This is a genomic window from Pantoea sp. Cy-639 (genome assembly GCF_011752525.1).
Taxonomy (GTDB): Bacteria; Pseudomonadota; Gammaproteobacteria; order Pseudomonadales; family Pseudomonadaceae; genus Aquipseudomonas.
In genome coordinates this window covers 54,554-111,563 of sequence record NZ_VWXI01000019.1, presented here as the reverse complement: position 1 = coordinate 111,563, position 57,010 = coordinate 54,554, and the positions used below count along the sequence as shown (strand labels likewise).

Below are 57,010 nucleotides of genomic sequence, written 5' to 3'. Positions count from 1 at the left end.
GCCGAGCCGGACTCCGAGCGCTTGCTCAAGGCTGCCCTGGCCAGTCTGACCCTGGATCTGCCGCTGCTCGCACTGGAGCGCCTGAACCAGGACGAGCGCGTCTGGGAAGGTTGGGTCATGCGTTTTCGTCGTTATCGCGAGATCTGGCAGCGTCAGGGGGTGTTGCCGATGCTGCGGCGCCTGCTGCACGACTTCCAGCTGCCGCGTAGCCTGATGGCGCGCAGCGATGGCGAGCGAGTGCTGACCAACCTGCTGCACCTGGCCGAGTTGCTGCAACAGGCTGCAGGAGAGCTGGATGGCGAGCAGGCGCTGATCCGGCACCTCGCCGACCACCTGGCCAATGCCGGACAGGTGGGTGAAGAGCAGATCCTGCGTCTGGAAAGCGATGAGCAACTGGTCAAGGTGGTGACCATCCACAAGTCCAAAGGGCTGGAGTATCCCTTGGTATTCCTGCCGTTCATCTGTACCAGCAAGCCTGTGGACGGCCAGCGCCTGCCCTTGGCCTGGCACGATGACGACGGTGTCGCACACCTGACGCTGACCCCCGACGCCGGGCAGATCGAGCGCGCCGACGACGAGCGTCTGGCCGAGGACCTGCGCCTGCTGTATGTCGCCCTGACCCGGGCGCAGCATGCCTGCTGGCTCGGCGTCGCCGATCTCAAGCGCGGTACTCAGCGCAGTTCACAGCTGCACCGCTCGGCATTGGGCTACCTGCTTGGCGGTGGCTTGCCGCTGGCGGGTTCCAGTCAGTTGGGGGGATGGTTGCAGGCCCTGGCCGCAGGCAGTACGGCCATTCGCTGCGAACCCGTCCCCGAAGCCGACGAGGCGTGTTACCGGGTGCCGGTTGGCGACAGCGAACTGCTGCCCCCGCGCAAGCCGCGCCGCGCGGCGGCCGAGCATTGGTGGATCGCTTCCTACAGCGCCTTGCGGGTGGGCGATGCGGCGCTTGGTGCCGACAGCTCCCTGGCCCAGCAACTGCTGGACGACGAGCAACTGGATAGCCAGTCGCTGCGCGAGGTGCCGGCCGAGACGGGCGATATCCATCGCTTCCCCCGTGGCCCGAACCCTGGCACCTTCCTCCATGGCCTGCTCGAATGGGCGGGTCGTGAAGGCTTCGCCGAGGTGGCCGCCAGCTCGGGACTGATCGAGGATACCGTCGCCCGGCGCTGCAACCGACGCGACTGGGCCGGCTGGATTCCCACCCTCACGTCCTGGCTGCAACAGATGCTGGTACTGCCGTTCCCCCTGCAGGACAGCGGTTTTTCCCTGGCGCAACTGGAGCAGTACCAGATCGAAATGGAGTTCTGGTTCGCCAGCCACCAGGTCGACGCCCTGCGCCTTGACCAGCTGGTGTTGCAGCATACCCATGGCGGCGCGGCACGTCCGGCGTTGCAGCCGACCCAGCTCAACGGCATGTTCAAGGGTTTCATCGACCTGGCGTTTGAACTGAATGGGCGTTACTACGTGGCCGACTACAAGTCCAACTGGCTTGGCCCCGATAGCCAGGCCTATGCCCCGCTGGCCATGGAGCAGGCGATTCTCGAACACCGCTACGATCTGCAGTACGTGCTTTACCTGCTGGCCCTGCATCGCCAGTTACGTGCCCGTCTGCCGGATTACGACTATGACCGCCATGTCGGCGGTGCCCTGTTCATCTTCCTGCGTGGTGCCGATGCACCCGGCCATGGGTTGTACCACGCCCGTCCGCCACGGGGCCTGATCGAGACGCTCGACACGATGTTCCGCGGCGTCGAGACATCCGGGCAGCAGGACCTGTTTGCCGGAGTCGCGCCATGAGCCGAAGCCTCGACGACCTTCTGCCGACCCCCTTGCAGGCCGAGCACCTGAGTGCCCTGGCGCCGCTGCGCGACAGCCACGACTTGCTGGCTCTGCTCGACCGTTGGGTCGAGCGTGGCTGGTTGCGGGCGCTGGACCGGGCTTTCGTCAGCTTTCTTGAAGAGCGGGCCCCGGGCAGTGATCCGTTGGTGCTGTTGGCGGCGGCGCTGGCCAGCCATCAGTTGGGGCATGGCCATGTCTGCCTCGACCTGGAGCAGACCTTGGCCGAGCCGGATTTCGCCCTGTCGCTACCACCGGAGGGGGATGCCTTGAGCGGCCCATTGCTGCTGCCTTCGCAGTTGCTGGCCAGCCTCGACCTGGCGACCTGGCTGCAGCGCATCGGCGACAGTGGGCTGGTGGCCCGGGGCGATGCGCCAGGACAGTCTGCACGGCCACTGGTGTTCAGCGCGCGGCGCCTGTACCTGCGGCGCTACTGGACCTATGAGCGGCGCATCGACGCGGCGCTGCACGAGCGGCTGGCCAGCCGTCAGCCACAGCCGGCGGATCTGGCGCAGCGTCTGGCGCAGTTGTTCGAGGATGGCGCGCCGGGGGGCGAGGTCGACTGGCAGAAGCTTGCCTGTGCCCTGGCCACCCGTGCCGGTTTCAGTGTCATCACCGGCGGCCCCGGGACCGGCAAGACCACCACCGTGGTGCGCTTGCTGGCGTTGTTGCAGGGGCCCGCGGTGGAGCTGGGGCGGCCACTGCGCATTCGCCTGGCGGCGCCCACCGGCAAGGCGGCGGCACGCCTGACCGAATCGATCGGCCAGCAGGTCGAGCGCCTGCAGGTCGAGGCGTCGGTGCGCGCGCAGATACCCACCGAGGTCAGCACGGTACACCGCCTGCTCGGCAGCCGACCCGGCTCGCGGCATTTCCGCCATCATGCGGGCAATCCGTTGCCACTGGATGTGCTGGTGGTCGACGAAGCCTCGATGATCGACCTGGAGATGATGGCCAACCTGCTCGACGCGTTGCCGGCCAATGCCCGGCTGGTGCTGCTGGGTGACAAGGACCAGCTCGCCTCGGTGGAGGCGGGCGCGGTGCTGGGGGACCTGTGCCGCGATGCCGAAGCCGGCTGCTACTGGCCACAGACCCTCGCCTGGCTGGAACAGGTGGGTGGGCAGGCGTTGCAGAACATCGGCCTTGTACCGGGCAGCGCGCCGCACAACCCACTGGCGCAGCAGATCGTCATGCTGCGCCACTCGCGTCGCTTTGGCGAAGGCAGCGGCATCGGCCAGCTGGCGCGGTTGGTCAACCAGCAACTGGCGCCCCAGGCGCGCGAACTGCTGGCGAGCCAGCCGCACGACGTGTTCTGCCTCACCCTGGGCGGCGAGCACGACAGGCGTTTCGACCGCCTGTTGCTCGACGGCCTTGCCCAGGGTTCGGAGGGGCCACAGGGCTATCGCAGCTATTTGCGCAGCATCGGTCGGTTGCGCCCAGCGCCCGGTACGCCAGCCGACGATCCGTGCTGGGAGCAATGGGCCGCGGCGGTGCTGGGCAGCTTCGAGGCGTTCCAGTTGCTGTGTGCGGTGCGCAAGGGCGCCTGGGGCGTCGAGGGCCTGAACGAGCGGGTGGCCCGGGTGTTGCACAACGCCGGGCTGATCGACAGCCAGCAACCCTGGTACGAAGGGCGACCGGTGCTGGTGACGCGCAACGACTATGGCCTTGGCCTGATGAACGGCGATATCGGCATCGCCCTGCGCCTGCCGGACGAACACGGCGAGACGCTGTTGCGGGTTGCCTTCCCGCGTAATGACGGCAGCGCAGGCGTGCGTTTCGTCCTGCCCAGCCGCCTGAGCGAAGTTGAGACTGTGTTCGCCATGACCGTGCACAAGTCCCAGGGCTCGGAGTTCAGTCATACCGCTCTGGTGTTGCCGGATGCACTCAACCCGGTGCTGACCAAGGAACTGGTGTACACCGGCATCACCCGCGCCAAGCAATGCTTCAGCCTGATCGAGCCGCGAGCCGGGGTATTCGAGGAGGCGGTCGGACGCAAGGTACGACGGGTGTCGGGGCTGATGCTGGAGCAAGTCTGACTCTGGAGTTCGCCGCCGATATGCTATCGTTGCGGCATTATTTGGAAACCTTTTGTGAGATTTCCCTTCATGACAGTGGCTGTCTCGGCCTTGAGACGAGTGACGGGGTATGCGTGCTCGCTGCTGATGGCCACGTTGCTGCTGGGCACCGCGCCCGCCAGCGCGGGCACGGCCCTGTCGGATGCGCAGGTACAGCAGCGGGCCCGGGCCGTGACCCAGGTGGTGCTGGGCATTCTCAGCTATGCGCGCTGGCCCGCAGAGCCTGACCCGTTGCGCTTGTGCCTGGTCGGCCCCACCGAGTATGCCGATGACCTGATCAAGGGCAATGTGCAGAGCTCCGGGCGGGCATTGCAGGTGCGGCGTCTGCTGGCCAGCGACCCTAGCGTGGCCAGCGCCTGCGACGCCATCTACATCGGCAAGCTCGACCCTCTCCACCGCGAACGCCTGTTCCAGGCCGTCAGTGGCCATCCGGTGCTGAGCATCAGCGAAGCCGATGATCCTTGCACGGTGGGTAGCCTGTTCTGCCTGCGCGTCAGCGACCAGCAGGTGTCCTTCGAGGTCAACCTCGACTCGGTGGCGCGCAGCGGTGTGCGTATCCATCCCAGCGTGCTGCAGCTTTCGCGACGGCGGGCGGGGCAGCCATGAAACGCACGTCCAGGCGTTTCAACCGGCCAACCCTGCGCGCCGTGCTGGGGCGCGGCCATCTCGGGGTAGCGTTGCTTGCTGCGGGCCTTGCCGGGGTGCTGGTGACCCTGCTCGGAGTGGCGGCGTTGCGGGTGTATGCCAATCACAACCTGCACCTGATCGGCCGCTCCATCAACTATACCGTCGAGGCTGCGGTGGTCTTCGACGACAGCGCAGCGGCCAACGAAGCGTTGGCGTTGATCGCGGCCTCCGAGGAAGTGGCCGATGCCAAGGTGTACGACAATGACGGCGTGCTGCTTGCCCACTGGGAGCGCAACGAGCGTGGCCTGCTGGCGCAATTGCAGACCCTGGTGGCGCGCAGCCTGCTGGAAGAGCCGATCAACATGCCAGTGCAGCACATGGGCCAGCGTGTCGGCCATATCGAGCTGACGGGGCAGGGCGGCAGCCTGGTGCGCTTCCTGCTCAGCGGGTTGGCCGGAATCCTGATCTGTACCGTGCTCAGCGCCGTGCTGGCGCTGTACCTGTCACGCCGAGTGTTCGGCGACATCATCCGGCCGTTGCGTCACCTGGCCAGCATCGCCCATGCCGCGCGTCGCGAGCGCAGTTTCGATCGGCGCGTGCCCGAGACCCAGATCGCCGAGCTCAACGAGCTGGGCAACGACTTCAATGCACTGCTCGATGAGCTGGAGTCCTGGCAGAGCCACTTGCAGAGCGAGAACGAAAGCCTGGCCCACCAGGCCAGCCATGACAGCCTCACCGGGCTGCCCAACCGGGCTTTCTTCGAGGGTCGCCTGATACGCAGCCTGCGCAATGCAGCCCGGCACGAGGAGCACCTGGCGCTGCTGTTCCTCGACAGCGATCACTTCAAGCAGATCAACGACAGCCTTGGCCATGCCGTGGGCGACGAAGTGCTGGTCAACGTCGCCAGCCGGATTCGAGCGCAGTTGCGCGAACATGACCTGGTCGCCCGCTTGGGCGGTGATGAATTCGCGGTGCTGCTCAGCCCGCTGCATTCCCGTGAGGATGCCGAAGGCATCGCCGAGAAGATCGTCGCCAGCATGAAACTGCCGGTGCAGCTGGAGGGCGGAAGCCACATCACCACCTCGCTGAGCGTCGGTATTGCTTATTACCCGGACGATGGCCGTGACCCGGCCAGTCTGCTCAATGCCGCCGATGCGGCGATGTATCAGGCCAAGCGCGAGCGCCGTGGCCATTGGCAAGTGGCGCAGACGGAACGCTGAGCCACAGGACGTAGAGAACAGGAGTCGAACCGTGATCAATCGTTTGCGTTTTCCCTTTTTTGCCCTGCTGCTGGCGCTGTTCGCCTTGGGCGGTTGCCAGAGCGTACCGCCCAAGGGGCTGACGCCCGAGCAAGTGGCGGTGCTCAAGCGCGAGGGCTTTGCGCCGACTGGCGAAGGCTGGGCGTTCGACCTGTCTGGCAAGGTCCTGTTCGGCAGCGACCTGGACAGTCTCAACAGCCAGAGCGAGTCGATCGTCGAGCGTATCGGCAAGGCGTTGCTGTCGGTGGATATCCAGCGGGTGCGTATCGATGGCCATGCCGATGCTTCGGGCAAGGCCACCTACAACCAGCAATTGTCCGAGCGCCGTGCCCAGAGTGTGGCCAAGGCGCTGATCGGCATCGGCATGCAGCCGCAGAACATCCAGACTCGCGGGCTGGGCAGCAGCCAACCGGTGGCGGACAACCGCACCAGCGTCGGGCGCATGGAGAATCGACGGGTGTCGATCGTGGTGGCCTCGGATTGAGATCGGCAGCGCGGAACAAGCCCCTGGAACTGTGGGGGGCTTGCCCCTCGAGCGGTTGAAGGCTCAGCCTTGGGCGAACTTCATCGCCCGCGTCTCGCCCATCAACAGCGGCGCATTGGCCTCGGTCACATCGCGGATGTAGTCCCACAACAGGGTGATCCGCTTCAACTTGCGCAAGTCCTCCCGGCAGTACATCCAGAACTGCCGCGTCACCTCGACCTGCTCCGGCAGCACCGTCACCAGCCGTGGGTCCTGCGCCGCCAGGAAGCACGGCAGGATCGCCAGCCCACGTCCCTGCAACGCCGCCGTGTACTGGGCGATCACGCTGGTGCTGCGCAAGTGCGCCTGGGCATTGGGAATCAGGTTGGCCAGGTACAGCAGCTCCGAGCTGAACGCCAGGTCGTCGACATAGCTGATGAACGGATGCTGTGCCAGGTCGGCAAGCGCCTGAATCGGCGCATGGCGCTCCAGGTAATCCTGGGTGGCGTACAGGCGCAGGCGGTAGTCGCACAGCTTGCAGCACACGTAGGGGCCATGCTCGGGACGTTCCAGGGCGATGACGATATCGGCCTCGCGCTTGGACAGGCTGATGAAGTGCGGCAGCGGCAGGATGTCCACCGAGATTGCCGGCCAGGCGTCGACGAAGTGGCTCAGCTGCGGGGTGACGAAGAAGCTGCCGAAGCCTTCGGTGCAGCCCATGCGTACATGCCCCGAGAGCGCCACCCCCGAGCCCGAGACCTGCTCGCAGGCCATGTGCAGGGTGCTTTCGATCGACTCGGCGTATCCCAGCAGGCGCTGCCCTTCGGCGGTGAGGACGAAGCCATTGGTCCGTGACTTCTCGAACAGCAACGTACCCAACGCCCCTTCCAGTGAGCTGATGCGCCGCGACACCGTGGTGTAATCCACGGCCAGGCGCTTGGCCGCACTGCTGGCCTTGCGGGTGCGCGCTACCTCAAGAAAGAACTTGAGGTCGTCCCAGTTCAGCGCGCTCAGGGAGGTGAGGTCTTTTTGCATGATGATCCGGTTTTTTTGTGCATTCTTGTTGGATGTTTGCACATCTATACTCGATCTCAGCCCCTAGACGCCACCCCGTGTCCACGCCGGCGTAGGCGATCTCGTTCCGACAATAATTCCAAGGAGAGCGCAGATGAACGCACCCCAGACACCCGACCAGACCAAGGTCGAACAGGTCAAGCTGCTGATCGACGGCCAGTGGGTCGAGTCGAAGACCACCGAGTGGCGCGACATCGTCAACCCGGCCACCCAGCAGGTACTGGCGCGGGTACCGTTCGCCACCACCGAGGAAGTGAACGCCGCGGTGGCCGCTGCCGAGCGCGCCTTCAAGACCTGGCGCGACACTCCGATCGGCGCGCGCATGCGCATCATGCTCAAGCTGCAGGCGCTGATCCGTGAGCACAGCAAGCGCATCGCCGTGACCCTCAGTGCCGAGCAGGGCAAGACCATCGCCGATGCCGAGGGCGATATTTTCCGCGGCCTGGAAGTGGTCGAGCACGCCGCTTCGATCGGCACCCTGCAGATGGGCGAGTTCGCCGAGAACGTCGCTGGTGGTGTCGACACCTACACCCTGCGCCAGCCCATCGGCGTGTGCGCCGGCATCACCCCGTTCAACTTCCCGGCGATGATCCCGCTGTGGATGTTCCCGATGGCCATCGTCTGCGGGAACACCTTCGTGCTCAAACCGTCCGAACAGGACCCGCTGTCGACCATGATGCTGGTCGAGCTGGCACTGGAGGCCGGCGTACCGGCCGGTGTGCTGAACGTGGTGCACGGCGGCAAGCAGGTGGTCGACGGCATCTGCACCCACCCGGACATCAAGGCTATCTCCTTCGTCGGCTCGACCGAAGTCGGCACCCATGTCTACAACCTGGGCAGCCAGCACGGCAAGCGCGTGCAGTCGATGATGGGCGCCAAGAACCATGCGGTGATCCTGCCCGATGCCAACCGCACCCAGACCATCAACGCCCTGGTCGGCGCTGCCTTCGGCGCGGCCGGCCAGCGCTGCATGGCCACCTCGGTGGCGGTGCTGGTGGGCAAGGCCCGCGAGTGGCTGCCGGACATCAAGGCGGCCGCGAGCACGCTCAAGGTCAACGCCGGTTGCGAACCAGGCACCGATGTCGGTCCGGTGGTCTCCAAGCGTGCCAAGGAGCGCGTGCTGGGCCTGATCGAAAGCGGCATCAAGGAGGGCGCCAAGCTCGAGCTCGATGGTCGCGATGTCAAGGTGCCGGGCTACGAGCAGGGCAACTTCGTCGGCCCGACCCTGTTCTCCGGCGTGCGCACCGACATGCAGGTGTACACCCAGGAAATCTTCGGCCCGGTGCTGGTGACGCTGGAAGTCGACACCCTCGACGAGGCCATCGCCCTGGTCAACGCCAACCCGTTCGGCAACGGCACCGGTCTGTTCACCCAGAGCGGCGCGGCAGCGCGCAAGTTCCAGAGCGAGATCGACATCGGCCAGGTCGGCATCAATATCCCGATTCCGGTGCCGGTGCCGTTCTTCAGCTTCACCGGGTCGCGTGGCTCCAAGCTCGGCGATCTCGGCCCGTACGGCAAGCAGGTGGTGCAGTTCTACACTCAGACCAAGACCGTCACCGCCCGTTGGTTCGATGACGACAGCGTCAATGACGGTGTGAACACCACCATCAGCCTGCGCTAAGGAGTTCGCCATGCGTATCGCATTCATCGGCCTGGGCAACATGGGCGCACCCATGGCCCGCAACCTGATCAAGGCCGGGCACCAGTTGAACCTGTTCGACTTGAACAAGGCCGTGCTGGCCGAACTCGCCGCGCTGGGCGGGCAGGTCAGCGCCTCGCCAAAGGACGCCGCCGCCAGCAGCGAGCTGGTGATCACCATGCTGCCGGCGGCAGCCCATGTGCGCAGCGTGTACCTGGACGAGGAAAGCGGCGTGCTGGCCGGTATCCGACCGGGCACGCCGACGGTGGATTGCAGCACCATCGATCCACAGACCGCCCGTGATGTCTCGAAGGCCGCGGCGGCCAAGGGCATCGACATGGGCGATGCGCCGGTCTCCGGTGGCACCGGTGGTGCGGCGGCAGGGACCCTGACCTTCATGGTCGGTGCCAGCGCTGCGTTGTTCGCCACCCTCAAGCCGGTGCTCGAGCAGATGGGGCGCAACATCGTGCACTGTGGCGAGGTCGGCACCGGGCAGATCGCCAAGATCTGCAACAACCTGCTGCTGGGCATTTCGATGATCGGCGTGTCCGAGGCCATGGCCCTGGGCAATGCGCTGGGCATCGATACCAAGGTGCTGGCCGGGATCATCAACAGTTCGACCGGGCGCTGCTGGAGTTCCGACACCTACAACCCGTGGCCGGGCATCATCGAGACCGCCCCAGCGTCGCGTGGCTATACCGGGGGTTTTGGCGCCGAACTGATGCTCAAGGACCTAGGCCTGGCCACCGAGGCCGCGCGCCAGGCGCACCAGCCGGTGATCCTCGGCGCCGTGGCCCAGCAGCTGTACCAGGCCATGAGCCTGCGTGGCGAGGGTGGCAAGGATTTCTCGGCGATCGTCGAGGGATATCGCAAGAAGGATTGACCAGCGAGTGGACTTGATCGCGGGCCAGGTGCCCCTTCCCCTTGTAACTGCGCACCTTGGGGACGGGGCACCGGGCTCGCGATTTTTTTTGCCTGCGGTTGGGGAGTGAATGCCGGGAGCGGGCGTGCTTCGCGACTGCATCAGTTCGGACAGCGACGTTTCCCGACAGGACGCCATCGCGGGGCAAGCCCGCGGCTTCTCATGATTGCCAGTGGCTGCCGGTCAGGCGAAGACGAAATACTTGCGCACCGTCTCGACCACTTCCCAGGTGCCCTTCATGCCCGGTTCGATCACGAACACATCGCCCGCTTTCAGATGCTTCGGCTCCTCCCCCTGCGGGGTGACGATGCAGTAGCCCTCGAGGAAGTGGCAGTACTCCCACTTTTCGTAGTTGACCTCGAACTTGCCGGGGGTGCAGATCCAGGTGCCCATGATCTTGCTGCCGTCGGCGGACAGGTAGGCATTGAGGTTGACGGTGTGCGGATCGCCGCCGATGCGCTTCCACTTGGTCGCGTCGACCACCGGGGTCGGGCAGGTTTCGCGCAGGACGGTGATGAAATCGGACATGGCGTGGCTCCAGGTGAGCGATGGAAAGACTCGTCACCATAGGGCCTGCGCCTCGCCGGCAGTTGCCTGGGCTCGACATCCAGCTGTCTGCGCGCGCTATGCGGCATGTGCGATATGCAGATCGCCGGTGGCATGGCAGTGGAGGCTTTGTCGTGGCATCAATGGATTGGCGGCCAGCACTGATTGTCCTACCGGTGACGTGGATGACGCTGGCCTTGAAGAGGGAATGCACCGCTTGTCGGTTTGTGTGTGGATGGTGTGTATTGGCATGGTTTTCATAAATCCAGATGTGTAGCCTACACATCACCTGCCAAAGGAAGCACACATGCGCAGCAGGGAAGTGATCCAGCTCATCGAGGCCGATGGCTGGTATGAGGTGGATGTGAAAGGAAGCCATCACCAGTTCAGGCACCCGTTCAAACGAGGTCGAGTCACGGTGCCTCACCCCAAGAGCGACTTGCCCAGGGGCACCGTGCACTGCATCTTGAAACAGGCGGGTCTGAAATGAGTCCTCTGGCACTATCCGAGGCGCGTTGCCGCCACGACGATCAATGGAGACAGCAAATGAAATTTCCAGTTGTACTGCACAAGGACGAAGACTCCGATTACGGCGTGATCGTGCCCGATGTGCCGGGTTGCTTCTCGGCCGGTAGCACTGTCTCCCAGGCGCTGGAGAACGTCCATGAAGCCCTGGCGCTGCATTTCGAGGGGCTGGTGGCCGATGGTGAAACGCTGCCCCAGGCCCAGGAGGTGGATGTCCATGTGGCCAATCCGGATTACGCTGGCGGCGTCTGGGCGGTGGTGGAGTTCGATGTCACGCCGTACCTGGGCAAGGCAGTGCGTTTCAACGCCACATTGCCGGAGAATCTGCTGCAGCGGATCGACGAGAAAGTGAAGCGGGACCATCGCTATGCTTCGCGTTCCGGTTTCCTGGCGTCGGCGGCGTTGCGTGAGCTGGCGTTGGTGCATTGAGCCCCTGTCATGAACGGATGCCGGCCAAGCGCTCCACCAGCTTGGCGGCATAGCCGGGCAGTGCCGCAAAGTCCCGCGCGCATATCAGCAGGCTGCGGCTGGCCCAGTCTTCCTGCAGGGCCACCCAGCGCAGTGGCAGCAGGTGTTCCCAACGCCGTACCGAGGCCAGTGGCACAACCCCCACCCCGGCACCGCCGGCCACCATCCGGATCACGCCGTCGAATCCTTCGGCACGAACCCTTACCTGCATCCGTCGGCCGAGACGCAGCGCCTGCTCTTCCAGGTGCAGTGCCAGCGCGCTGTCCGCGCCCAGGCCGACATGACCGTATGCCAGGCTGGCGCTGAAGTCGGGTGTGGCCAATGTGGCCAGCGCATGCTCCGGGGGCATGACCAGCACCAGTGGGTCCTCGCGAAACGGCCGAGTCTGTAGATGCCCGCTGGGGGCGGCAGTGGAAACGATGCCGAGATCGGCCATGCCTTGGGTGATGGCCTGGACGATACGCAGGCTGGGTTGCTCCAGGATGTCGACGCTGACGCCAGGGTACTCGGCCAGAAAACTCGCCAGCAGCTCCGGCAGGTACTCGGTCAGCGCGGCCGTATTGCTCAGCAGACGTACCTGGCCCTGCTGGCCCTGGGCATGCTGCGCCAGGTCGTACTGCAGGCGCTCCACCTGCTGGGCGATCAGCCGTGCGTGTTGCAGCAGCGTCTGTCCGGCTGGCGTGGCCTGAACGCCGCGGCGGTTGCGTTGCAGCAGGGGGATGCCGAGCGATGCCTCCATGGCGCGGATACGGGCACTGGCCGCCGGTAGCGACAGGTGGCTGCGACGGGCACCGGCGGTGATGTTGCCGCACTCCAGCGTGTGCTGGAACAGCGTGAGGTCGGTCAGGTCGAAATGCATCAGCCTCTGTCCTTGCAAGAGTCTGGCTGAGTATATGGCAGATTTTCAGCTCGCCGCAGCTGCGTCAGGATGGCCCCATGACTACCTTCCTGATGTTCTACCAAGAGATTGGTCCAGGCCTTACGGCTCTGGTAATCCTGACTTTCCTGCTGGCCGGCGCGGTCAAGGGCACGATCGGCCTCGGCTTGCCGACCGTGGCCATGGGGCTGCTCGGCCTGGCTATGCCCCCGGCGCAGGCTGCAGCATTGCTGATCGTGCCTTCGACGCTGACCAACCTCTGGCAGCTCGCCAGTGGCGGGCACTTGCTGGTGCTGATGCGGCGCCTGGGCGGCTTGCTGCTGATGATCTTCGTCGGCACCTTGCTGGGCAGTGCATGGCTGGGGATCGACAATGGGCCGTGGGCGTCTCATGCGCTGGGCGGCGCGTTGCTGGTCTATGCGCTGCTGGGCCTGCTGGGCCGTGGGTTGCAGGTACCAGCGGCAGGGGAGAAATGGCTGGGCCCACTGTGTGGACTGCTGACCGGAGTGGTGACGGCGGCCACCGGGGTGTTCGTGCTGCCGGCCGTGCCCTACCTGCAGGGTCTTGGCCTGGGGCGTGACGAGCTGATCCAGGCGCTGGGGCTGTCATTCACCGTCTCGACCCTGGCACTGGCTGTCGGCCTGGCCGGGCAGGGCGCCTTGGGCGGGCAGGCGCTGGGCGCTTCACTGCTGGCGCTGGCGCCGGCAGTGCTTGGCATGCTCGCCGGGCAGTGGCTGCGCGGGCGGATCAGCGCGTTGCTGTTCCGCCGCTGTTTCTTCGTCGGGCTGGCCCTGCTGGGCTGCCATCTGCTGCTCAACGGCTAGCGGAAGAGGGGCTGAGCATCTCGATCATCTGGATGTCGAAGTCCCGCTCGAGAAAGTCCATGCGCTTGTCGAAGAACTCGCGCATGTGCGGCAGCGCCGAGTGCACGTCCAGATCGGCCTTGCTCGCCCAGACTTCGAAGAACACGAACAGGCTCGGATCTTCCTGGTCGCGCAGCATGTGGTATTCGATGCAGCCGGGTTCCCGGCGGCTGGGCTCCACGTAGGCGCTGAACAGTTGCTCGAAGGCTTCGGCTTGTTCCGGACGGGTCTTGGCTTTGAGGATGAAGGCGTGTGGCTTGTGCATGGGAGAGGCTCTGCAGGGGGAGGGTGGGGCAGATTCTAATTCAATAATGTGGACTCAATTCGTGATCTGAGGGCAAATGTATTTTGCCCGCCCATGCCTGTTTCCCTCTCCCGCAACTGCCTAACCTGCCGGCAAATCCCTGGCAGAGTCCATGAACCACCATGAAAAAGATCCTCCTGCTCAATGGCGGCAAGCGTTTCGCCCACTCAGACGGCCGCCTCAACCAGACCCTGCATGACGCTGCGCTGGCTCATCTTGACCGTGCCGGCCACGACGTACAGGAAACTTTCATCGACGAAGGCTACGACGTCGAGGCCGAGGTCCAGAAATACCTGTGGGCCGACGTGGTGATCTACCAGATGCCTGGCTGGTGGATGGGGGCCCCCTGGACCGTGAAGAAGTACATCGACGAGGTCTTCACTGGCGGTCATGGCAGCCTCTACGCCAGCGATGGTCGTACCCGTTCCGACAGTTCGCAGAAGTACGGCAGCGGTGGCCTGATACACGGCAAGCAGTACATGTTGTCGTTGACCTGGAATGCACCGCAGCAGGCGTTCGATGCGCCTGGCGAGTTCTTCGAGGGCAAGGGGGTGGATGCGGTGTACTTCCCGTTCCACAAGGCCAACCAGTTCCTCGGCATGAGCGGCCTGCCGACGTTTCTCGCGGTGGATGTGATGAAGCGCCCGGACGTGCCGGCGACCCTGGCCGCTTACGAAGCGCACTTGACCCAGGTATTCGACAAGGCCTGATGATGTCGGACAAGCGCGCCAGCACAGGTTGCATGCTCGCGGCTCAACGGCTATCAATCAGGACGACACCAGACCAAGGCCATCCGTGTGAAGACCCGATCCGAAGAGCTCCAGGTATTTGTCGCCGTCATCGACTGCGGCTCGATCTCCGCCGCCGCCGAGCAGATCGGCCAGACCCCGTCGGCGGTGAGCCGCACTTTGTCGCGGCTGGAGGGCAAGCTGGGCTGTACCCTGGTCAACCGTACCACCCGACGCATGGACCTGACCGAAGAAGGACGTTTCTTCCTGACGCGGGCGCGGGGCATCCTCGAGCAGATGGACGACATGGAAGAGCGCCTGTCGATGAACCGCCAGACACCTTCCGGACGACTGCGTATCAACGCTGCGGCGCCGTTCATGCTGCACGCGATCCTGCCGTGGGTCGGTGAGTTTCGCGAGCAGTATCCGGGCATCGAGCTGGAGTTGAACACCGATGACCTGATCATCGACCTGCTCGAGCAAAGCACCGATGTAGCCATCCGTATCGGTGAGCTGGCCGACTCCAGCCTGCACGCCCGTTCGCTGGGGTGCAGCCCGGTGCAGATCCTCGCCAGTCCCGAGTACCTCGCCCGGCATGGCGTGCCGGAACGGGTCGAGGACCTCGATGCCCACAGCCTGCTGGGCTTCAGCTCCCTCGAGTCGCTCAACCACTGGCCGTTGCGCCATGCCCTGGGTGAGCGCTGGACGGTCCGCCCGCGACTGCTCGCCTCCAGCGGTGAAACCCTGCGTCAGCTGGCCATCGCCGGCCAGGGGATCGTCAGCCTGTCGCACTTCATGACCCACGAGGACATCCGCAGCGGCCGCCTGCAGGTGGTGCTCGCCGAACACAACAATGGCTATCGCCAGCCGATCCATGCGGTGTACTACCGCAACACCCAGCTGGCCCTGCGTATCCAGTGCTTCCTCGATTTCATCCAGAAGAAACTGGCGGTCTACGCCTGCTGAGTTGCCTGTCCACGACAGCTGCTGCTCATCGGCGGCGGAAACTTCCTACGGTGTTTGCTTAGTCGAAGCGCTTCGGCCTTAATGACTGATCAACAAAAACAACACCAAGGAAGTCCGCATGCGCATTGTCATGTTCCCGCCACTGGCCCTCGGGGTCGCGTTCCTGAGCTGTTCCTCCGCCTTTGCCGTCACCCTCGAGGGCGGCGCGGTGGCCGCGCCCGATCAATATGGCGCACAGGTGGCTGCCGATATCCTCAAGAAAGGCGGCAATGCAGTGGACGCCGCGGTCGCCACCGCCTTCACCCTCGCCGTGACCTACCCGGAAGCCGGCAACATCGGGGGTGGCGGCTTCATGACCCTGTTCGTCGATGGCAAACCCTATTTCCTCGACTACCGGGAGGTGGCGCCGAAGGCCGCCACCAGGACCATGTACCTGGATGACAAGGGCGAGGTGATCGAGAACCTCAGCCTGGTCGGTGCCCGCGCAGCCGGCGTGCCGGGTACGGTGATGGGGCTGTGGGAGGCGCACCAGAAGTTCGGCAAGCTCAAGTGGAGCGAACTGCTGACCCCGGCTATCGGTTATGCGAAGAACGGCTTCAAGATCGCCCAGAAGCAGTACCAGTACCGCGACGATGCCCAGGGCATGTTCAAGACCGCCACCAACTTCAACGACTATTTCGGCAGCATGAAGGTCGGCGAACTGTTCAGGCAGCCTGAGCTGGCGCAGACCCTGGAGCGTATCGCCGACAAGGGCGTAAGCGAGTTCTACCAGGGCAAGACCGCCGACCTGCTGGTCGCGCAGATGCAGGCCGACAAGGGCCTGATCAGCAAGCAGGACCTCAAGGACTACAAGGCCGTATGGCGCGATCCGATCGCCATCGACTGGCGTGGCAACGTGGTCTACACCGCGCCGCCGCCCAGCTCCGGCGGCGTGGCCCTGGCCCAGCTGCTGGGTATCAAGGAAGACCGCGCGGCAGACTTCAAGGGCGTCGAGCACAACTCGGCCAAGTACATCCACCTGCTGGCCGAGATCGAGAAGCGCGTGTTCGCCGACCGGGCCGACTATCTGGGCGACCCGGCCTTCACCCAGGTCCCGGTCGACCAGTTGATTGCCAAGGACTACCTGGCCAAGCGGGCCGCCCAGGTCAACCCGCAGGCCATCTCCGCCACCGACCAGGTCAAGCCGGGGCTCGAGCCGCACCAGACCACCCACTTCTCCATCGTCGACAAGCAGGGCAACGCGGTGAGCAACACCTACACCCTCAACCTCGACTACGGCAGTGGCGTGGTGGTCAAGGGCGCAGGCTTCCTGCTCAACGACGAGATGGACGACTTCAGCGCCAAGCCAGGGGCAGCCAACGCCTTCGGCGTGGTCGGCGGTGACGCCAACGCCATCGAGCCAGGCAAGCGCATGCTCTCGTCGATGAGCCCGAGCCTGGTGACCCGCGATGGCAAGGTGGCGCTGGTGGTGGGGACACCGGGCGGCTCGCGGATCTTCACCTCGATCTTCCAGGTGATGAACAACCTGTACGATTTCGGCATGCCGTTGGAGAAAGCCGTGGCGGCGCAACGCGTGCATCACCAGTTGCTGCCCAAGGACACCATTTACTTCGACAGCTATGCACCGCTGCAGGGGAAAGTGGCCGATGACCTGAAGGCGATGGGCTACGTGCTCGAGGACCAGGGTTGGGAGATGGGTGACATCCAGGCGATCCGGGTGACCGGGGAGAAGCTGGAGACCGCATCGGATCCACGTGGGCGCGGGGTGGGGATGATCGTCAAGTAGTCCGGGCCGGAAACGATCGCGGGGCAAGCCCGCTCCCACAAGCGCCACTCACAGGTTCATGAGTGGTGTTCGTGGGAGCGGGCCTGCCCCGCGATGCGTTCAGGTCAGACGCGGAACTGGCTGACCAGCGTCTGCAGGTGGCCGCCCAGGCGGGCCAGCTCGACGCTGGATGCGGCGGTCTCGTCGCTGGCGGCAGCGGTCTGTTCCGACACGTCGCGCACATTGAGGATGCTGCGGCTGATTTCCTCGGCCACAGCGCTTTGCTCTTCGGCAGCGGCGGCAATCTGCTGGTTCATCGACTGGATGTTCGACACTGTGCGGGTGATGTTGTCCAGCGAGTCGCCGGCCTTGCGCGCCAGTTCGACGCTGCTGTCGGTCAGGCTGCGGCTGCCGTTCATCACCTCGGCTACCTGTTGAGTGCCGTTCTGCAGGCTGGCGATCAGCCCTTCGATCTCTTCGGTGGACTGCTGGGTACGCTGGGCCAGGCCACGCACCTCGTCGGCTACCACGGCGAAGCCACGGCCGGCTTCACCGGCGCGCGCGGCTTCGATGGCGGCGTTGAGGGCCAGCAGGTTGGTCTGCTCGGCCACCGACTTGATCACGTCCATGACACTGCCGATCTTCTGGCTTTCCTGCTGCAGCAGGGTCATGGCCTCGGTGGAACGGTGCACTTCGTGGGCCAGGCGTTCGATCTGGCTGATCGCCTCGCTGACCACCTTGTCGCCGCTGCGGGCTTCGTCATCGGCGTTGGTGGCGGCATGGGACGCCTGCTCGGCGTTGCGCGCGACCTCCTGGACGGTGGCGGCCATCTCGTGCATGGCAGTGGCCACCTGGTCGGTCTCGACCTTCTGGCTGTTGGCGCCGGCACTGGTCTGCTCGGTCACCGCCGACAGCTCCTCGGCGGCGCTGGCGATCTGGGTGACACCGTCGCGGATGCCGGTGATCAGGTCGCGCAGGGTGTTGCCCATGCGGGCGATGCCTTGTTGCAGCGCACCCAGTTCGTCGCGGCGGGTAACGCGCAGGGTCTGGGTCAGGTCGCCACTGGCGATCTTCTCCACCGCGTCCATGGTCTCGCGCAGCGGACGGGTGATCTGGCGGGTGATGATCACGGCGGCAAGTACGCCGACCAGCAGCGCCAGCAGGGTGGCGGTGGTCTGCAGGCTACGGGCCTGGATGCTCTCGATGTCGCGACGCTCGAGCTGGATGCGGTACAGCTCGTCGCTGCGCTTGACGATGTCGGCGCCTTGCACGGTCATCTCGGCACGGGCCACGCCGATGGCGGCAGTGGCGTCGCGGAACTGACGCACGGCGTCGCGGTAGGCCAGCACGGCGCTTTCGAACTGCTGGATGCGCGAGGCCTGGCTCGGCAACTGGCGCTTGAGGCTGTCGATTTCGGCCAGGGCGGACTCCAGCTGGCGCACGGCGGTCTGCTCGGTCTCGCTGGTGAGGTCGGCGATGTAGCTGCGTACGTCCAGGCGCACCTGCACCAGCTGCTGCTTGGCCTTGCTGATCAGCAGGTACTGGGCCAGGTGGCTGGCGTCGCTCTCGGGGCTGGACAGCACGGCGGCGCTGATCGCCTCGATGGCGTCGTTGGCCTGTGCGGCGGCCTGGTTCATGGCATCGCGGGCGACCAGAGTGGTCTTGTAGCCCTTGCGCATGTTCTCCAGCGAGATGCGGTATTCACTGATGCTCTGGCCCTGCTCGCGCAGCAGCTTGAGGTTCTCGGGGCTGGTGAAGGTCTTGACCAGGTGTTGTTGCTGCTCGCCGAAGGTATCGAGTTTGGCCTGGACATTGGCCGCCGAGTCGTCGTCGCCGTTGGTCAGCATCCACTGCAGGCGGGCCACGCGCAGGTTGGTCAGGTCACTGTTGAGCTGAGTGATGTCGCTCATCCAGTTGCTGCGGTCGATGAGGCCGCCCAGGCTGTTCCAGCCGGTCAGGGCCAGCAGGCCGGTCAGTACGAGGACCAGGCCGAAGCCCAGGCCGAGTTTGAGGTTGACGCTGATATTGGCGAACCAGCTGTTCATGCACGCTCTCCCAGAAAATGATTTCGCTCACTTGATCTCAATAGCTGGGCGTTGTTTTTGTCAGATAGCCCACAGATTTGTGTAGGACTTATCGGCAAGCTTGGGAGAAGCTGAAACGCTTTTTCAGCAAATTTGTAACTCACTGAAATAGCTGAATTTTTAAGGCGGGGCCGCGCAGCGACCCCGGGTGATCTCAAAGGTTACGTGCGCCAAATGTATCGCACTGGTTCAGGTCGCCATGGGCAAACCCGGTCTTGAACCAGCGCACGCGTTGCGCCGAGGTGCCGTGGGTGAACGAGTCCGGCACCACGCGTCCCTGGCCCTGCTGCTGCAGGCGGTCGTCACCAATGGCGTTGGCGGCGTTGAGCGCTTCTTCCACGTCACCGGGCTCCAGCCAGTTCAGGCGTTTCTGCGCCTGGTAGGCCCAGACCCCGGCCAGACAGTCGGCCTGCAACTCCTGGCGTACCAGCAGGCCGTTGTCGCCTTCCATGCGCTGGCCGCTGCGGCGGGCGGCGTCGACCTTGGCCGAGACGCCGAGCAGGGTTTGTACGTGGTGGCCGATCTCGTGGGCAATCACATAAGCCTGGGCGAAGTCGCCGGCAGCCTTGAAGCGGGTTTCCATCTCGCGGAAGAAGGTCATGTCCAGGTACACGCGCTGGTCGGCGGGGCAGTAGAACGGGCCGACCGCCGCCGAGGCGAAACCGCAGGCGGAGTTGACCTGGCCGCTGAACAGCACCAGCTTGGGATCGCGGTACTGCTTGCCGGCTTGGGCGAACAGGGCTTTCCAGGTGTCCTCGGTGTCGCCGAGGATCGAGGCGACGAACTCGGCCTGCTCGTCGTTGGCCGGGGGCGCCTTGCTGCCGACGTTGGCCGGCGCGGTCTGTTGTTGCTGTTCCATCTGCCCGGCCAACTGGCCGAGGATCTGCAGTGGGTCCTGGCCGGTGAGCCAGCCAATCCCGACGATCAGCAGGATGGCGCCGAGCCCCAGGCCCTTGCCGCCGCCGAAGCGCATGCCGCCGCCACCGCCCTCGCCACGGGCATCGACCACGTTGTCGCTGCGTCGGCCTTTTCGCCATTCCATGTAGTGCTCTCCGAAATCTGTGAAACCAGAAGACGAAGATTAGCCCAGCACCGACCCGGTCGTCAGCCCAGCGCTATTTCCATGGCCGTTGAGCGATGTCTGTGATCGTGAGTACCTGGGTTCATCTGCACAGACCGGCTACGGCAAGTCCGCCTGCCAGTACAAGGAGAGTGCAGCGGCCAGCGAGACGAAGCCTGACACTTGGCCAGGCTGCGCTCTGCTGACAGAAATGACAGGGCGTATTGCCTTACGACTTGACCGGTACCAGGTCGAACTTGTCCGCCTGGTACTGGAACAGCAGGCAATCCTCGGCGGCGGTGCAGCCGCTTTCATGCACCAGCTTGGCTGGCAGCTTGTAGTAGGCGCCGGCCGGGAACTCGGTGCGCTTGCCATCGATCACGGCATAGAAAGTGCCCTTGACCACGAAAGTGGGCAGGGTCTCGGTATGCTGGTGCAGGCCGTTGTCAGTGCCTTTCTTGAACTTCACATAGGCCGAATAGGGCCCCTTGCCGAACAGGTCGCCCTCGACATTGGCGTAGCTGACCGCACCGTTGGTGCCACTGACGTCTTGCCATTTCAGGGTGGCGCTGTCCGGTACGGCTATCAGGGATTCGGCATGGGCCTGGGCGGTCAGGGCAAGAGTGCCCAGGGTGAGGCCGGCAATGAGGGTGTGCAGTGCTTTCATGGGATGGCTCCTTCGCCAATAAAAACGAGGAGCGAAGGTTATGAAAATTCTTTTTGCACAGATACGGCATTCAAAAGCCATGATCTGTGCATAAATTGCACGGATTGCTACTCCCAGCGAGGTGTCGCGTAGTACGTTTGCACGTAGTCGAGGAAGGCGCGCACTTTAGGTGGCAGGTAGCGGTTTTGCGGGTAGACGGCATACAGGCTGCGCGCAGGCAGTTGCCAGTCGGCCAGGACCCGCACCAGCCTGCCGTCCTGCAGGGCGTCATGGACGATGAAGCGGTCGAAGCTGGCGATGCCGACACCGCCGATGGCCGCTGCGCGCAATGCCATCGGCGAGTTGGCGCTCAGGCGTTGTGGCATGCGCATGTCCTGCCACGCAGCAGCGCGGGTCAGGCGCAGTCGCTGCGGGTGTTGCAGGCGGGTATAGCCCAGTAGCGGATGCTCGGCCAGCCTGTCGGGGGTGTCAGGCGTGCCATGGCGCTCGAGATAGGACGGCGCCGCCACCAGAATCACTTCGCTGGCCGCCAGGCGGCGGGCGACGAGGCTCGAGTCGGGCAGGTGGTCGGTGACTCGCAGGCAGACATCGACCTCTTCCTCGAGCAGGTCGACGAAACGATCGGTACAGTTGAGCTCGATCTGCAGCTTCTCGTGCCGCTCGACGAAGTCCGGCAGCCAGCGGCCTAGTTCCAGCTCGCCGAATGCGCTGGCCACGCTCAGGCGCAAGGTCCCGGTGGGTTGCTGTTGATGCTCTGAGAGCTCCAGGCTCATGGCCTGCATCTGTTCGAGAATCTGTACGCAGTGGCGGTAGAACAGGACGCCGGCTTCGGTCATTTGCAGGCGGCGGGTGGTGCGGTTGAGCAGTTGGCTGCCCAGGTGGCGCTCGAGGTTCCTGACCTGGCGAGACAGCACCGTATGGGACATGCCCGCCTGTTCGGCGGCGGCGCTGAAGCTGCCGAGGTCGACGACCCGGCGGAAGGTCTGCATGGCGCTGAACTGGTCCATCGGTACCTCACTCCTTGCGGCGAGCGGCAGGGCCGGAGGGCCCCGCCGGGTCACGGTCAGCGCCGAACCAGCAGCACCCCGCTTTCCATGTGGTGGGTATAGGGGAACTGGTCGAACAGCGCGCAGCGCTCGATGCGGTGGGTATCCTGCAACTGGGCGATGTTCTGTGCCAGGGTCTCGGGGTTGCACGAGATGTACAGGATCCGCTCGAAGCGTCGGGTCAGCTCGCAGGTGTCCGGGTCCATGCCGGCACGCGGCGGGTCGACGAACACAGTGCCGAAGTCGTAGGCCTTGAGGTCGATGCCCTCCAGGCGACGGAACGGACGTACCTCGTTCAGCGCCTGGGTCAGTTCTTCGGCGGACAGGCGCACCAGGCGCACGTTGTCGACACCGTTCTCGTCCAGGTTGTGCAGCGCGGCGTTGACCGACGTCTTGCTGATCTCGGTGGCCAGCACCTGGCGGGCACGGGTGGCCAGCGGCAGGGTGAAGTTGCCGTTGCCGCAGTACAGCTCGAGCAGGTCGTCGTCACGTTCGCCCATGGCCTCGAAGGCCCAGCCGAGCATCTTCTGGTTCACCGCGCCGTTGGGCTGGGTGAAGGCGCCTTCTGGTTGGCGGTAGCTGAAGGTGCGTCCGGCGATGTCGAGCTTCTCGACGGCATAGTCGCGGCCGATCACCACGCGCTTGCCCTTGGAGCGGCCGATCACGCTGACGCCCAGCTCGCTGGCCAGTTGTTGCGCAGCGGCTTCCCAGGCGGCGTCCAGTGGGCGGTGATAGCACAGGGTGATCATCGCGTCGCCGGCCAGGGTGGTGAGGAACTCTACCTGGAACAGGCGGTTGTTCAGGTCCTCGTTGCCCTGCCAGGCGGCCTTCAGGCGCGGCATCAGGTCGTTGATGCGCTCGCTGGCGATGGGGAACTCATCGATCAGGATCGCCTTGTGCTTCTCGCCCGGAGCGAACATTGCGTAGTGGCGCTGGCCGTCCTCGCGCCACAGGCGGAATTCGGCGCGTAGCCGGTAGTGGCCGCGCGGTGAGTCGAATACCGCAGGCTCCGGGGCGCCGAACGGGGCCAGCAACTCGCGCAGGCGGGCGACCTTGGCCGCCAGCTGCGCGTCGTATTGCGTCGGGTCGAAGACGGCACTCATGCGTTGAACCAGCCCAGCTTGATCACGAACAGGATGGAGAGGATCACCAGTGCCGGGTTCAGGTCACGACGACGGCCGGAGATCAGCTTGATCACGGTCCAGGAAATGAAGCCGAAGGCGATGCCGTTGGCGATCGAATAGGTCAGCGGCATGGCCAGGGCGGTGACCACCACCGGGGCGGCTTCGGTGACGTCGTCCCAGTTGATCTCGGCCAGGCCCGAGGCCATCAGCACGGCGACGAACAGCAGCGCCGGGGCGGTGGCGAAGGCCGGCACGCTACCGGCCAGCGGGGCGAAGAACAGCGCCAGCAGGAACAGGATCGCGACCACGATGGCGGTCAGGCCGGTACGGCCGCCGGCGCTGACACCGGCTGCGGACTCGATGTAGCTGGTAGTGGTCGAGGTGCCCAGCAGCGAACCGGCCATGGCCGCGGTGCTGTCGGCGATCAAGGCGCGGCCCATCTTCGGCATGTGGCCGTCCTTGCCCATCAGGCCGGCACGCTTGGCCACGCCGATCAGGGTGCCGGAGTTGTCGAACAGGTCGACGAACAGGAAGGCGAAGATCACGCTGACCAGGCCGACGTCCAGCGCACCCTTGATGTCCAGTTGCAGGAAGGTCGGTGCCAGCGAGGGCGGCATCGACACCACGCCACCGAACGGGGTGACACCCATGACGATCGCGGCGATGGTCACGGCGAGAATGCCGATCAGCACCGCACCGCGCACGTTCAGCGACTCGAGGGCGACGATCAGGAAGAAGCCCAGGGTGGCGAGGATCGGCGCCGGCTGCTTGAGGTCGCCCAGACCTACCAGGGTGGCTGGGTTATCGACGACGATACCGGCGTTGTGCAGGGCGATCAGCGCCAGGAACAGACCGATGCCGGCGGCAATCGCCGAGCGCAGCGGCAGCGGGATGCTGTTCACGATCCACTCGCGGATACGGAAGATCGACAGCAGGAAGAACAGCACCGCAGACAGGAACACCGCACCCAGCGCCACCTGCCAGGTGTGGCCCATGTGCAGGACTACGGTGTAGGTGAAGAAGGCGTTCAGGCCCATGCCCGGCGCCAGGGCGATCGGGTAGTTGGCGATGATGCCCATGGTCGCCGAGCCGATGGCCGCGGCCAGGCAGGTGGCGACGAAGATCGCGCCTTTGTCCATGCCGGTCTCGCCGAGGATGCTCGGGTTGACGAACAGGATGTAGGCCATGGCCAGGAAGGTGGTGACGCCCGCGAGAATCTCGGTGCGCACGTTGGTGTTGTGTGCTCTTAGTTGAAACAGCCTGTCCAGCATGCCTGCTCCCAGGGCGCCCTCGCGCCGTGAATGAATCGACCCCATCAGCAAAGCACAGACCGTACTGGATGCCGTGGTTTTGCGTGGGGCGGGAAAAAGCCGCGCATCATACCAGCAAGGGGGGCAGTGGCCTATCGCGGCAACGGGCCTGTCCCGTGATTTCGTCGGATCAGCCAGGCGCAGCGGCTCGGGGGCGGTCAGCCTGAGTGCATGCGGTCGCGATGGGTCAGGGTCGGGAACAGTTTCATCCACACGCCAGTGACTACCAGTGTTCCCACGCCTCCTATCACCACCGCCGGCACGGTGCCGAACCAGTGCGCGGTAACGCCGGACTCGAATTCGCCGAGCTGGTTCGAGGCACCAATGAACAGCCCGTTCACTGCACTGACCCGCCCACGCATTTCGTCCGGGGTCTCCAGTTGCACGAAGGCGCCGCGGATCACCATGCTGATCATGTCTGCCGCCCCCAGCACCACCAGCACCGCGAGGGAGAACCAGAACGAGGTGGACAGGCCGAAGGCGATGGTCGCCACGCCGAACACGCCGACCGAAGTGAACATGACCAGGCCGACCTTGCGCTCCACCGGGAAGCGCGCCAGCCACAGCGACATCAGCAGCGCGCCCACCGCCGGTGCCGAGCGCAACAGGCCCAGGCCCCAGGCACCGGTGAGCAGGATGTCCTTGGCGAACACCGGCAGCAGCGCGGTGGCACCGCCGAGCAAGACGGCGAACAGGTCCAGGGAGATGGCGCCGAGGATGTCCGGGCGGCTGCGGATGAAGCGGATCCCGGCCAGCAGGGAATCGAGACTGGCACGTCCGCGCTGGGGCAGTTGCTGCTGGGCGTCCAGGCTCAGGGTTAGCAGGCAGGCTATGGCGTACAGGGCCACGGTCGGCCCGTACACCCAGGTGCTGCCGAAGGCGTACAGGAAGCCGCCTACCGCCGGGGCGACGATGGTCGCCGACTGCGATGCCGAGGCCGAGGCCGCCACCGCCCGCGGAAACAGCCCCGGCGGTACCACGTTGGGCAGCAGCGCCTGGGTCGCTGGCATTTCGAAGGAGCGGGTGGCGCCGAGCAGGAAGGCGAGCACGAAGATCAGTTCGCGGCTGACGTGCCCGGTGGCACTGCCCACCGCCAGGGCCAGGGCGATCAACGCCTGCAAGATCTGGCACAACGCGGCGACCTTGCGTCGGTCGTAGCGGTCGGCGACATGGCCGGTGTGCAGCATGAACAGCACCCGCGGGGCGAACTCCACCAGGCCTACCAGGCCCAGGTCGAGGACGTTGCCGGTCAGTTGATAGAGGTGCCAGCCGATGGCCACGGTGAGCATCTGGAAGCCACTGGCGGTGAATACCCGGGCGAACCAGAACGCCAGGAAAGGACGGTGATGGCGCAGCAATTGCGGGGCAGAATCGGACATCGGGGGCCTGCAGCCTCGGAGATAGAGGGGGCTGCAGATTAACATCTGTTTGTAACAATTAGTTGCTGATTACCGCCATGGCCATCTTTCAGCCCATGCGTAAAGAGGGTGAGGCAACCGGTCACGCGGCAATCAACCACACAACTGGATGGGTCATTCGGGACTATGCTTCCAGACAGTCGTTGATCTGGATCAATCGTTCCAGATGCAACGATTTGGCCCTCGGGCCGGAATCCCTGCGATCGAACAGAACAAATCCAACACGCCACACTCGATCACTGTGGGGGCAGTGGGCGACAAGGGCCATGAGCCCGGACGCCGGATTACCTGAAGAGGAAGCATCATGTTCGGATTGGAAGCCCTAGAGCTCGCCCGAATTCAGTTTGCCTTTACCGTGTCCTTTCACATCCTGTTCCCGGCCATCACCATTGGTCTGGCCAGTTACCTGGCGGTGCTCGAAGGCCTTTGGCTGAAGACCGGCGACAATACCTACCGTGACCTCTACCACTTCTGGTCGAAGATCTTTGCCGTCAACTTCGGCATGGGCGTGGTCTCCGGCCTGGTCATGGCCTACCAGTTCGGTACCAACTGGAGCCAGTTCTCCGACTTTGCCGGCTCCATCACCGGTCCCTTGCTGACTTACGAAGTACTGACCGCCTTCTTCCTCGAAGCCGGGTTCCTCGGCGTGATGCTGTTTGGCTGGAACCGGGTCGGCCGGGGCCTGCACTTCTTCGCCACCTGCATGGTGGCGCTGGGTACCCTGGTATCGACGTTCTGGATCCTGGCCTCCAACAGCTGGATGCAGACGCCACAGGGGTATGAAATCGTCGATGGCCGGGTGATCCCGGTGGACTGGCTGGCCGTGATCTTCAACCCCTCGTTCCCCTATCGCCTGATGCACATGGCCACTGCGGCCTTCGTCGCCACAGCGTTCTTCGTCGGTGCCTCGGCTGCCTGGCACTTGCTGCGCGGGCGTGACAACCCGGCGGTACGCAAGATGCTGTCGATGGCCATGTGGATGGCCCTGGTGGTGGCGCCGATCCAGGCGGTGATCGGTGACTTCCATGGCCTTAACACCCTCAAGCACCAGCCGGTGAAGATCGCTGCCATCGAGGGGCACTGGGAGAACAAGCCCGGCGAGCCGACTCCCTTGATCTTGTTCGGTCTTCCCGACATGCAGGCAGAGACCACCCGCTTCAAGCTCGAGATTCCGGCACTGGGCAGCCTGATCCTCACCCACAGCCTGGACCAGCAAGTCCCGGCGATGAAGGAGTTCCCGGCGCAGGACCGGCCCAACTCGACCATCGTGTTCTGGTCGTTCCGAGTCATGGTCGGGCTGGGCATGCTGATGATCTTCATCGGTCTGTGGAGCCTCTGGCTGCGCAAGCGCGGGACGCTGTACAGCTCGCGCCCGTTCCTCTATCTGACGCTGTGGATGGGGCCATCGGGGCTGCTGGCGATTCTCGCGGGCTGGTTCACCACCGAGGTCGGTCGTCAGCCGTGGGTGGTCTACGGGCTGATGCGCACCGCGGATGGGGTGTCCAATCACAGCTACACCCAGCTCGGCTTCACCCTGGTGATGTTCGTGGTGGTCTATTTCGCGCTGTTCGGTACCGGTATCGGCTACATGATGCGCCTGGTGCGCAAAGGGCCGAAGACTGGCGAGGGCGACGCGCACAACCCTGGCGGGCCTGGCCAGCAACGCACGCCGGCGCGGCCGCTGTCCGCCGCCGATGATGGCCATGAGGCCGACTCCACCAGCCTGAGCAAGGGGAACTGAGATGGGTATCGATCTTCCGCTGATCTGGGCCGTGATCATCATCTTCGGCGTCATGATGTACGTGGTGATGGACGGTTTCGACCTGGGAATCGGCATGCTCTTCCCCTTCGTCAAGGGCGAGCGTGACCGCGATGTGATGATGAACACCGTCGCCCCGGTCTGGGATGGCAACGAGACCTGGCTGGTACTGGGCGGCGCGGCGCTGTTCGGAGCCTTCCCGCTGGCCTACTCGGTGGTGCTGGAAGCGCTGTACCTGCCGCTGATCCTGATGCTGGTGGGCCTGATCTTCCGCGGCGTGGCGTTCGAGTTTCGCTTCAAGGCCCGGCCGCACAAGCGTCATATCTGGGACAAGGCGTTCATCTGGGGCTCGCTGGTGGCGACGTTCTTCCAGGGCGTGGCGCTGGGGGCGTTCATCGAAGGCTTCAAGGTGGTGGACCGCAAGTACGCCGGTGGCACCCTCGACTGGCTGACGCCGTTCACCCTGTTCTGCGGCCTGGGGCTGATCGTCGCCTACACCCTGCTGGGCTGCACCTGGCTGATCATGAAGACCGAGGGGCCGCTGCAGCAGAAGATGCACGACATCGCCCGGCCATTGGCCCTGGTGCTGCTGGCGGTGATTGGCATCGTCAGCCTGTGGACTCCGATCGCCTACCCGCAGATCGCCGAGCGCTGGTTCAGCATGCCCAACCTGGTCTGGTTCATGCCGGTGCCGATCCTGGTGCTGGTGACCTTCTACGGGTTGCTCAAGGCGGTGCAGCGCAACGCGCACTACACGCCGTTCCTGCTGACGCTGGTGCTGATCTTCCTCGGCTACAGCGGCCTGGGGATCAGCCTGTGGCCGAATATCATCCCGCCGACCATCAGCATCTGGGACGCTGCGGCGCCGCCGCAGAGCCAGGGTTTCATGCTGGTGGGCACGTTGTTCATCCTGCCGTTCATCCTGGGGTATACCTTCTGGAGCTACTACGTGTTCCGCGGCAAGGTCACCCATGAAGATGGCTATCACTAGGAGCGGCGGATGATGAACGTCGAAGAGAAGAAGCCGCTGTGGCAACGCCTGGGCTGGCTGGTGCTGATCTGGGGGCTGAGTGTCGCGGCGCTCGGGGTGGTGGCCTACGGAATGCGCCTGTTCATGAGCGCAGCGGGGCTGAGTACCCACTAGCACAAGCGGCCCTGCCGCGGGGCAAGCCCGCCGCCACGAGCACTCATGGACTCGTGGCAGTAGGTTTGCTCCGCGGTGTGTTTATTTCCTGGCCTTGAGCACCACGAACTTCGGTGTCGCCGCCACCTGTTCCACCCCGCGGAACAGTCGCGCCAGTTTGCTGTGGTAACCCAGGTGCCGGTTACCGACGATGTACAGCGCCCCGCCTACCACCAATGCATCGCGTGCCTGCTGGAACATGCGCCAGGCGAGGAAGTCGCCGACCACTTGTTGCTGGTGGAACGGCGGATTGCACAGCACCACGTCCAGCGACTGTTTCTCCTGACCTGCCAGGCCATCGGCCGCGCGTACTTCGACCGGGCGGGCGCCTAGCGCCGCCTGCCAGTTTTCCTGCGCCGACTGCACCGCCATGTACGACTCGTCGACCAGGGTGTAATGGGCATCCGGGTTGGCCAGGGCGCTGGCGATGGCCAGCACGCCGTTGCCGCAACCCAGGTCCGCGACTCGCGCCTGGCCCAGATCGCGCGGCAGATGGGGCAGGAAGGCACGGGTGCCGATGTCCAGGCCCTCACGGCAGAACACGTTGGCGTGGTTGACCAGTTCCAGCGTCGGTGCGTCCAGGCGATAGCGGCTAGGGTAGGGCGAGCGTGCCGCGGGACGCTCGGCGACCGTGGCGGTGAGCAGGCGCGCCTTTTTCTGGGCCAGCGAGGCCTGGACCGGGCCGATGTACTTTTCCATCAGGTCGCCGGCCGCGCGGGGCAGGTGCTTGATCATCGCGCCGGCGATCACCTGGGCGCCGGGCGCCAGTTGCCCCTGCAGGCGAATCAGTTGTTCCTCGAGCAATGCCAGGGTCTTCGGCACGCGCAGCAGCACGCGGTCGAACGGTCCTTGCCAATGGGTGCTGGCCGGGATGAATGGCACGCTGTCATAGGCCTTGCCGTTGCGCGCCAGGTTCTTTTCCAGGGCCATGCACGCCAGGTGCGAGTCGCCGCTGCTGGTGACCTGCAGGTGTCCGGCCAGGCTCGCGGCCAGGGCGCCGAAGCTGTCGTTGAGCACCAGCACGCGAGAGTCTGCGCTCTGAGCCTGGGCGGCAAGGTGCTCCAGCAGGTACTGATCGGCGGCGTCGAATGCCAGCAGCGGGTCGTTGGCCTGCTCCGGCTGGCGGATCAGGTCGAGGTCGGCGAAGGGGCTGTTGAACAGTGGCATGACGTGGGGCTCTGCTGCGAATCTGCCCGGTACGGTGTGCGACGGGCTTGAGGCTGGCGATTCTACAGGGCTTTGCCCGGTGCGGGGTGGCGAGCTGTCAGAGCAGACCTAGCTTGTGGGCCAACTCGATGATGCTGGCCTTGTTCTTCGCGCCAACCTTCTCTTTGATCTGGTTGGTGTGGAAGTTCGCGGTCGGGACCGCAATGTTGTGCTTCTTGGCGATGCCCTTGGCCGTCAGGCCGGCGGCAATGGACATGAGCACTTCCTTCTGGCGAGGCGTCAGCAGTTCTTTGTGGCTGCTCTCACCCTGCGAGGGCCCGAGCATCTCGAGTGTCAGGTGATGATTGGTCAGGCGTTCATGCAACAGGTGGCTGAGATACATGATCAGTGCAATGTCATCCGAGCTGTTGACATCCAGACTGCGGCGCCTGGAAACGCTGATCTGGATTTCGTTGCCCGAGATGTTGTGCGTCGACTGGCTCCAGCCATGTATCAGGCCATGACGGCAGGCAGCCTCGCGAAGCTCTGGGGCTTCCTTGTACAAGTCATCACTCCAGATCACTGGCAGGGTGGTCTCTTGGCACTTGGCAATCACTGGGTCGATGGCTTGGAACTGTTGCTGTTCGTACTGCCGTTTCCAGGCGCGTGGGTAGTTGTCGTAGGTGATGACCCGTTTGCCGAGGGCTGCGATGTGCAAGCACAGCCTGACTTCGACATATTCGTAGTCAAGGGTCCGTACCAGCGCCACAGTGCGGGGGAACAGCTTCTGCGGCTCTTGCTCTTTGAACAGCTGCTGAAGCTGATCATTGATCTCTGGTGCCATCGCTACAGCTCCCTACGTATTTGGATGGATCCAATGTCAGAAACACACGGATCGGAGTGTAGGAAACCTGCCAATGCTGTGTTGGTTTTTTTTGTTATAGTTGACACGTTTTCGGGTGAAATATCCGTTATCTCCGGCTTATGCCCTACAATCCGACGGTGTTTATCCTCGGCGCTTTGCGCGACACTGGGCGCACCTGATCGATGGAGCCCACCATGACTGCCAGTGCCGACAAGTTCACCCGCCAGACCCTGCTCGACGTCCAGCCGCTGACGCCGAACCTGTTCAGTCTGCGGACCGGTCGTGACCCGAGCTTTCGCTTCCGTGCCGGGCAGTTCGCCCGCCTGGGGGTGACCAAGGCCGACGGCAGTGTGGTGTGGCGTGCTTATTCGATGGTCAGTGCCCCGCATGACGAGTTCCTCGACTTCTTCTCCATCGTCGTGCCGGGAGGGGAGTTCACCAGCGAGCTCAGCCGCCTGCACGCAGGCGATACCTTGCTGATCGATCGCCAGGCTTTCGGCTACCTCACCCTCGACCGTTTCGTCGGTGGGCGTGACCTGTGGCTACTGGCCACGGGAACCGGTATTGCCCCGTTCATGTCGATGCTCCAGGATTTCGAGGCCTGGGAGCGTTTCGACAACATCAAGCTGGTCTATTCGGTGCGCGAGGCCAAAGAGCTGGCCTACGTGGAGGACATCGCCGGGTTGGAACAGCGCGATTACCTGGCGGAGTTCGCCGGCAAGTTGCAGTTCATCCCGGTGGTGACGCGGGAGCAGTACCCTGGCGCACTGAACGCAAGGATCACCACGCTGATCGAGAATGGCGGGCTGGAGAGGGCGGCGGGGTTGGCGCTGTCGCCGGAGCATTCGCGCATCATGCTGTGCGGCAACCCGCAGATGATCGATGAGACGCGCAAGGTGCTCAAGGCACGCGACCTGCAGCTGAGCCTGAGCAAGCGGCCAGGACAGGTGGCGGTGGAAAACTACTGGTAAATGAAAACGGCGCCTGAAGGCGCCGTTTTCACGATGGCCTCAGGGCTGGCGATTCTGCGCCTTGAGCAGGTCGCGGATCTCGGTCAACAGGGTCTCTTCGGCGGTCGGTACCGGTGGTGCGGTCGGTGCCACGGCTTCTTCGCGCTTGAGGCGGTTGATCACCTTCACGCCCATGAAGATGGCGAAGGCGACGATGATGAAGTCGAGGATGGTCTGGATGAACTTGCCATAGGCCATGACCACCGCGGGAACATCGCCCTGGGCCGCCTTGAGCGTGATGGCCAGGTCACTGAAGTCGACACCGCCGATCAGCAGGCCGATGGGAGGCATGATCACGTCGCCGACGAACGACGAGACGATCTTGCCGAAGGCCGCGCCGATGATGATACCCACCGCCATGTCGACGACATTTCCCTTGACCGCGAAGGCCTTGAATTCACTGAGCATGCCCATGCTGTATTCCTTTGTAACGAATGGAGAGGTAGACGCAGTGTAAGCCACTAAAACGCTTCATGCGTGATGTTCGCAGCTAATGACTGCGCTTAGCGCGAATAGTTTTGTCGCTCTCCAACGCCTCCGGGACACGTCCGTGTTCGGCTATCATGGCGGTTTTTTCCAGGAGACCCAGCCCATGGCCAAGGCCAAGCGTTTGTATGGCTGCACCGAGTGCGGCGCGACCTTTCCCAAATGGGCCGGCCAGTGCGGCGAATGCGGGGCCTGGAACACGCTGGTCGAAACCATGATCGAAAGCGGTGGCGCCGCCGCTCCGAGCGGTCGCACCGGCTGGACCGGGCAACAGGCGCAGATCAAGACCCTGGCCGAGGTCAGCGTCGAGGAGATACCGCGGTTCACCACCAGCAGCACCGAACTCGATCGCGTGCTCGGTGGCGGCCTGGTGGATGGCTCGGTGGTATTGATCGGCGGCGACCCTGGCATCGGCAAGTCGACCATCCTGTTGCAGACCCTGTGCAATATCGCCGTGCATATGCCTGCGCTGTACGTCACCGGCGAGGAGTCGCAGCAGCAGGTGGCCATGCGCTCGCGACGCCTGGGCCTGCCTCAGGACCAGCTCAAGGTCATGACCGAAACCTGCATCGAGACCATCATCGCCACCGCGCGGCAGGAAAAACCGCGGGTGATGGTGATCGACTCGATCCAGACCATCTTCACCGAGCAGTTGCAATCGGCCCCTGGCGGCGTGGCCCAGGTGCGCGAGAGCACCGCGTTGCTGGTGCGCTACGCCAAGCAGAGCGGTACGGCGATCTTCCTGGTCGGCCATGTCACCAAGGAAGGCTCGCTGGCAGGCCCAAGGGTGCTGGAGCACATGGTCGATACCGTGTTGTATTTCGAGGGTGAGTCAGATGGTCGCCTGCGGCTGTTGCGGGCGGTGAAGAATCGCTTTGGCGCGGTCAACGAGCTGGGCGTGTTCGGCATGACCGACCGAGGTCTGAAGGAGGTCTCCAACCCGTCGGCGATCTTCCTCAACCGCACTCAGGAAGAGGTTCCCGGCAGTGTGGTCATGGCCACCTGGGAGGGCACCCGGCCGATGTTGGTGGAGGTGCAGGCGCTGGTCGACGACAGCCACCTGGCCAATCCGCGGCGGGTCACCCTGGGCCTGGACCAGAACCGCCTGGCGATGCTGCTGGCGGTGCTGCACCGGCATGGCGGCATCCCCACCCACGACCAGGATGTGTTCCTCAACGTGGTCGGCGGGGTGAAAGTGCTCGAGACGGCCTCCGACCTAGCCTTGCTGGCCGCGGTCATGTCGAGCTTGCGCAACCGCCCGCTGGCCCACGGCTTGCTGGTGTTCGGCGAGATCGGCCTGTCGGGCGAGGTGCGCCCGGTGCCGAGCGGGCAGGAGCGTTTGAAGGAAGCGGCCAAGCACGGTTTCAAGCGTGCCATCGTGCCCAAGGGCAACGCGCCCAAGGAGGCACCGGCGGGGCTGCAGGTGATCGCCGTGACCCGTCTGGAGCAGGCGCTGGATGCCTTGTTCGAGTGAGCGCCTTGCCGCTGGGCTTTTCGGGAACGGAAATGCCCCACGAAATGACTGGCGCAGCTAAACGAAAAAGGGGCCGATGATGCGCACCGGCCCCCGCCTTACCGCTCAATCAGCGGTCAATGTTCGGCAACCGCCGTGCGCCTGACCGTTTCATTGCCATGCTCGTCCAGTTCCAGCATTGGCACCTCGTTGCCCTCGGCGTCGTACAGCTTGCCATCCTTGAAGTAGTCGCCATCGCGCAGGGCCGAGATGTCGGAGTACTGGATGGTGCGCTCGTAGGCGGCGGCGAACACCGACTGGTTTTCCGAGTTGCCGGTGGTGAAGTGGTTGAAGATCAGGTTCAGCAAGATGGCCATGATCGCCGCCGAGCTGATACCGGAGTGGAAGATGGTTTCGAACCAGCTCGGGAAGTTGTGGTAGAAGGTCGGCGCCGCGATCGGGATCATGCCGAAGCCCAGCGAGGCGGCGACGATGATCAAGTTGACGTTGTTCTTGTAGCTGACCTTGGACAGGGTACGGATACCGCTGGCGGCCACGGTGCCGAACAGCACGATGCCCGCGCCACCGAGTACCGGAGTGGGCACCGCGGCGATGACCCGGCCCATGACCGGCAGCAGGCCGAGCACGACCAGGATCACGCCTCCGGTCGCCACCACGTAGCGGCTCTTGACCCCGGTCACGGCGACCAGGCCGACGTTTTGGGCGAAGGCGCTCTGGGTGAACGAGCCAAAGATCGGTGCCAGGATGCTCGAGGCCATGTCCGCGCGCAGGCCATTGCCTAGGCGCTTGGAGTCGACCTTGGTGTCGATGATCTCACCGACCGCGAGAATGTCCGCCGAGGTTTCGACCAGGGTCACCATGATCACGATGAGCATCGACAGGATCGCGGCGATGTGGAAGGTCGGCATGCCGAAGTGGAACGGCGTGGGGAAGGCGAACATCGGGCCTTCGGTGACCTTGCTGAAGTCGGCCATGCCCAGCGACCAGGCGATCAGGGTGCCGACCACCATCGCCAGGAGGATCGACAGGCGCGAGATGGTGGCGTTGCCGAGCTTGCTCAGCAGCAGGACGATGGCGAAGGTCAGCCCTGCCAGACCAATGTTGGCCACGCTGCCGAACTCTGGCGAGGCGCTGTTGCCCCCCATCACCCAGCGCGCGGCGACCGGCATCAGGGTCAGGCCGATGGTGGTGATGACGATACCGGTTACCAGCGGCGGAAAGAACTTGGTGATGCGCGAGAACACCGGGGTGATCAGGAAACCGATCAGCGATGCCGCCATGACTGCACCCAGTACCCCTTGCAGGCCGCCACCGCCTTCGCTGCTGATGATCGCGCCCATGGTCGCCACGCCGGCGAACGACACGCCCTGCACCAGGGGCAGCTGGCAGCCGAAGAACGGCAGGCCGAGAGTCTGCAGCAGGGTCGCCAGGCCGCCGGCGAACAATGAGGCGGCGATCAGCAGACCAATCTCCGCCGGTGCCAGGCCGGCGGCCTGACCGAGGATCAGGGGTACGGCAACGATCCCTCCATACATGGTCAGGACATGCTGCAGCCCGTAGGCCAGATTGGCGCCGAGGCCGAGGTTCTCGTCCTCGGGGCGCGGGGCGGGAGACGTGCTGGGGGACGTGGTCATGGAGCAGGCTCTCTGTTTATTGTTGTGGCGCTACTGTAGACAAGTCTCACAAAGAATTGCCACAAGTATTGTATACAAAGTTTTGATCCTGACCCCGTTGGACTTGCGCCAAGAGGGCTGAAAACCTGTATGCACGTTGTGTTCCAACGAGCGAGAGAGGGTGCTAGAGGGGGGGCGTGCAAGCGAAGGGAAAAGGCGGGAAAAGCTGTCTGGCCGGACAGGAAGCGCTCACGGCCAGACAGGTAGCAAGCTAAGAGTTTTTAATCTTCGATGAGTTCGCACAGCTCGCGCATCATTTCGGTGCTGTCGCCCACGTTCAACTCCACCAGACGGTGCAGATGGGTCATCGAGTCGACATCTATATAGAGGCAGATGAACCCTAGCCGGGCAGGTTCTTCGTGGCGCAGTTCGACTTGCATGCGCACCTGGGTGACTTTGTCGTTGAGGCAGATGACGGCTTCGAAATTCTGGCTCAGGTCGGCATCCCAGGGTATTGGGCGTTCGATCAGCAGTCCCTTGAGCGAGAGATCGAGCAGTTTGACCGGCCAGTGCCGTTGGCCCTGACGGAGCTCGGTAGGGGCATCGAAGGCGATGCGCTGGAAGCGGCGGCGTTCGTCGTGGTCGCTCATGGCGGGTTCTCCGGGTGACATCCTGACTATAGTTAGTTTGGTATATGCATCAGGTACCGCAATCGGGCCGCAGAGGCTCTAGGACAAAGCAGGTATGGCAATGCGCGATGACTCGCCCTAGACTCGATGGGCGGTCTTTTCCAATCCACCAGCTGGAAGTAAACCATGAACAACAATAATAGCCTGCTACGCCACATTCCGTGGCTGGCGCTGGCAGTCATAGGGGCCTGCGCGCTGGGTGTGGTCGCCCTGCGTCGCGGTGAGGCCATCAACGCCTTGTGGATCGTCGTCGCGGCCGTGGCCATCTATCTGGTCGCCTACCGCTACTACAGCCTGTTCATCGCCACCAAGGTGATGCAGCTCGACCCCCGCCGGGCCACGCCCGCGGTACTCAACAACGATGGCCTGGACTACGTCCCGACCAACAAGCACATCCTCTTCGGTCACCATTTCGCAGCCATTGCTGGCGCCGGTCCGCTCGTGGGCCCGGTACTCGCCGCGCAGATGGGCTACCTGCCCGGCACCTTGTGGCTGATCGCCGGCGTGGTGCTGGCGGGCGCGGTGCAGGACTTCATGGTCCTGTTCCTCTCCACCCGGCGCAACGGTCGTTCGCTGGGCGACATGGTGCGCGAGGAGATGGGCCGCATCCCGGGTACCATTGCCCTGTTCGGCTGCTTCCTGATCATGATCATCATCCTCGCGGTGCTGGCGCTGATCGTGGTCAAGGCCCTGGCCGAGAGCCCATGGGGCATGTTCACGGTGATGGCGACCATCCCGATCGCGATGTTCATGGGCATCTACATGCGCTACATCCGCCCGGGCCGCATCGGTGAGATCTCGATCATCGGCGTGGTGCTGCTGCTGGCGTCGATCTGGCTGGGGGGCCAGATCGCCGCGGATCCGGTGTGGGGGCCGGCGTTCACCTTCACCGGCGTGCAGATCACCTGGATGCTGGTCGGCTACGGCTTCGTCGCCGCAGTGCTGCCGGTGTGGCTGGTGCTGGCGCCACGCGACTACCTGTCGACCTTCCTCAAGATCGGCACCATCGTCGGCCTGGCCATCGGCATCCTGATCATTGCGCCAGAACTGAAGATGCCGGCGCTGACCCAGTTCACCGACGGTACCGGCCCGGTATGGAAGGGCACCCTGTTCCCGTTCCTGTTCATCACCATCGCCTGCGGTGCGGTGTCCGGCTTCCATGCGCTGATCTCCTCGGGGACCACGCCCAAGCTGCTGGACAACGAGGCCAACGCCCGCTACATCGGCTACGGCGGCATGCTCATGGAGTCGTTCGTCGCCATCATGGCGATGGTCGCCGCCTCGGTGATCGAGCCGGGTGTGTACTTCGCCATGAACAGTCCGGCCGCGGTGGTCGGCGCCGACGTTGCGTCGGTGGCGCAGACCGTCAGCAGTTGGGGCTTCATGATCACTCCCGAGCAGCTCGAGGCCACGGCCCGGGATATCGGTGAGCACACCATCCTTGCCCGCGCCGGTGGCGCGCCGACCCTGGCGGTCGGGATCGCGCAGATCCTTCATCAGGTACTGCCCGGTGAGAACACCATGGCGTTCTGGTACCACTTCGCCATTCTGTTCGAGGCACTGTTCATCCTTACCGCGGTGGACGCCGGTACCCGTGCCGGCCGCTTCATGCTGCAGGACTTGCTGGGCAGCTTCGTTCCGGCCCTGCGCCGCACCGACTCGTGGGGCGCCAACCTGCTTGGCACCGCCGGTTGCGTAGCCCTGTGGGGCTACTTGCTGTACCAGGGTGTGATCGACCCGTTGGGCGGGATCAACACCTTGTGGCCGCTGTTCGGCATCTCCAACCAGATGCTGGCGGGTATCGCGCTGATGCTGGGCACCGTGGTGCTGATCAAGATGAAGCGCGAGCGCTATATCTGGGTCACCCTGCTGCCGGCCGTGTGGCTGCTGATCTGCACCACCGCAGCGGGCCTGATCAAGTTGTTCGATCCGAACCCGGCGGTGGGCTTCCTGGCCCTGGCCAAGAAGTACAGCACCGCGCTGGACGCCGGCCAGGTGCTCGCGCCTGCCAAGGACATCGGCCAGATGCAGCATGTGATCTTCAATGCCTACACCAACGCCGGGCTGACCGTGCTGTTCCTGGTGGTGGTGTTCAGCGTGCTGTTCTTCGCCCTCAAGGTCGGCATCGCCGCCTTCGGTCGCAAGGAGCGCAGCGACAAGGAAACCCCGTTCCAGGCCCTGCCTGACGCTTGAGAGGAATGCCGCGATGTTCAACGACCTGGGTCGACTGGGTAAGTACCTGGGGCAGGCAGCCCGCCTGATGGTCGGCATGCCCGACTACGACAACTATGTCGAGCACATGCGTAACAAGCACCCGGACAAGCCGGTGATGACGTACGAGGCGTTCTTCCGCGAACGTCAGGAGGCGCGTTACGGCGGCAAGTCCGGGCCCAAGTGCTGCTGAACCTGGGCTAGCGCGGCCTCTGTAGTAGACGCGGCCTTGTGTCGCGACAGGGCCGCAGGTTCTTGGCTTGGCAGCAGATATCGCCGGGGCCGCTGTGCGGCCCTGTCGCGACACAAAACCGCTCCTGCAGGGCGCTCGCGCCCACCTTCCAAATGTCCACTGCACAGGAGATGTTCTGCGTGCAGACGCCTATTCCCGTCACCGTCCTCACCGGCTTCCTCGGCGCCGGCAAGACCACCCTGCTCAAGTACATGCTCAAGGCCGAGCACGGGCTGAAGATCGCCGTGATCGAAAACGAGTTCAGCGAGGCCGGTATCGACAGCCAACTGCTCGGCGACGAGCCGGTGCAGGTCATGACCCTGGCCAATGGCTGCGTGTGTTGCTCCATCCACGGCGACCTGACTCGCGCCCTGTACCTGTTGCTCGAGCGCCTGGACGCCGGCGAGATCGTCTTCGACCGCCTGGTGATCGAATGCACCGGCCTGGCCGATCCGGCGCCAGTGGCGCAGACCTTCTTCATCGACGAAGAGCTGCGTGAGCGCTATATCCTCGACGGCATCATCACCCTGGTCGATGCCGTGCACGCCGACCTGCATCTCACGCAAGCCATCGCCCAGGCCCAGGTTGGCTTCGCCGACCGCCTGCTGTTGAGCAAGACCGACCTGGCCGAGCCAGATGCCATCGATGCCTTGCGCGAGCGTCTGGCCCGCATCAACGGTCGGGCGGCGATCCGTGTGGTCGAGCATGGCTGCATCGACCTGGCCGAACTGCTCGATGTGCGCGGCTTCAATCTCAACCCGGACCTGGGGCTCAGCGTCAAACCCACGCTGCGCCCTGTGCTCAAGTCCACCACGGCCGATCGTATCCGCACTCTGGTACTGCGTACCGAGATGCCGCTGGATATCGATCGCCTCAGCGACTTCATGAACGAGCTGCTTGAAACCCATGGCAAGCAGTTGCTGCGCTACAAAGGCGTGCTGAACATCGCCGGTGAAGACCGCCGGCTGGTGTTCCAGGGCGTGCTCAAGCTGTATGGCTTTGACTGGGACAGCGAATGGCTGGAAAGCGAGGAGCGGGAAAGCGTGATGGTGTTCATTGCCGATGAACTGCCGGAGGAGAAGATCCGGGCGGGGTTCGAGGCGTTGACCCAGTCCTGATCCGCGACTGGCTCCTACGACGATTGCGTCGGCTTCACGATGTCGAGCAAGACAGCCACAAAAAAGCCCGGCACATGGCCGGGCTTTTTCACATCAGGCGTCTGCCGATCAGTTGCCGTACACCGGCAGCTTCTTGCAGATGGCCTTGACCTTCTCACGCACGGCGTCGATCACCGCTTCGTTGTTCAGGTCGGCCAGGATGTCGCAGATCCAGCCAGCCAGCTCGCGGCACTCGGTTTCCTTGAAGCCACGGGTGGTCACGGCTGGGGTACCGAAGCGCAGGCCCGAGGTGACGAACGGCGAGCGTGGGTCGTTGGGGACCGAGTTCTTGTTGACGGTGATGAAGGCTTTGCCCAGGGCGGCGTCAGCGTCCTTGCCGGAGATGTCCTGCTTGATCAGCGACAGCAGGAACAGGTGGTTCTGGGTACCGCCGGAAACGACGTCGAAACCACGGGCGATGAACACTTCGGCCATGGCCTGGGCGTTTTTCACCACTTGCTGCTGATAGGCCTTGAACTCAGGCTGCAGCGCTTCCTTGAAGCAGATCGCCTTGGCGGCGATGACGTGCTCCAGCGGGCCACCCTGGGCGCCCGGGAAGACGGCGGAGTTGAGCTTCTTCTCGATGTCGGCGTTGGCACGGGCCAGGATCAGGCCGCCACGTGGACCGCGCAGGGTCTTGTGGGTGGTGGTGGTGACCACGTCGGCGAACGGCACCGGGTTCGGGTACACGCCGGCGGCGACCAGGCCAGCCACGTGGGCCATGTCGACGAACAGGTAGGCTCCGACCTTGTCGGCGATGGCGCGGAAGCGCGCGAAGTCCAGCACCTGCGAGTAGGCGGAGAAGCCGGCGACGATCATCTTCGGCTTGTGCTCCAGGGCCAGTGCCTCGACTTCGTCGTAGTCGATCAGGCCGTTGGCGTCGATGCCGTACTGGATGGCGTTGTACAGCTTGCCCGAGGAGCTGACGGCCGCGCCGTGGGTCAAGTGACCGCCGTGGGCCAGGCTCATGCCGAGGATGGTGTCACCGGCCGACAGCAGGGCCAGGTAGACGGCGGCGTTGGCCTGGGAGCCGGCGTGCGGCTGGACGTTGGCGTAGTCGGCGCCGAACAGCTGCTTGGCGCGGTCGATGGCCAGCTGCTCGACGATGTCGACGTACTCGCAACCACCGTAGTAGCGCTTGCCTGGGTAGCCTTCGGCGTACTTGTTGGTCAGAACCGAACCCTGGGCTTCCATGACAGCTGGGCTGGTGTAGTTTTCCGAAGCGATCAGCTCGATATGCTCTTCCTGGCGCAGGGCTTCTTGCTGCATGGCTTCGAAGAGCTCGGCGTCGTACTTGGCAATGGTCAAATCACGGCTGAACATGGCGGTCCTCAAGGATCGGGCTGAATTGGGGGTGCATTCTAACCGATTGATTCGCCGCTGGCATATGAAGTGGCATCAAGTCGCGGACCAAAGGGCTTCATGTTGCAGCCCGCGCCGTTCCTGGGCTGGACTTGACTTCAGGGTCCGTTTTTCCGACGTCGCGTCGTGCCCCTGTAGGACCGTATGGCGCCCGCTCACTGGAACATGAACAGCGTCTCGTTGCTGAACTGCGCCTCGAACTGGTTGGCCGGCATCGGCCGGCCGAACAGGTAGCCTTGCACTTCGTCGCAACCATGCTCGCGCAGGAACTCCAGTTGCTCGTGGGTCTCGACGCCCTCGGCGATCACCGCCAGGTTCAGGCTGTGGGCCATAGCGATGATGGCCCGGGCGATCTGTGCGTCCTGTTCGCCCTCGGGCAGGCCGTCGACGAAGGTACGGTCGATCTTCAGCACGTCGATGGGGAACTGCTTGAGGTAGTTGAGCGAGGAATAGCCGGTGCCGAAGTCGTCGACCGCGATACTCAGTCCCAGGTTCTTCAGGCTGTCGAGGATGTGCATGGCTTCGTTGACCTCGCGCATCAGGATGCTTTCGGTCAGTTCCAGCTCCAGGCAGGCCGGCGGCAGGCCGGTTTCCTCCAGGATGGTGGCGATGCGCGTGCCCAACTGGCCGTCGGAGAACTGCCGGGCGGAGATGTTCACCGATACTTTCGGCACCCGCACCTTCTCCTTGTGCCAGGCCTTGAGTTGACGACAGGCTTCGCGCAGCACCCAGTCGCCGACGTCCACCACCAGCCCCAGCTCCTCGATCACGGGGATGAAATCGCCCGGGGGCACCAGGCCGCGCGTCGGATGACGCCAGCGCAGCAAGGCCTCGGCACCGGTCAGGCGCTTGCCGTCGCCACTGAACTGCGGCTGGTAATAGAGGATGAACTCGTTCTGTTCCAGGGCGTGTCGCAGGTCGCTTTCCAGTTCCAGGCGCTCCAGGGCGCTGGCGTTCATGTCGGTCTGGTAGAACTGGAAGTTGTTCTTGCCACGTTCCTTGGCGTGGTACATGGCGGTGTCGGCGTTCTTCATCAACTGGCTCAGCTCACTGCCGTCCTGCGGGCTGAGGGCGATGCCGATACTGGCGGTCACGAAGAACTCGCGGTTTTCCAGCACGAACGGCGTCACCAGGCCGCCGAGGATGTTCTCGGCGACGTGGATGGCACGGTTGAGTGCCTGCTCGCGGGTGGCGCGGGGCTGCAGCAGCAGGGTGAACTCGTCGCCTCCCATGCGTGCCACGGTGTCGCCGCTGTCGACGCAGGCCAGCAGGCGTTCGGCCATGTCCTTGAGCATGCGGTCGCCCGCCGCGTGGCCGAGGGAGTCGTTGATCGGCTTGAAACGGTCGAGGTCGAGGAACATCAGCACCACCCAGGCCTTTTGTCGCTCGGCCTGCTGCAGCGCGGTGTACAGCCGGTCCTGGAACAGCGTGCGGTTGGGCAGGTGGGTGAGGGCGTCGTAGTAGGCCAGGCGGTGGATGCGCTGTTCGCTGGCCTTGCGTTCGCTGATGTCGGTGAAGAAGCACACGTAGCTGGCCAGGTCGCCTTCATCGTCGAGCACCGCGGTGATACCGACCCAGGCCGGGTAGTGCTCGCCGTTGCGCCGCTTGAGGAATACTTCGCCTTCCCAGCTGCCGCGCTGGTTGAGCTGCTTGAGCACGTAGCCCAGGTGCGCGTCCTGCTGCTGCTCGACCGTGAGCATGCCGGGCAACTGGTCGAGCACTTCGGCGACCTCGTAGCCACTGACTCGGCTGAACGCTTCGTTGGCCTGGACGATATAGCCAGCCGGATCGGTGATGAGGATCGCCGAGGTAGAGTGCTCGAACACCGTCGCCGCCATGCGCAGGTCCTTTTCGGCGCGGCGCTGCTGGCTGATGTCGCGGCCGACGCCGAGCACACCCTCGAAGTGCTCGTGCTCGTCCCACACCAGCACCAGGCGCAACTCGATGGGGATCTTGCGACCGTCGGCACGCAGGCAGTCGAACAGGAACAGTTGCGTCGGCAGGGTGTTGCGCAACTGGGCCAGTTGCTCGCGGTCACCCAGGGCTGCACTGACCCGTTCCATCAGGCTGTAGATGCCGGTCAGCTGGGCCGGATTGGCGATGATCGACTGCCAGCCGTTGGCGAAGATCCACTCGGGCTGGTAGCCCAGCACCGCCTGCGCCGAAGGACTCACGTAGTTGAGTTGCAACTGGCTGTCGGTGGAGAAGATGACATCGCTGATGCTCTCGGCGAGCATGCGGTAGCGCTGTTCGCTGTCGCGCAGGGACTGGCTCGCCTCGATCTGCACCGTGACGTCCTTGCCCACGCCGATGATGCGGGTGACCAGCCCGTCGCTGTTGCGGGTCAGTACCTGCTCGCGGATCTCGTAGCAGCGCCAGCCTCCGTCGTGGTGGCGAAAGCGCAACTGGCAATGCAGCGACTCGCCATAGCTGGTATCGCGTTGCTGCTGGCGCAGTGCCCGGTAGTGCTCGGCATCCTCGGGGTGCAACAGCAGTTCCCAGAAGCGCTCGCCCATCTGCGCCAGCTCGGCGCGGTCATAGCCCAGGGTCTGGCCGAGGTGGCGGTTGCTGAAGATCATCCGCTGGCTCTGCACGTCCTGGACGTACAACTGGTCGGGCACGGTACGCACCACGTCGGACCAGAAGCTCTCCCGCTCGAGCAGCGACAGTTCGACCTGCTTGCGGCTGGTGATGTCGCTGATACTGAGGATCACCGCCTGATAGTCGCGGCGCTGCAGTGGCAGGCGCACCATCAGCCACAGGTGCAGCTCGCCGCCCAGCGGCGCCGGCAGGCGCACTTCCAGCTCGAGTTGCTCGCGCTCTTCGATCAGTGCATCGATCAGCTGCATGCCGACACTGTCGCGGCTTGCGCCGCTGCCTTCGATCAGGCGTTGCCAGGCACCTTGGTGGCTGTCGACATTGAGCAACTGACGAGCGACCTGGTTGATCTCGGTGATCTTCAGTTCGGCCAGCAACGAGCGGCGCAGGTTCGAGTCCAGCGCCAGGCTCTGCTTGAGCGCGGCGCGGTTGCGCAGGTGATAGCGGTCCAGCTGGCCGGGCAGGCTGGAGAGGTCGAGCACGCACAGGGCCACGCCGGTGCCGTCGAAGATCTCCTGGTAGCGCCGTCGGTCCTCCTGCAACGCGCGGTGGCGGCGGCGCATGTTGATCAGGGCCAGCACTGGCAGCAAGGCGCAGAACAACACCAGCACGCACTTGCCGATCAGCGCCGGCAACAGCTTGCTGCGCGCAAGGCCTGCGTCGAACAGGCCGCGTAATTGCCAGGTACTGTTGTCGATGAACGCCAGCATCACGCTTTGCAGCGGTTCATCACTGGTCGGGACTGTGCCGTGGCGCTCGATCACCTCGCCATTGCGGCTGTTTTCCAGTAACCACAGCGGATGGCCGGGACCGTCCAGGTGACGGGTGAGCTCCAGGTAGTAAGCCGGGTCCAGGCGCAGCAGCCAATAGCCGCGCGACTGTTCGACGCTCTGGCGCAGCAGCAGGTAGATCTGCTGGTTGTCGGGGGCGTTGGCATAGAAGAACCCGCGTCCCTGGTTCAGTTGCAAGAAATCGTCAATCAACTGACGGTCGGGCGTGCCGGCCAACGTGTCCCGGAGGACCTGCCCGCTATTGTCCAGCCAGGCCAGCTGGCGCAGGGACGGCAGTCTCGACTGCAAGGTGCCGAGCAGACTGGGCAGTGCCGCTGGCGTCGGAGGATTGACGTAGGCCTGGACCAGGTTGACCGCTTGCTGGGCCTTCAGGGCCATGTTCAGGCTCAGGTGGTCGGCCAGTTCCGCGCTGCTCGCCAGGCTCTGCTGGCGCAGATCGGCCTGGGTATGTCGGAACTGGGTGAACAGCTGCCACAGCAGCAGGCCCAGCAGAACCAGCGCCAGCAGGGCCAGTGCCCCCTTGAGCGAGCCACGCAGGTGTGAGCCGGCCGAGGCATCGGCAGGGCGCAAGGGTGGAGAATGCGTGAAGTCGGTCAAGCGTCGGGTCCTGCGATTGAGCTGACGATGGCAGGGATTGCATCCGTTGTACATGCACGGCGCGTGCCGCCGCTTGGCAGGCAGCCGGCGCACTATAAAGCCGCGCAAGTGAAGCCGGCTAGCATGCCTGCAAACATGGCAAAGTGCCAGCGGTGCGCGTCGAGGCTGCCATGCAGTCGGTCATGTCGGTTCGGCAAGTCCCTGCAACCTGTGCGAGAATGCCGCCCGCTTCAATAGTCAGTATCGGAGATGTACGGTTTTGGTTATCCACTATTCCACCAATGGCCTCGATTCCGCCTGTGGTCGCAGCAGCCAGACGCTGGTCGGCACTGCCGTGGCCGAGGACGTGTCGTGCAAGAGCTGCCAGCGTTCGCTGGCCAAGCCTGACACCGCTGCCAGTGCGAGCAAGACGCCGTCGCTGGCCGAGCTGCGCAAGCAGGCCAAGCCTGCCGCCGAACCTGCTGTCGCGGCCACTGCCAAGCCTGCCGCCAAGCCCGCCGCCGCCAAGGCCGCTGGCAAGCCGGTAGCCAAGGCCCCGGCGCAACCCGCACGCAGCGGTGCCTTCAGCGCCAAGGCGGCCTGGGCCGCGCGTCTGGCCGAGCAGTCGGACCGTTGCCGCCTGCCGCGTGGCAAGGCGAAGCAGTCGCACGTCTGAGGCCCTCGTCGCGGTTCAAGCCCGCTTCCACAGGCGCCACACGCTTGCGTGGGCGCGGGCTTGAACCGGGATAACCGCAAAGCGGTCCCTCCCTGCCATCTACCCCATCTGTGCAACGTCACGACTTGGCGTAGAATGGCCCACTTTGTTCAACGACACCCCGTAAACACATCCCCCTGGCCTGCGCCGGGGCGTGCGTCGATGTCTTTACCTATCTGATTAGAGGGCTTGGTTTTGGCTCAATACGTCTACACCATGCATCGGCTGAGCAAGGTCGTGCCGCCGAAGCGGGAAATTCTCAAGAATATTTCCCTGTCGTTCTTCCCTGGCGCCAAGATCGGCGTGCTGGGCCTGAACGGCGCGGGTAAATCGACCCTGCTGCGGATCATGGCGGGCGTCGACAAGGAATTCGACGGCGAAGCCCGTCCGATGCCCGACATCAACGTTGGCTACCTGCCCCAGGAGCCGCAGCTGGACCCGAGCAAGACCGTGCGTGAAGTGGTCGAGGAAGCGGTCAGCGTGATCAAGGACGCCCAGGCCCGCCTGGACGAGGTCTACGCCGCCTATGCCGAACCCGACGCCGACTTCGACAAGCTGGCCGCCGAGCAGGCCAAGCTGGAAGCCATCCTGCAGGCCGCCGACGGCCACAACCTGGAGCGTCAGCTGGACGTCGCTGCCGACGCCCTGCGCCTGCCGGCCTGGGATGCGAAGATCGAACACCTGTCCGGTGGCGAGAAGCGCCGCGTGGCCCTGTGCCGCCTGCTGCTGTCAGCCCCCGACATGCTGCTGCTGGACGAACCGACCAACCACCTGGACGCCGACTCGGTGGCCTGGCTGGAGCGTTTCCTCCACGACTTCCCGGGTACCGTGGTGGCCATCACCCACGACCGTTACTTCCTCGACAACGTCGCCGGCTGGATCCTCGAACTGGACCGCGGCGCCGGTATTCCGTACGAAGGCAACTACTCGGGCTGGCTGGAAGCCAAGTCGGAGCGTCTGGCCCAGGAATCCAAGCAGCAGAGCGCCCACGAGAAGGCCATGAAGGAAGAACTGGAGTGGGTGCGCAAAGGCGCCAAGGCTCGCCAGTCCAAGTCCAAGGCCCGTCTGCAGCGCTTCGAGGAAATGCAGTCGCAGGAATTCCAGAAGCGCAGCGAAACCAACGAGATCTATATCCCGGCCGGTCCGCGCCTGGGCGACAAGGTCATCGAGTTCAAGAACGTCACCAAGGGCTACGGCGATCGCGTGCTGATCGACAACCTGTCGTTCGCCATGCCCAAGGGCGCGATCGTCGGCGTGATCGGTGGTAACGGTGCCGGTAAGTCGACCCTGTTCCGCATGCTGATGGGCAAGGAGCAGCCGGACTCGGGCAGCATCGAGATCGGTGAAACCGTGCAACTGGCCTGCGTAGACCAGAGCCGCGAGGACCTGGACGGCGCCAAGACCGTGTTCCAGCAGATCTCCGACGGTTCCGACCAGATCCGCATCGGCAACTACGAGATCCCGTCGCGTACCTACGTCGGTCGTTTCAACTTCAAGGGCGGCGACCAGCAGAAGTTCGTCAAGGACCTCTCCGGTGGTGAGCGTGGCCGCCTGCACCTGGCCCTGACCCTGAAAGAGGGCGGCAACGTCCTGCTGCTCGACGAACCGTCCAACGACCTCGACGTCGAAACCTTGCGTTCGCTGGAAGAGGCCCTGCTGGACTTCCCGGGCGCGGCGATCGTGATCTCCCACGACCGTTGGTTCCTGGACCGTGTGGCCACCCACATCCTGGCCTACGAGGACGACTCGAACGTGGTGTTCTTCGAGGGCAACTACACCGAGTATGAAGCTGATCGCAAGAAGCGCCTGGGCGATGCCGCCACCCAGCCGCACCGCGTGCGCCACAAGAAACTGGCCCAGTAAAGGGCGTTTCAGTTGCACAAGAATGGGGCCCTCAGGGGCCCCATTTTTGTGCCTGCTGGCCTGCCGGGATGTGTAGGCGCCAGCCTTGCTGGCGAACCAGGCCTCGCGCTGGGTGACACCGGCCGCGCCGGTGGTCGCCGGCAAGGCCGCTCCTGCGGGCACTGTGCGAATTTGTATACAGTTATAGAATTCGCACCAAATAATTTCATAAATACGACATCTCGCCCTGTCCCAGGGCGGCCGGTTCTTGCTACATTCCGGAAAAAATCAAAAACAATCCCTCTTGGTGAGATGTCTATCATGATCGAATCTGTCGACGCCTTCCTGGCCCGCCTGCAACAGCGCGACCCTGCCCAGCCCGAGTTCCACCAGGCTGTGGAAGAAGTGCTGCGCAGCCTGTGGCCGTTCCTCGAGCAAAACCCCCACTACCTGCAGGCCGGCATCCTCGAGCGCATGGTCGAGCCCGAACGCGCCGTGCTGTTCCGCGTGTCGTGGGTCGATGACCAGGGCAAGGTCCAGGTCAACCGCGGCTACCGCATCCAGATGAGCAGCGCCATCGGCCCGTACAAGGGCGGTCTGCGCTTCCACCCCTCGGTAAACCTTGGCGTGCTCAAGTTCCTGGCCTTCGAGCAGGTGTTCAAGAACTCCCTCACCTCGTTGCCCATGGGCGGCGGCAAGGGTGGGTCCGACTTCGATCCGAAGGGCAAGAGCGACGCCGAGGTGATGCGCTTCTGTCAGGCGTTCATGAGCGAGCTGTACCGCCACATCGGCGCCGACCTCGACGTGCCGGCCGGTGACATCGGTGTCGGTGCCCGCGAGATCGGCTTCCTGTTCGGCCAGTACAAGCGCCTGGCCAACCAGTTCACCTCGGTACTCACCGGCAAAGGCATGACCTACGGCGGCAGCCTGATCCGTCCGGAGGCCACCGGCTATGGCTGCGTGTACTTCGCCGAGGAGATGCTCAAGCGCCAGGATCTGCGCATCGACGGTCGTCGGGTGGCCATTTCCGGTTCGGGCAACGTTGCCCAGTACGCTGCACGCAAGGTCATGGACCTGGGCGGCAAGGTGATCTCGCTGTCCGACTCCGAAGGCACGCTGTTCTGCGAATCGGGTCTGAACGACGAGCAGTGGGAGGCGCTGATGACGTTGAAGAACGTCAAGCGTGGCCGCCTCAGCGAACTGGCCGGGCACTTTGGCCTGGAGTTCCGCAAGGGCCAGACGCCCTGGTCGCTGCCGTGCGACATCGCCCTGCCATGCGCGACCCAGAACGAGCTCGATGCCGAGGATGCCCGCACGTTGCTGCGCAACGGCTGCATCTGCGTGGCCGAAGGTGCCAACATGCCGACCACCCTGGAGGCTGTGGACATCTTCATCGAGGCTGGCATTCTCTATGCGCCGGGCAAGGCATCCAATGCCGGCGGCGTGGCCGTGTCCGGGCTGGAAATGTCGCAGAACGCCATGCGTCTGCTATGGACCGCCGGTGAAGTGGACAGCAAGCTGCACAACATCATGCAGTCGATCCACCATGCCTGCGTGCACTACGGCCAGGAGGCCGATGGCCGGATCAACTACGTCAAGGGCGCGAACATCGCCGGCTTCGTGAAAGTCGCCGATGCCATGCTGGCTCAGGGCGTGGTCTGAGCCGAGACTGCCGGGGCCGCTTTGCGGCCCTTTCGCGACACAAGGCCGCTCCTACAGAGGCGCGGGGGCGCGAAAGGGCTGCTCGGCAGCCCCGATGGCGCTAGGCATCGCCCCAGATCCTGAGCACCTCGATCACCTGGTCACCCGCCGGCCGTTGCCACAGCACCTCATCCCCGGGAGCGGCACCCAGTAGCGCCCGCCCCAGCGGCGAGCCCCAGTTGATCAGCCCGTGCATGGCATCGGCCTGGTCCTCGCCTACCAGTTGCACCTGGTGCTCTTGATCATCCTCACCGACAAACCGTACCCGGCTGCCGATCTGGACCTTTTCCGTGGACGTGGCGGTGGGCACTACCTGGGCGCTCTGCACGCGGGCGGTGAAGTAGCGTAGATCGCGCTCGATCTCGGCCAGGCGCTGCTTGTCGCCGCGCTCACCTTCGGCCTGCAGCTGGGCATGCCGTGCATTGAGGGCCGCGACCCGCTGCTGCAACTGGGCCAGGCCACTGGCGGTGACATAGTTGGGCTGCGCGCTGATGCGCCGTTCCACCGGTTGATCGGCCTGGGCGGCGGCCTGGTCTTCGTTGACGAATGCTCGGCTCATGACGGACTCCTTGTGCTGAAGACCAGGATGGCAGCTCGCGGGGCTCGTCGATTGTCCGTTTGCGACCTCAGTTGCGTCGATAGGCGCGGGCAGCGTCGCGGTCCTTCTCCTGCTGCCAGTCACGCTCGCGCTGGTCCCAGTAGCGCTCACGGTACTGGCGCTGGTCCTCGTTGTCCTGCATCGCCTGGCACTGGCGAAAGCCATCGTCCCAACCCGTCTCGTACTGGCGGTCGTGCAAATAGCGAGGGACGTCCTTGCGGAACTCGCCGACCATCAGCCCGGCGGCCTGGCGACCGCTGCTGCAGCCGTCCTGGAAGCCGTCGGCATAGTTGGGGGGATAACCCTGGTCGACCATCTGTTCATGGGTCGATTGGCAACCGGCGAGCAACAACGTTATCCACAACAGCGACCCGTACCGCGACATATCCACAAGACCCATCCGACAGATTTCGCAAAGTCTAGGTGGGGAATTGTTGGCGCGATGTCAAAACGCTGTCGAAGGATCGCTCGGCAGGCTGTGCAGGGGCTTGTGGGAACGCGCTTGCCTCGCGATGACCAGTCCGGTCTGTCGCGTGGCAAGCCAGCGCCCATGTAGATGGCACCTGTCACAGGATCAGTACTGGTACCACTTCAGCTCCAGCATCACTTCGTTCTGCGCAGTGGCCAGATGGCTGAACTGGCGCGAGGCACTGAGGCGCACGCCGAGGTCGCGGCTGATCTCCCACTGCTGGTTCAGGCTCAGGCTGCGCCGCACCTCGCCATTGGTGAAGTAGTCACCCTTGGCCTCCAGGGTCAGGTTGCCCAGCCCGTTGCGCCACAGCAGCCCGCCATTGAAGCCGGCAGCCGGAGCGATGAAACCGGCGAAGTCGTTGTGATGCTCGACCCGCGCCGTGCCCAGGGCGAACCCCAGCAGGTCGTCGCCCAGTTGCCAGGTCCCCCCGGCGCCACCATTGACGTGGCTGACCAGCACCTCGTCGTCATGCTTGCCCGGCACCCGCTCGAGCCCCCCGGCGACCTGCCAGGACCAGGGCTTGAGCAGCTCGTTGCGTGGCGTCAGCGAGCGGATGGTGGCCAGGTCCAGGCGCTGCACCTGCCATTCGTTGCCTTCGTACTGGCGCAGCTTGAGCTGGAGGATCTCGATCTGCGCGCCCAGGGGAAAACCGTACAGGTTGTCGTTGAGGTCGTGGTAGGCCATGCGCAGGCCGTATTCGGCAAAGGCACGGTCTTCCCGGGTGCCGACGCCCAGTTGCCAGGTTCGCGACTGGTGACCGTCCTCCGGCAGGCCGGGGCGTTCGACCTGCAGCGGCGGGGGCGGGTTGCCGTTGATTGCCCTGAGCAGTTCGAAACTGCGCCGGGCCTGCTCCGGGTCGCGTTCCTGGCCGTTGGCCCGGTAGCGTTCCAGGCGGTAGGCGGCGTCCTGCACCAGGGCCTGGCGATCGCGGGGCAGGGCGGTGAAGTCCGGGCTTTGCAGGTGTGCGGTATCGGCGCTGATGGCCAATACCTGCTGTTTTTCCCCATGCTCGAGCGGCTCGGCGCGGGCCAGCAGTTCGCGTTCGCGCGACGGGCGGTAGCGCACGTCCGAGACCAGCCCGGACTGCTTGACCGCCTTGACCGTGTCGGTGGGGATGGCGGTGAGTGGGAACTGCGAGGTCAGGTCAAGGCCCGGCCGGGCCACCTGCAGCAACTCCAGCAGGCGGTAGGAGCAGTTCTCGTCGAAGAAGAAGTAGTCGAACCTGATCTGCTTGAGCTCCCAGACATGCTCGACCATGCGTCCGGTCTCTTCCGGCGTCAGGTCCAGCTGGTACTCCCACAGGTCGCGGTTCTCCAGGCTGCGGTACTCGGACAGTTTCTCCTGGTAGGGCATCATCGCGAACAGTCCGGGATAGCCGCCCATCAGGCCTTTCCAGGCATAGAGGATGCTGTTGTCGCTGCCTTCGATGTAGGCCCCGAAGTTGATCGCGTAGCTCAGCAGCGTGGTGTCGTCGCGCCGGGTATTGGACTGGTCGATGCGCAGCAGGGTATGGCCGAACATCGACGACGGACTGTTCAGGTAGGCGGCGGGGAAGATCAGGGCGGCGCTGTGCGGGTCGATCGACCGATACCAGGTGGTGAATTCCTGGCAGTCAGGGCGCGGCAGGTCGGCGAGGTTCAGTTGCTCGCGCAGCCAGCGGGTTCGCGCCGGGAACACGCACTGTGCGTGCTTGTCGCCCAGGCTGGCCGGGGCGTACAGCGCCTGGACCGTGGCCGCGAGTTCCTGGTCGGGATGATGGGCACCGTCCTCGGCGAGGAAGAAGCGCGAATCATCCACATAGCTGCGCCAGCCGCCGAGCTTGGCGGTCTCGTAGTGGCCCAGGGCGATCCAGTAGGGCGTGGCGGCCAGTTGCTGCAGGCGAGCCGGGGCGATCTGCGGTGCGGCGTATAGCGGTGCGCTGGCAATCAGCGCCAGGGGAGCGAGGCGTTTGAGCATGTCGGGCAACTACATCCTGATGATGCCGAAAGGTGGCGCGCCAAACCCGCCCCGCTGCCGGGGCGGGAGGCGTGTGACTCAAGCCTCGGTGGCGTACTTGGCCAGTTGCGGGTCGCTCTTGAGCACGGCCAGGGTGTTGCTGTGGACAGTCTCGGCAGTCACGTCGGCGCTGCTGAAGATCTGCTGGAAGTGCTCGTGGGTGACGGCGGCGAAATGCGCGCGGTCCTCAGGTGCCACGCCCAGGACCACGGCATAGGTGGTCAGGGCTTCGCCCTGGCCCTGGGCCATGTCCTCGGAGAGCTCGTTCATCATGCCGTTCATGGCGAACCAGGACTTGCCGCCATAGGTGAGGGCCGCCTTGGTCGAGCAGCCGTTGGTGCCGGAGGTCATGCCGAAGGTGGCGTTGCCGGAGGTGCCGTTGGTGGTGGAGGCCAGGAAGTGGGCCGGCGTGCCGCGCTGGCCTTCGAACAGCATGTTGCCCCAGCCGCAGTTCGGGCCGCCTGGCGATTCGGCCATGGCGTTGATCGAGACTGCGGCGAACAGAGTACCCAGAATAATCCGTTTCATAGCGTTGTTCTCATTCTCAAGTGACATACCAATGGTCAGGGGTTCTGGCAAACGGATTGCCAGGACGGGCAGGCCAACCGCCGACCCGCGCAGCTTGGAGTTTAGGCACGATCCAAAGGTTGCGTTGTTTATTGCGAAAAATTGCTAACGTGATCACCGCGCAGGGCTGCGACATAAAGTCCCGCCGAGCCTTGCCGCTGCGCGCTGGCAGCGCCAGAATGCCCTTCATCCGCCCCCGCCGAAGTAAGGAAACCCAATGCCCGATCCTGTCGCCTCGCGCCTGCGTCTCGCGCCCGAAGCCCTGACCCGGCGTTTCTCTGCCGAACAGTTCGCGTTCTCCAATACAGACGACCTGGAACCGTTTCGTGGGGTCCTCGGCCAGGAGCGTGCCGTCGAGGCCCTGCAGTTCGGCGTGGCCATGCCACGCCCCGGCTACAACGTGTACGTGATGGGCGAGCCCGGTACCGGGCGCTTCTCCTTCGTCAAGCGCTACCTGAAAGCCGAAGGCAAGCGCCAGGCCACCCCCGCGGACTGGCTGTACGTCAACAACTTCGAAGAGTCGCGCGAGCCGCGCGCGCTGGAGCTGCCTGCCGGCAGTGCCCAGGCGTTCATCAGCGACATGGGCGGCCTGATCGACAACCTGCTGGCGACCTTCCCGGCGGTGTTCGAGCACCCCTCCTACCAGCAGAAGAAGGGCGCCATCGACCGCGCCTTCAACCAGCGCTATGACCGCGCCCTCGATGTGATCGAGCGTGCGTCGCTGGAAAAGGACGTGGCGCTGTACCGCGACAGCAGCAACGTCGCCTTCACCCCGATGGCCGACGGCAAGGCGCTGGACGAAGCCGAGTTCGCCCAGTTGCCCGAGGAGGTGCGTGAGCGCTTCCATGAAGATATCGCCGGGCTGGAGGAGCGCCTGAACGAAGAGCTGGCCAGCCTGCCGCAGTGGAAGCGCGAATCGAACAACCAGCTGCGCCAGCTCAACGAGGAGACCATCACCCTCGCATTGCAACCGCTGCTGGCGCCGTTGTCGGAGAAATACGCAGAGAACGCTGCGGTCTGCGCCTACCTGCAATCGGTTCAGCTCAATCTGCTGCGTACCGTGGTCGAGCAACTGGTCGACGACAGCAAGACCGACGCCGTGGCGCGCAAGATGCTCGAGGAGCAGTACGCGCCCAGCCTGGTAGTCGGCCACTCGGGCAATGGCGGCGCACCGGTGGTGTTCGAACCTCACCCGACCTACGACAACCTGTTCGGGCGCATCGAATACAGCACCGACCAGGGCGCGCTGTACACCTCCTACCGCCAACTGCGCCCTGGGGCGCTGCACCGTGCCAACGGCGGCTTCCTGATCCTGGAGGCCGAGAAGATGCTCAACGAGCCGTTCGTCTGGGATGCTCTCAAGCGCGCCCTGCAGTCGCGCAAGCTGAAGATGGAGTCGCCGCTGGGCGAGCTGGGCCGGGTCGCCACGGTCAGCCTGACCCCGCAGGTGATTCCGCTTGGCATCAAGCTGGTCATCATCGGCTCGCGCCAGTTGTACTACGCGCTGCAGGACCACGATTCGGACTTCCAGGAGATGTTCCGGGTGCTGGTCGACTTCGACGAAGACATGCCCATGCTCGACGAGAACCTGGAGCAGTTCGCCCAACTGTTGCGCACCCGCACCAATGAAGAAGGCATGGCGCCACTGACCAGCGACGCGGTGGCCCGGCTGGCGACTTATAGCGCACGCCTGGCGGAGAATCAGTCGCGGTTGTCGGCACGCATCGGCGACCTGTTCCAGCTGGTCAGCGAGGCGGACTTCATCCGTCAGTTGGCCAACGAGGCGATGACCGATGCCGGCCACATCGAGCGGGCCCTCAGGGCCAAGGCCACCCGTACCGGGCGGGTCTCGCAGCGGGTGCTCGACGACATGCTGGCCGGCATCATCCTGATCGATACCGAAGGCGCCGCCATCGGCAAGTGCAACGGCCTGACCGTGCTGGAGGTCGGCGATTCGGCATTTGGCATGCCGGCGCGGATTTCCGCCACCGTCTACCCGGGCGGCAGCGGTATCGTCGACATCGAGCGCGAGGTCAACCTTGGCCAGCCGATCCACTCCAAGGGGGTGATGATCCTGACCGGTTACCTGGGCAGTCGCTACGCCCAGGAGTTCCCGCTGGCGATTTCCGCGAGCATTGCCCTGGAGCAGTCCTACGGTTACGTCGATGGCGACAGCGCCTCGCTGGGCGAGGCCTGCACGTTGATCTCGGCGCTGTCGCGCACGCCGCTCAAACAGTGTTTCGCCATCACCGGTTCGATCAACCAGTTCGGCGAGGTGCAGGCGGTCGGTGGCGTGAACGAGAAGATCGAAGGTTTCTTCCGCCTCTGCGAGGCCCGCGGCCTGACCGGCGAACAGGGGGTGATCATCCCGAAAGCCAACGTCGCCACCCTGATGCTCGACGAACGTGTACTGCAAGCCGTCGAGGCCGGGCAGTTCCATGTCTACGCCGTCAGCCAGGCCGACGAGGCGCTGAGCCTGCTGGTGGGCGAGGAGGCCGGCGCGCTGGACGACAAGGGCCAGTTCGCCGAGGGGAGCGTCAACGCCCGGGTGGTCGAGCGGCTGCGAGAGATCGCCGAAATGATCAGCGAGGAAGAACTCAAGGAGGCCGAGAAGGAGCGGCAGGAAGAGCTGATCGGCGAAGCCAGGCCAGCGTAAGTCAATAAACTGGCGCTGGCGGCCAAGTGCTACCGTTCAGCGCCGGTTTTCTAACTTTTCCGCAGGTCGGCTACAGTGGAACTAAGGACGGTATCAGGGTTCAGGATGGAAACAGCCCGAAGCGTTTCGGGCTGAACAGGGCTTCACAGAGGGGACGCCGCCATGCGCAACCTCAGCCTCACCCGCCAGTGCCTGGGCCTGGTGACCCGTATCGAATGCAGCATTCGTCCACTGGCTGGCGACAACGGCATGTGGACCTTGCTCTTCGCCGCCGGCATGGCCGGTGAACAACCCTCGGCCATCAAGGCCCAGGGGCCGTTCCACGGCCCGATGGTGGCCGAATCGGTGATGAACGCCATCGTCGACAGCCTCACGCTCCACGGTTACCAGGTGAGCCAGGATCCGCAGATCTGGTGTATTCACCTGCAGGCGCAGTTGCGCCGGATCAACGGTGAGCGCTGCCGCAACCTCGGGGACTATCAGTTCCATCCGGAAACCTGAACCTGCTTGCCAGGAAGCGGATCTTGTGGGGACGGACTTGCCCCGCGATAGCGGCCAGGCCTGGTCATTGCCAGCGATCTGCTGGTGCCATCGCGGGGCAGGCCCGCTCCTACGAAGAACGCTCTCATGCATCCTGTTTCCACGCCGCTGCTTGCGCCTACGTGGCTTTCTCCCTCCACGATGCGCTGCGACAAGCAGCCACAGGCTTTTGCTGATTCAGGTGGCTGGCTATACTTTCGCGCTTTTTCCGTCACCTCACGAGTCTCCCCCTGTCCATGGAACGTATCCTCGAAAACGCGATGTATGCCTCGCGCTGGCTGCTCGCCCCGATCTATTTCGGCCTCTCGCTGGGCCTGCTGGCATTGGCCCTGAAGTTCTTCCAGGAAGTCGTCCATGTCCTGCCCAACGTCTTCAGCCTTTCCGAGGCCGATCTGATCCTGGTCATCCTGTCGCTGATCGACATGTCCCTGGTCGGCGGCCTGCTGGTCATGGTGATGATCTCCGGCTACGAGAACTTCGTCTCGCAACTGGATATCGACGAGAGCAAGGAGAAGCTCAACTGGCTGGGCAAGATGGACTCTTCGTCGCTGAAGATGAAGGTCGCCGCCTCGATCGTGGCGATTTCCTCGATCCACCTGCTGCGGGTGTTCATGGATGCACAGAACATCTCCACCGACTATCTGATGTGGTACGTGATCATCCACATGACCTTTGTCGTTTCGGCGTTCGTCATGGGCTACCTGGATCGTCTCACCAAGCACTGATCCGTCCGTGTCCAGCGCGGGGCAAGCCCGCTCCCACAAGGTCATCGAGGCCCGTGGGAGCGGGCTTGCCCCGCGATGCTTTCGGACCGACGGCAGCTTGTGCTTTTGCCAGGGCTGTACGAAAAATGAGCACTCAGGTGGGATTCCCGCAGCGAGGTGCGTGTATGAACCTGCATCAGCTCAATACCGAGGCCAGGGCTGGCCATGTCGATGAGCTCAACCTGATCGCCATAGAAGGTGGCGACTACCTGCTCGAGGCCAGGGTCAGCGGACGTGCCCATCCCTTGGCCGATACCCGTGGTGAGCGCCTGCGGGTGCATTCGGTGGAGGACGCGCGGCTGCTGTTGCAAGCCCTGCCGACGCTGTCGATGAACCTGGTGCATGGCTCCGTGCAGGACGAGATG

50 protein-coding genes (2 of these 50 cut by a window edge) are annotated in these 57,010 nt (G+C 64.3%); 28 read left to right on the top strand and 22 right to left on the bottom strand.

The genetic code is table 11. From position 1 onward, the window contains the following. The 5 genes from recB to yfiB form a co-directional block, all read left to right on the top strand. Positions 1-1,797, top strand: partial view of an exodeoxyribonuclease V subunit beta gene (gene recB, locus F3J43_RS20865; protein ID WP_166891331.1) — the final stretch only. 1,875 nt of this gene lie to the left of the window's left edge; only the last 1,797 of its 3,672 coding nucleotides appear in the window; its start codon lies off the left edge, out of view; its stop codon occupies positions 1,795-1,797. Next, entirely contained in the window at positions 1,794-3,869 is a 2,076-nt protein-coding gene (gene recD / locus F3J43_RS20860; RefSeq protein ID WP_166891327.1) for an exodeoxyribonuclease V subunit alpha, read from the top strand. Before recB ends, recD begins: the two co-directional genes overlap by 4 nt. 69 nt (positions 3,870-3,938) lie before the next feature. After that, entirely contained in the window at positions 3,939-4,514 is a 576-nt protein-coding gene (gene yfiR, locus F3J43_RS20855) for a regulatory sequestration protein YfiR (protein ID WP_166891323.1), read from the top strand. Next, positions 4,511-5,755 (top strand): diguanylate cyclase DgcN/YfiN, encoded by a 1,245-nt coding sequence (gene dgcN / locus F3J43_RS20850; RefSeq protein ID WP_166891319.1) that lies wholly within the window; start codon positions 4,511-4,513, stop codon positions 5,753-5,755. The genes yfiR and dgcN overlap by 4 nt, the downstream gene beginning before the upstream one ends. A 31-nt stretch (positions 5,756-5,786) precedes the next feature. Beyond that, the gene (gene yfiB, locus F3J43_RS20845; protein ID WP_166891303.1) at positions 5,787-6,278 is read left to right on the top strand and encodes an outer membrane lipoprotein YfiB; all 492 of its coding nucleotides are present in this window, start codon (positions 5,787-5,789) and stop codon (positions 6,276-6,278) included. Positions 6,279-6,341: 63 nt separating this feature from the next. Here yfiB and F3J43_RS20840 read toward each other — a convergent pair whose 3' ends face one another. Continuing rightward, positions 6,342-7,292 (bottom strand): LysR family transcriptional regulator, encoded by a 951-nt coding sequence (locus F3J43_RS20840; RefSeq protein ID WP_166891300.1) that lies wholly within the window; start codon positions 7,290-7,292, stop codon positions 6,342-6,344. Between the two features lie 133 nt (positions 7,293-7,425). Here F3J43_RS20840 and F3J43_RS20835 point away from each other — a divergent pair, with 133 nt between their 5' ends. Both F3J43_RS20835 and mmsB read left to right on the top strand, forming a co-directional pair. After that, a complete protein-coding gene (locus F3J43_RS20835) occupies positions 7,426-8,952 on the top strand; it encodes a CoA-acylating methylmalonate-semialdehyde dehydrogenase (protein WP_166891297.1) in 1,527 nt (508 codons plus the stop codon). A gap of 10 nt (positions 8,953-8,962) precedes the next feature. After that, a complete protein-coding gene (mmsB, locus tag F3J43_RS20830; protein ID WP_166891294.1) occupies positions 8,963-9,853 on the top strand; it encodes a 3-hydroxyisobutyrate dehydrogenase in 891 nt (296 codons plus the stop codon). A gap of 222 nt (positions 9,854-10,075) precedes the next feature. Here mmsB and F3J43_RS20825 read toward each other — a convergent pair whose 3' ends face one another. Then, a complete protein-coding gene (locus tag F3J43_RS20825; protein WP_166891291.1) occupies positions 10,076-10,420 on the bottom strand; it encodes a cupin domain-containing protein in 345 nt (114 codons plus the stop codon). A 325-nt stretch (positions 10,421-10,745) separates the two neighbouring features. Between F3J43_RS20825 and F3J43_RS20820 the strand changes: the two genes are divergently transcribed. Continuing rightward, on the top strand, positions 10,746-10,928 hold the full coding sequence (locus F3J43_RS20820; protein WP_166891288.1) for a type II toxin-antitoxin system HicA family toxin: 183 nt from the start codon (positions 10,746-10,748) through the stop codon (positions 10,926-10,928). Between the two features lie 56 nt (positions 10,929-10,984). After that, on the top strand, positions 10,985-11,392 hold the full coding sequence (locus F3J43_RS20815) for a type II toxin-antitoxin system HicB family antitoxin (protein ID WP_166891285.1): 408 nt from the start codon (positions 10,985-10,987) through the stop codon (positions 11,390-11,392). Between the two features lie 7 nt (positions 11,393-11,399). Here the strand turns inward: F3J43_RS20815 and F3J43_RS20810 are convergent, their stop codons facing one another. After that, positions 11,400-12,290 carry a LysR substrate-binding domain-containing protein gene (locus tag F3J43_RS20810; protein ID WP_166891282.1) on the bottom strand — a complete coding sequence of 297 codons (891 nt, stop codon included), beginning with the start codon at positions 12,288-12,290 and terminating at the stop codon, positions 11,400-11,402. Between the two features lie 77 nt (positions 12,291-12,367). On the opposite strand from F3J43_RS20810, the gene F3J43_RS20805 reads away from it, so the two are divergent. Next, positions 12,368-13,132: a sulfite exporter TauE/SafE family protein gene (locus F3J43_RS20805; RefSeq protein WP_166891279.1), complete on the top strand. Its 765-nt coding sequence runs from the start codon at positions 12,368-12,370 to the stop codon at positions 13,130-13,132. Here F3J43_RS20805 and F3J43_RS20800 read toward each other — a convergent pair. After that, positions 13,122-13,436 (bottom strand): putative quinol monooxygenase, encoded by a 315-nt coding sequence (locus F3J43_RS20800; RefSeq protein WP_166891276.1) that lies wholly within the window; start codon positions 13,434-13,436, stop codon positions 13,122-13,124. The two genes, F3J43_RS20805 and F3J43_RS20800, sit on opposite strands and share 11 nt — an antisense overlap. Positions 13,437-13,597: 161 nt before the next feature. Between F3J43_RS20800 and mdaB the strand changes: the two genes are divergently transcribed. The 3 genes from mdaB to ggt all read left to right on the top strand — a co-directional run bounded on the left by mdaB (position 13,598) and on the right by ggt (position 16,955). Continuing rightward, entirely contained in the window at positions 13,598-14,185 is a 588-nt protein-coding gene (mdaB, locus tag F3J43_RS20795) for an NADPH:quinone oxidoreductase MdaB (RefSeq protein WP_166891273.1), read from the top strand. A gap of 87 nt (positions 14,186-14,272) precedes the next feature. Then, positions 14,273-15,169, top strand: a complete 897-nt coding sequence (locus F3J43_RS20790) for a LysR family transcriptional regulator (RefSeq protein ID WP_166891270.1) — start codon at positions 14,273-14,275, stop codon at positions 15,167-15,169. 118 nt (positions 15,170-15,287) lie between these two features. Continuing rightward, positions 15,288-16,955, top strand: coding sequence for a gamma-glutamyltransferase (gene ggt / locus F3J43_RS20785; RefSeq protein WP_166891268.1), 1,668 nt, complete (start codon positions 15,288-15,290; stop codon positions 16,953-16,955). Between the two features lie 104 nt (positions 16,956-17,059). On the opposite strand, the gene F3J43_RS20780 is transcribed toward ggt, so the two are convergent. The 7 genes from F3J43_RS20780 to F3J43_RS20750 form a co-directional block, all read right to left on the bottom strand. Continuing rightward, complete coding sequence (locus F3J43_RS20780) at positions 17,060-18,979, bottom strand: methyl-accepting chemotaxis protein (protein WP_166891266.1); 1,920 nt, start codon at positions 18,977-18,979, stop codon at positions 17,060-17,062. A 193-nt stretch (positions 18,980-19,172) separates the two neighbouring features. Next, on the bottom strand, positions 19,173-20,060 hold the full coding sequence (gene ypfJ, locus F3J43_RS20775; protein ID WP_166891264.1) for a KPN_02809 family neutral zinc metallopeptidase: 888 nt from the start codon (positions 20,058-20,060) through the stop codon (positions 19,173-19,175). 247 nt (positions 20,061-20,307) lie between these two features. After that, on the bottom strand, positions 20,308-20,745 hold the full coding sequence (locus F3J43_RS20770; RefSeq protein WP_166891262.1) for a cupin domain-containing protein: 438 nt from the start codon (positions 20,743-20,745) through the stop codon (positions 20,308-20,310). Between the two features lie 107 nt (positions 20,746-20,852). Beyond that, on the bottom strand, positions 20,853-21,752 hold the full coding sequence (locus F3J43_RS20765; protein WP_166891260.1) for a LysR family transcriptional regulator: 900 nt from the start codon (positions 21,750-21,752) through the stop codon (positions 20,853-20,855). A 56-nt stretch (positions 21,753-21,808) separates the two neighbouring features. Then, positions 21,809-22,894 (bottom strand): tRNA (uridine(54)-C5)-methyltransferase TrmA, encoded by a 1,086-nt coding sequence (gene trmA, locus F3J43_RS20760; RefSeq protein WP_166891257.1) that lies wholly within the window; start codon positions 22,892-22,894, stop codon positions 21,809-21,811. Beyond that, positions 22,891-24,186, bottom strand: coding sequence for an NCS2 family permease (locus F3J43_RS20755; protein WP_166891255.1), 1,296 nt, complete (start codon positions 24,184-24,186; stop codon positions 22,891-22,893). Before F3J43_RS20755 ends, trmA begins: the two co-directional genes overlap by 4 nt. Positions 24,187-24,383: 197 nt before the next feature. Continuing rightward, a complete protein-coding gene (locus F3J43_RS20750) occupies positions 24,384-25,604 on the bottom strand; it encodes an MFS transporter (protein WP_166891253.1) in 1,221 nt (406 codons plus the stop codon). A 343-nt stretch (positions 25,605-25,947) separates the two neighbouring features. Between F3J43_RS20750 and F3J43_RS20745 the strand changes: the two genes are divergently transcribed. Genes F3J43_RS20745 through F3J43_RS20735 form a run of 3 tightly spaced genes read left to right on the top strand, consistent with a single transcriptional unit; the run spans position 25,948 to position 28,546 of the window. Then, complete coding sequence (locus tag F3J43_RS20745) at positions 25,948-27,384, top strand: cytochrome ubiquinol oxidase subunit I (RefSeq protein ID WP_166891251.1); 1,437 nt, start codon at positions 25,948-25,950, stop codon at positions 27,382-27,384. A gap of 1 nt (position 27,385) precedes the next feature. Then, positions 27,386-28,393, top strand: a complete 1,008-nt coding sequence (cydB, locus tag F3J43_RS20740) for a cytochrome d ubiquinol oxidase subunit II (protein ID WP_166891249.1) — start codon at positions 27,386-27,388, stop codon at positions 28,391-28,393. A gap of 9 nt (positions 28,394-28,402) precedes the next feature. Beyond that, the gene (locus F3J43_RS20735; RefSeq protein WP_166891247.1) at positions 28,403-28,546 is read left to right on the top strand and encodes a DUF2474 domain-containing protein; all 144 of its coding nucleotides are present in this window, start codon (positions 28,403-28,405) and stop codon (positions 28,544-28,546) included. 81 nt (positions 28,547-28,627) lie between these two features. Here F3J43_RS20735 and F3J43_RS20730 read toward each other — a convergent pair whose 3' ends face one another. Continuing rightward, positions 28,628-29,752, bottom strand: a complete 1,125-nt coding sequence (locus tag F3J43_RS20730; protein WP_166891243.1) for a methyltransferase — start codon at positions 29,750-29,752, stop codon at positions 28,628-28,630. Between the two features lie 97 nt (positions 29,753-29,849). Continuing rightward, positions 29,850-30,575 carry a helix-turn-helix transcriptional regulator gene (locus F3J43_RS20725; RefSeq protein WP_166891240.1) on the bottom strand — a complete coding sequence of 242 codons (726 nt, stop codon included), beginning with the start codon at positions 30,573-30,575 and terminating at the stop codon, positions 29,850-29,852. A gap of 215 nt (positions 30,576-30,790) precedes the next feature. On the opposite strand from F3J43_RS20725, the gene F3J43_RS20720 reads away from it, so the two are divergent. Continuing rightward, a complete protein-coding gene (locus F3J43_RS20720) occupies positions 30,791-31,567 on the top strand; it encodes a ferredoxin--NADP reductase (protein ID WP_166891236.1) in 777 nt (258 codons plus the stop codon). A gap of 39 nt (positions 31,568-31,606) precedes the next feature. On the opposite strand, the gene mscL is transcribed toward F3J43_RS20720, so the two are convergent. Further along, on the bottom strand, positions 31,607-32,020 hold the full coding sequence (gene mscL / locus F3J43_RS20715) for a large-conductance mechanosensitive channel protein MscL (protein ID WP_166891233.1): 414 nt from the start codon (positions 32,018-32,020) through the stop codon (positions 31,607-31,609). 178 nt (positions 32,021-32,198) lie between these two features. On the opposite strand from mscL, the gene radA reads away from it, so the two are divergent. Continuing rightward, the gene (gene radA / locus F3J43_RS20710) at positions 32,199-33,566 is read left to right on the top strand and encodes a DNA repair protein RadA (RefSeq protein WP_166891229.1); all 1,368 of its coding nucleotides are present in this window, start codon (positions 32,199-32,201) and stop codon (positions 33,564-33,566) included. Positions 33,567-33,682: 116 nt separating this feature from the next. Here radA and F3J43_RS20705 read toward each other — a convergent pair whose 3' ends face one another. Then, complete coding sequence (locus F3J43_RS20705) at positions 33,683-35,200, bottom strand: nucleobase:cation symporter-2 family protein (RefSeq protein WP_166891226.1); 1,518 nt, start codon at positions 35,198-35,200, stop codon at positions 33,683-33,685. A 260-nt stretch (positions 35,201-35,460) separates the two neighbouring features. Beyond that, the gene (locus F3J43_RS20700; protein WP_166891222.1) at positions 35,461-35,829 is read right to left on the bottom strand and encodes a PilZ domain-containing protein; all 369 of its coding nucleotides are present in this window, start codon (positions 35,827-35,829) and stop codon (positions 35,461-35,463) included. A 165-nt stretch (positions 35,830-35,994) separates the two neighbouring features. On the opposite strand from F3J43_RS20700, the gene F3J43_RS20695 reads away from it, so the two are divergent. The 3 genes from F3J43_RS20695 (at position 35,995) to yjiA (ending at position 39,429) form a co-directional block, all read left to right on the top strand. Then, positions 35,995-38,061, top strand: a complete 2,067-nt coding sequence (locus F3J43_RS20695) for a carbon starvation CstA family protein (RefSeq protein WP_166891219.1) — start codon at positions 35,995-35,997, stop codon at positions 38,059-38,061. Positions 38,062-38,074: 13 nt separating this feature from the next. Continuing rightward, a complete protein-coding gene (locus tag F3J43_RS20690; RefSeq protein ID WP_054887128.1) occupies positions 38,075-38,272 on the top strand; it encodes a YbdD/YjiX family protein in 198 nt (65 codons plus the stop codon). Between the two features lie 179 nt (positions 38,273-38,451). After that, positions 38,452-39,429: a GTPase gene (gene yjiA / locus F3J43_RS20685; protein WP_166891216.1), complete on the top strand. Its 978-nt coding sequence runs from the start codon at positions 38,452-38,454 to the stop codon at positions 39,427-39,429. A gap of 108 nt (positions 39,430-39,537) precedes the next feature. On the opposite strand, the gene glyA is transcribed toward yjiA, so the two are convergent. Both glyA and F3J43_RS20675 read right to left on the bottom strand, forming a co-directional pair. Then, positions 39,538-40,791: a serine hydroxymethyltransferase gene (gene glyA / locus F3J43_RS20680; RefSeq protein ID WP_166891213.1), complete on the bottom strand. Its 1,254-nt coding sequence runs from the start codon at positions 40,789-40,791 to the stop codon at positions 39,538-39,540. 194 nt (positions 40,792-40,985) lie between these two features. Beyond that, complete coding sequence (locus F3J43_RS20675) at positions 40,986-44,816, bottom strand: sensor domain-containing protein (RefSeq protein WP_166891210.1); 3,831 nt, start codon at positions 44,814-44,816, stop codon at positions 40,986-40,988. A 259-nt stretch (positions 44,817-45,075) separates the two neighbouring features. Here F3J43_RS20675 and F3J43_RS20670 point away from each other — a divergent pair, with 259 nt between their 5' ends. The 3 genes from F3J43_RS20670 to gdhA all read left to right on the top strand — a co-directional run bounded on the left by F3J43_RS20670 (position 45,076) and on the right by gdhA (position 49,014). Beyond that, entirely contained in the window at positions 45,076-45,471 is a 396-nt protein-coding gene (locus F3J43_RS20670) for a hypothetical protein (RefSeq protein ID WP_166891207.1), read from the top strand. 234 nt (positions 45,472-45,705) lie between these two features. Next, on the top strand, positions 45,706-47,373 hold the full coding sequence (gene ettA, locus F3J43_RS20665) for an energy-dependent translational throttle protein EttA (protein ID WP_166891204.1): 1,668 nt from the start codon (positions 45,706-45,708) through the stop codon (positions 47,371-47,373). A 300-nt stretch (positions 47,374-47,673) separates the two neighbouring features. After that, positions 47,674-49,014 (top strand): NADP-specific glutamate dehydrogenase, encoded by a 1,341-nt coding sequence (gdhA, locus tag F3J43_RS20660; RefSeq protein WP_166891201.1) that lies wholly within the window; start codon positions 47,674-47,676, stop codon positions 49,012-49,014. Positions 49,015-49,114: 100 nt separating this feature from the next. Here gdhA and F3J43_RS20655 read toward each other — a convergent pair whose 3' ends face one another. The 4 genes from F3J43_RS20655 to F3J43_RS20640 all read right to left on the bottom strand — a co-directional run bounded on the left by F3J43_RS20655 (position 49,115) and on the right by F3J43_RS20640 (position 52,646). Beyond that, positions 49,115-49,612: a GreA/GreB family elongation factor gene (locus F3J43_RS20655; protein WP_166891198.1), complete on the bottom strand. Its 498-nt coding sequence runs from the start codon at positions 49,610-49,612 to the stop codon at positions 49,115-49,117. Between the two features lie 67 nt (positions 49,613-49,679). Beyond that, the gene (locus F3J43_RS20650) at positions 49,680-50,042 is read right to left on the bottom strand and encodes a hypothetical protein (protein WP_286184874.1); all 363 of its coding nucleotides are present in this window, start codon (positions 50,040-50,042) and stop codon (positions 49,680-49,682) included. Between the two features lie 183 nt (positions 50,043-50,225). Beyond that, complete coding sequence (locus F3J43_RS20645) at positions 50,226-52,079, bottom strand: Lnb N-terminal periplasmic domain-containing protein (protein WP_166891194.1); 1,854 nt, start codon at positions 52,077-52,079, stop codon at positions 50,226-50,228. A 78-nt stretch (positions 52,080-52,157) separates the two neighbouring features. Then, positions 52,158-52,646 (bottom strand): DUF3015 domain-containing protein, encoded by a 489-nt coding sequence (locus tag F3J43_RS20640; protein WP_166891190.1) that lies wholly within the window; start codon positions 52,644-52,646, stop codon positions 52,158-52,160. Between the two features lie 256 nt (positions 52,647-52,902). On the opposite strand from F3J43_RS20640, the gene F3J43_RS20635 reads away from it, so the two are divergent. The 4 genes from F3J43_RS20635 to F3J43_RS20620 all read left to right on the top strand — a co-directional run. Further along, positions 52,903-55,341 (top strand): Lon protease family protein, encoded by a 2,439-nt coding sequence (locus tag F3J43_RS20635; RefSeq protein WP_166891185.1) that lies wholly within the window; start codon positions 52,903-52,905, stop codon positions 55,339-55,341. 162 nt (positions 55,342-55,503) lie between these two features. After that, entirely contained in the window at positions 55,504-55,842 is a 339-nt protein-coding gene (locus F3J43_RS20630) for a PA4575 family protein (protein ID WP_166891182.1), read from the top strand. A 275-nt stretch (positions 55,843-56,117) separates the two neighbouring features. After that, positions 56,118-56,606, top strand: a complete 489-nt coding sequence (locus F3J43_RS20625) for a TIGR00645 family protein (RefSeq protein WP_166891179.1) — start codon at positions 56,118-56,120, stop codon at positions 56,604-56,606. A gap of 164 nt (positions 56,607-56,770) precedes the next feature. Further along, positions 56,771-57,010: the 5' portion of a DUF6482 family protein gene (locus F3J43_RS20620; protein WP_166891175.1), read on the top strand. Its footprint extends 66 nt past the window's final position; only the first 240 of its 306 coding nucleotides appear in the window; the start codon lies at positions 56,771-56,773; its stop codon lies beyond the right edge, outside the window.

What these genes read in the sequence shown, in the direction of transcription:
- F3J43_RS20765 (WP_166891260.1), bottom strand. Translation starts at nt 21,752, where the DNA reads ATGGACCAGTTCAGCGCCATGCAGACCTTCCGCCGGGTCGTCGACCTC.
- cydB (WP_166891249.1), top strand. Translation starts at nt 27,386, where the DNA reads ATGGGTATCGATCTTCCGCTGATCTGGGCCGTGATCATCATCTTCGGC.
- glyA (WP_166891213.1), bottom strand. Translation starts at nt 40,791, where the DNA reads ATGTTCAGCCGTGATTTGACCATTGCCAAGTACGACGCCGAGCTCTTC.
- F3J43_RS20635 (WP_166891185.1), top strand. Translation starts at nt 52,903, where the DNA reads ATGCCCGATCCTGTCGCCTCGCGCCTGCGTCTCGCGCCCGAAGCCCTG.
- F3J43_RS20820 (WP_166891288.1), top strand. Translation starts at nt 10,746, where the DNA reads ATGCGCAGCAGGGAAGTGATCCAGCTCATCGAGGCCGATGGCTGGTAT.
- F3J43_RS20835 (WP_166891297.1), top strand. Translation starts at nt 7,426, where the DNA reads ATGAACGCACCCCAGACACCCGACCAGACCAAGGTCGAACAGGTCAAG.
- F3J43_RS20840 (WP_166891300.1), bottom strand. Translation starts at nt 7,292, where the DNA reads ATGCAAAAAGACCTCACCTCCCTGAGCGCGCTGAACTGGGACGACCTC.
- F3J43_RS20700 (WP_166891222.1), bottom strand. Translation starts at nt 35,829, where the DNA reads ATGAGCGACCACGACGAACGCCGCCGCTTCCAGCGCATCGCCTTCGAT.
- F3J43_RS20630 (WP_166891182.1), top strand. Translation starts at nt 55,504, where the DNA reads ATGCGCAACCTCAGCCTCACCCGCCAGTGCCTGGGCCTGGTGACCCGT.
- F3J43_RS20810 (WP_166891282.1), bottom strand. Translation starts at nt 12,290, where the DNA reads ATGCATTTCGACCTGACCGACCTCACGCTGTTCCAGCACACGCTGGAG.
- gdhA (WP_166891201.1), top strand. Translation starts at nt 47,674, where the DNA reads ATGATCGAATCTGTCGACGCCTTCCTGGCCCGCCTGCAACAGCGCGAC.
- F3J43_RS20720 (WP_166891236.1), top strand. Translation starts at nt 30,791, where the DNA reads ATGACTGCCAGTGCCGACAAGTTCACCCGCCAGACCCTGCTCGACGTC.
- F3J43_RS20805 (WP_166891279.1), top strand. Translation starts at nt 12,368, where the DNA reads ATGACTACCTTCCTGATGTTCTACCAAGAGATTGGTCCAGGCCTTACG.
- F3J43_RS20745 (WP_166891251.1), top strand. Translation starts at nt 25,948, where the DNA reads ATGTTCGGATTGGAAGCCCTAGAGCTCGCCCGAATTCAGTTTGCCTTT.
- recD (WP_166891327.1), top strand. Translation starts at nt 1,794, where the DNA reads ATGAGCCGAAGCCTCGACGACCTTCTGCCGACCCCCTTGCAGGCCGAG.
- F3J43_RS20825 (WP_166891291.1), bottom strand. Translation starts at nt 10,420, where the DNA reads ATGTCCGATTTCATCACCGTCCTGCGCGAAACCTGCCCGACCCCGGTG.
- ggt (WP_166891268.1), top strand. Translation starts at nt 15,288, where the DNA reads ATGCGCATTGTCATGTTCCCGCCACTGGCCCTCGGGGTCGCGTTCCTG.
- F3J43_RS20750 (WP_166891253.1), bottom strand. Translation starts at nt 25,604, where the DNA reads ATGTCCGATTCTGCCCCGCAATTGCTGCGCCATCACCGTCCTTTCCTG.
- F3J43_RS20800 (WP_166891276.1), bottom strand. Translation starts at nt 13,436, where the DNA reads ATGCACAAGCCACACGCCTTCATCCTCAAAGCCAAGACCCGTCCGGAA.
- F3J43_RS20690 (WP_054887128.1), top strand. Translation starts at nt 38,075, where the DNA reads ATGTTCAACGACCTGGGTCGACTGGGTAAGTACCTGGGGCAGGCAGCC.
- F3J43_RS20770 (WP_166891262.1), bottom strand. Translation starts at nt 20,745, where the DNA reads ATGAAAGCACTGCACACCCTCATTGCCGGCCTCACCCTGGGCACTCTT.
- F3J43_RS20645 (WP_166891194.1), bottom strand. Translation starts at nt 52,079, where the DNA reads ATGCTCAAACGCCTCGCTCCCCTGGCGCTGATTGCCAGCGCACCGCTA.
- F3J43_RS20640 (WP_166891190.1), bottom strand. Translation starts at nt 52,646, where the DNA reads ATGAAACGGATTATTCTGGGTACTCTGTTCGCCGCAGTCTCGATCAAC.
- F3J43_RS20780 (WP_166891266.1), bottom strand. Translation starts at nt 18,979, where the DNA reads ATGAACAGCTGGTTCGCCAATATCAGCGTCAACCTCAAACTCGGCCTG.
- dgcN (WP_166891319.1), top strand. Translation starts at nt 4,511, where the DNA reads ATGAAACGCACGTCCAGGCGTTTCAACCGGCCAACCCTGCGCGCCGTG.
- F3J43_RS20655 (WP_166891198.1), bottom strand. Translation starts at nt 49,612, where the DNA reads ATGAGCCGAGCATTCGTCAACGAAGACCAGGCCGCCGCCCAGGCCGAT.
- trmA (WP_166891257.1), bottom strand. Translation starts at nt 22,894, where the DNA reads ATGAGTGCCGTCTTCGACCCGACGCAATACGACGCGCAGCTGGCGGCC.
- mscL (WP_166891233.1), bottom strand. Translation starts at nt 32,020, where the DNA reads ATGGGCATGCTCAGTGAATTCAAGGCCTTCGCGGTCAAGGGAAATGTC.
- F3J43_RS20755 (WP_166891255.1), bottom strand. Translation starts at nt 24,186, where the DNA reads ATGCTGGACAGGCTGTTTCAACTAAGAGCACACAACACCAACGTGCGC.
- yfiR (WP_166891323.1), top strand. Translation starts at nt 3,939, where the DNA reads ATGACAGTGGCTGTCTCGGCCTTGAGACGAGTGACGGGGTATGCGTGC.
- F3J43_RS20735 (WP_166891247.1), top strand. Translation starts at nt 28,403, where the DNA reads ATGATGAACGTCGAAGAGAAGAAGCCGCTGTGGCAACGCCTGGGCTGG.
- mdaB (WP_166891273.1), top strand. Translation starts at nt 13,598, where the DNA reads ATGAAAAAGATCCTCCTGCTCAATGGCGGCAAGCGTTTCGCCCACTCA.
- F3J43_RS20730 (WP_166891243.1), bottom strand. Translation starts at nt 29,752, where the DNA reads ATGCCACTGTTCAACAGCCCCTTCGCCGACCTCGACCTGATCCGCCAG.
- F3J43_RS20695 (WP_166891219.1), top strand. Translation starts at nt 35,995, where the DNA reads ATGAACAACAATAATAGCCTGCTACGCCACATTCCGTGGCTGGCGCTG.
- F3J43_RS20725 (WP_166891240.1), bottom strand. Translation starts at nt 30,575, where the DNA reads ATGGCACCAGAGATCAATGATCAGCTTCAGCAGCTGTTCAAAGAGCAA.
- F3J43_RS20815 (WP_166891285.1), top strand. Translation starts at nt 10,985, where the DNA reads ATGAAATTTCCAGTTGTACTGCACAAGGACGAAGACTCCGATTACGGC.
- F3J43_RS20625 (WP_166891179.1), top strand. Translation starts at nt 56,118, where the DNA reads ATGGAACGTATCCTCGAAAACGCGATGTATGCCTCGCGCTGGCTGCTC.
- F3J43_RS20705 (WP_166891226.1), bottom strand. Translation starts at nt 35,200, where the DNA reads ATGACCACGTCCCCCAGCACGTCTCCCGCCCCGCGCCCCGAGGACGAG.
- radA (WP_166891229.1), top strand. Translation starts at nt 32,199, where the DNA reads ATGGCCAAGGCCAAGCGTTTGTATGGCTGCACCGAGTGCGGCGCGACC.
- mmsB (WP_166891294.1), top strand. Translation starts at nt 8,963, where the DNA reads ATGCGTATCGCATTCATCGGCCTGGGCAACATGGGCGCACCCATGGCC.
- ypfJ (WP_166891264.1), bottom strand. Translation starts at nt 20,060, where the DNA reads ATGGAATGGCGAAAAGGCCGACGCAGCGACAACGTGGTCGATGCCCGT.